54 protein-coding genes (1 of these 54 cut by a window edge) are annotated in these 57,671 nt (G+C 62.1%); 37 read left to right on the forward strand and 17 right to left on the reverse strand.

Annotation, left to right across the window (positions count from 1 at the left end; genetic code table 11):
* From CH249_RS11530 to CH249_RS11550, 5 genes are all read right to left on the reverse strand, one after another.
* Positions 1 to 682, reverse strand: partial view of a GDP-mannose 4,6-dehydratase gene (locus CH249_RS11530; RefSeq protein ID WP_256980365.1) — the 5' portion only. It extends 293 nt beyond the left edge of the window; the window shows 682 of its 975 coding nt (coding positions 1–682); it begins with the start codon at positions 680 to 682; its stop codon lies off the left edge, out of view.
* On the reverse strand, positions 679 to 1,674 hold the full coding sequence (locus CH249_RS11535) for a GDP-mannose 4,6-dehydratase (protein ID WP_032396558.1): 996 nt from the start codon (positions 1,672 to 1,674) through the stop codon (positions 679 to 681). Before CH249_RS11535 ends, CH249_RS11530 begins: the two co-directional genes overlap by 4 nt.
* A complete protein-coding gene (locus CH249_RS11540) occupies positions 1,671 to 2,804 on the reverse strand; it encodes a glycosyltransferase (protein ID WP_094657442.1) in 1,134 nt (377 codons plus the stop codon). Before CH249_RS11540 ends, CH249_RS11535 begins: the two co-directional genes overlap by 4 nt.
* A gap of 426 nt (positions 2,805 to 3,230) precedes the next feature.
* Positions 3,231 to 4,724: a glycoside hydrolase family 5 protein gene (locus CH249_RS11545; protein WP_256988273.1), complete on the reverse strand. Its 1,494-nt coding sequence runs from the start codon at positions 4,722 to 4,724 to the stop codon at positions 3,231 to 3,233.
* 138 nt (positions 4,725 to 4,862) lie between these two features.
* Positions 4,863 to 6,284: an O-antigen ligase domain-containing protein gene (locus tag CH249_RS11550; protein ID WP_256981057.1), complete on the reverse strand. Its 1,422-nt coding sequence runs from the start codon at positions 6,282 to 6,284 to the stop codon at positions 4,863 to 4,865.
* Positions 6,285 to 6,394: 110 nt separating this feature from the next.
* On the opposite strand from CH249_RS11550, the gene CH249_RS11555 reads away from it, so the two are divergent.
* The 19 genes from CH249_RS11555 (at position 6,395) to CH249_RS11645 (ending at position 30,146) form a co-directional block, all read left to right on the forward strand.
* A complete protein-coding gene (locus CH249_RS11555; protein WP_094683449.1) occupies positions 6,395 to 7,855 on the forward strand; it encodes a polysaccharide biosynthesis tyrosine autokinase in 1,461 nt (486 codons plus the stop codon).
* A gap of 5 nt (positions 7,856 to 7,860) precedes the next feature.
* Positions 7,861 to 9,105, forward strand: a complete 1,245-nt coding sequence (locus CH249_RS11560) for a S9 family peptidase (protein WP_094683450.1) — start codon at positions 7,861 to 7,863, stop codon at positions 9,103 to 9,105.
* Positions 9,102 to 9,779, forward strand: coding sequence for a YveK family protein (locus CH249_RS11565; protein ID WP_094630468.1), 678 nt, complete (start codon positions 9,102 to 9,104; stop codon positions 9,777 to 9,779). Before CH249_RS11560 ends, CH249_RS11565 begins: the two co-directional genes overlap by 4 nt.
* A complete protein-coding gene (locus tag CH249_RS11570) occupies positions 9,776 to 11,014 on the forward strand; it encodes a lipase family protein (RefSeq protein ID WP_256988274.1) in 1,239 nt (412 codons plus the stop codon). The genes CH249_RS11565 and CH249_RS11570 overlap by 4 nt, the downstream gene beginning before the upstream one ends.
* A 16-nt stretch (positions 11,015 to 11,030) precedes the next feature.
* Positions 11,031 to 12,302, forward strand: a complete 1,272-nt coding sequence (locus tag CH249_RS11575) for an acyltransferase (RefSeq protein WP_094683451.1) — start codon at positions 11,031 to 11,033, stop codon at positions 12,300 to 12,302.
* Between the two features lie 4 nt (positions 12,303 to 12,306).
* The gene (locus tag CH249_RS11580) at positions 12,307 to 13,524 is read left to right on the forward strand and encodes a lipase family protein (protein ID WP_256988276.1); all 1,218 of its coding nucleotides are present in this window, start codon (positions 12,307 to 12,309) and stop codon (positions 13,522 to 13,524) included.
* A complete protein-coding gene (locus CH249_RS11585; protein ID WP_256988277.1) occupies positions 13,521 to 14,390 on the forward strand; it encodes a sialate O-acetylesterase in 870 nt (289 codons plus the stop codon). Before CH249_RS11580 ends, CH249_RS11585 begins: the two co-directional genes overlap by 4 nt.
* Positions 14,391 to 14,644: 254 nt before the next feature.
* Entirely contained in the window at positions 14,645 to 16,150 is a 1,506-nt protein-coding gene (locus CH249_RS11590; protein ID WP_230596900.1) for a sugar transferase, read from the forward strand.
* A 51-nt stretch (positions 16,151 to 16,201) separates the two neighbouring features.
* On the forward strand, positions 16,202 to 16,501 hold the full coding sequence (locus CH249_RS11595; RefSeq protein ID WP_094630465.1) for a hypothetical protein: 300 nt from the start codon (positions 16,202 to 16,204) through the stop codon (positions 16,499 to 16,501).
* Between the two features lie 199 nt (positions 16,502 to 16,700).
* Positions 16,701 to 18,020, forward strand: coding sequence for a UDP-glucose/GDP-mannose dehydrogenase family protein (locus CH249_RS11600; protein ID WP_094683533.1), 1,320 nt, complete (start codon positions 16,701 to 16,703; stop codon positions 18,018 to 18,020).
* A gap of 497 nt (positions 18,021 to 18,517) precedes the next feature.
* On the forward strand, positions 18,518 to 20,029 hold the full coding sequence (locus tag CH249_RS11610) for a sugar transferase (RefSeq protein ID WP_179273285.1): 1,512 nt from the start codon (positions 18,518 to 18,520) through the stop codon (positions 20,027 to 20,029).
* A 146-nt stretch (positions 20,030 to 20,175) separates the two neighbouring features.
* A complete protein-coding gene (locus CH249_RS11615) occupies positions 20,176 to 21,255 on the forward strand; it encodes a glycosyltransferase (RefSeq protein WP_094683455.1) in 1,080 nt (359 codons plus the stop codon).
* The gene (locus tag CH249_RS11620; RefSeq protein WP_094683456.1) at positions 21,236 to 22,255 is read left to right on the forward strand and encodes a glycosyltransferase family 1 protein; all 1,020 of its coding nucleotides are present in this window, start codon (positions 21,236 to 21,238) and stop codon (positions 22,253 to 22,255) included. Before CH249_RS11615 ends, CH249_RS11620 begins: the two co-directional genes overlap by 20 nt.
* Positions 22,252 to 23,310 (forward strand): polysaccharide pyruvyl transferase family protein, encoded by a 1,059-nt coding sequence (locus tag CH249_RS11625; RefSeq protein ID WP_094683457.1) that lies wholly within the window; start codon positions 22,252 to 22,254, stop codon positions 23,308 to 23,310. Before CH249_RS11620 ends, CH249_RS11625 begins: the two co-directional genes overlap by 4 nt.
* A complete protein-coding gene (locus CH249_RS27555) occupies positions 23,285 to 24,454 on the forward strand; it encodes a glycosyltransferase (RefSeq protein WP_143544426.1) in 1,170 nt (389 codons plus the stop codon). Before CH249_RS11625 ends, CH249_RS27555 begins: the two co-directional genes overlap by 26 nt.
* 134 nt (positions 24,455 to 24,588) lie before the next feature.
* Positions 24,589 to 25,821: an oligosaccharide repeat unit polymerase gene (locus CH249_RS11630; protein ID WP_143544428.1), complete on the forward strand. Its 1,233-nt coding sequence runs from the start codon at positions 24,589 to 24,591 to the stop codon at positions 25,819 to 25,821.
* A 1,236-nt stretch (positions 25,822 to 27,057) separates the two neighbouring features.
* Positions 27,058 to 27,522: a serine O-acetyltransferase gene (locus tag CH249_RS11635; protein ID WP_179273283.1), complete on the forward strand. Its 465-nt coding sequence runs from the start codon at positions 27,058 to 27,060 to the stop codon at positions 27,520 to 27,522.
* Positions 27,523 to 28,149: 627 nt separating this feature from the next.
* Complete coding sequence (gene gmd / locus CH249_RS11640) at positions 28,150 to 29,172, forward strand: GDP-mannose 4,6-dehydratase (protein WP_094683535.1); 1,023 nt, start codon at positions 28,150 to 28,152, stop codon at positions 29,170 to 29,172.
* Positions 29,169 to 30,146, forward strand: a complete 978-nt coding sequence (locus CH249_RS11645; RefSeq protein WP_094683460.1) for a GDP-L-fucose synthase — start codon at positions 29,169 to 29,171, stop codon at positions 30,144 to 30,146. Before gmd ends, CH249_RS11645 begins: the two co-directional genes overlap by 4 nt.
* 37 nt (positions 30,147 to 30,183) lie before the next feature.
* Here CH249_RS11645 and CH249_RS11650 read toward each other — a convergent pair whose 3' ends face one another.
* Entirely contained in the window at positions 30,184 to 32,286 is a 2,103-nt protein-coding gene (locus tag CH249_RS11650; RefSeq protein ID WP_094683461.1) for an acyltransferase family protein, read from the reverse strand.
* Positions 32,287 to 32,409: 123 nt separating this feature from the next.
* Here CH249_RS11650 and CH249_RS11655 point away from each other — a divergent pair, with 123 nt between their 5' ends.
* From CH249_RS11655 to CH249_RS11685, 7 genes are all read left to right on the forward strand, one after another.
* The gene (locus tag CH249_RS11655) at positions 32,410 to 32,958 is read left to right on the forward strand and encodes a DapH/DapD/GlmU-related protein (protein ID WP_094683462.1); all 549 of its coding nucleotides are present in this window, start codon (positions 32,410 to 32,412) and stop codon (positions 32,956 to 32,958) included.
* 232 nt (positions 32,959 to 33,190) lie between these two features.
* Positions 33,191 to 34,624: a hypothetical protein gene (locus tag CH249_RS11660; RefSeq protein ID WP_256988278.1), complete on the forward strand. Its 1,434-nt coding sequence runs from the start codon at positions 33,191 to 33,193 to the stop codon at positions 34,622 to 34,624.
* Positions 34,621 to 35,529: a glycosyltransferase family 2 protein gene (locus CH249_RS11665; protein ID WP_094683463.1), complete on the forward strand. Its 909-nt coding sequence runs from the start codon at positions 34,621 to 34,623 to the stop codon at positions 35,527 to 35,529. The genes CH249_RS11660 and CH249_RS11665 overlap by 4 nt, the downstream gene beginning before the upstream one ends.
* Positions 35,519 to 36,322 carry a glycosyltransferase gene (locus CH249_RS11670; protein ID WP_094683464.1) on the forward strand — a complete coding sequence of 268 codons (804 nt, stop codon included), beginning with the start codon at positions 35,519 to 35,521 and terminating at the stop codon, positions 36,320 to 36,322. Before CH249_RS11665 ends, CH249_RS11670 begins: the two co-directional genes overlap by 11 nt.
* Before the next feature lie 29 nt (positions 36,323 to 36,351).
* Positions 36,352 to 37,737 (forward strand): lipopolysaccharide biosynthesis protein, encoded by a 1,386-nt coding sequence (locus CH249_RS11675; protein ID WP_094683465.1) that lies wholly within the window; start codon positions 36,352 to 36,354, stop codon positions 37,735 to 37,737.
* Positions 37,734 to 38,252 (forward strand): DapH/DapD/GlmU-related protein, encoded by a 519-nt coding sequence (locus tag CH249_RS11680; RefSeq protein WP_094683466.1) that lies wholly within the window; start codon positions 37,734 to 37,736, stop codon positions 38,250 to 38,252. The genes CH249_RS11675 and CH249_RS11680 overlap by 4 nt, the downstream gene beginning before the upstream one ends.
* Positions 38,252 to 39,517 (forward strand): glycosyltransferase family 4 protein, encoded by a 1,266-nt coding sequence (locus CH249_RS11685; RefSeq protein WP_094683467.1) that lies wholly within the window; start codon positions 38,252 to 38,254, stop codon positions 39,515 to 39,517. Before CH249_RS11680 ends, CH249_RS11685 begins: the two co-directional genes overlap by 1 nt.
* Here the strand turns inward: CH249_RS11685 and CH249_RS11690 are convergent.
* Positions 39,469 to 40,407, reverse strand: a complete 939-nt coding sequence (locus CH249_RS11690; RefSeq protein ID WP_094683468.1) for a cellulase family glycosylhydrolase — start codon at positions 40,405 to 40,407, stop codon at positions 39,469 to 39,471. The two genes, CH249_RS11685 and CH249_RS11690, sit on opposite strands and share 49 nt — an antisense overlap.
* Positions 40,408 to 40,587: 180 nt before the next feature.
* On the opposite strand from CH249_RS11690, the gene CH249_RS28195 reads away from it, so the two are divergent.
* The 4 genes from CH249_RS28195 to CH249_RS11705 are packed head-to-tail and all read left to right on the forward strand — an operon-like array spanning position 40,588 to position 43,526.
* Positions 40,588 to 41,187 (forward strand): serine acetyltransferase, encoded by a 600-nt coding sequence (locus tag CH249_RS28195; protein WP_217901381.1) that lies wholly within the window; start codon positions 40,588 to 40,590, stop codon positions 41,185 to 41,187.
* Entirely contained in the window at positions 41,187 to 41,717 is a 531-nt protein-coding gene (locus CH249_RS28200) for a DapH/DapD/GlmU-related protein (RefSeq protein WP_256981052.1), read from the forward strand. Before CH249_RS28195 ends, CH249_RS28200 begins: the two co-directional genes overlap by 1 nt.
* Before the next feature lie 8 nt (positions 41,718 to 41,725).
* Positions 41,726 to 42,829 (forward strand): glycosyltransferase, encoded by a 1,104-nt coding sequence (locus CH249_RS11700; protein WP_094683538.1) that lies wholly within the window; start codon positions 41,726 to 41,728, stop codon positions 42,827 to 42,829.
* The gene (locus tag CH249_RS11705; RefSeq protein ID WP_094683469.1) at positions 42,816 to 43,526 is read left to right on the forward strand and encodes an SGNH/GDSL hydrolase family protein; all 711 of its coding nucleotides are present in this window, start codon (positions 42,816 to 42,818) and stop codon (positions 43,524 to 43,526) included. The genes CH249_RS11700 and CH249_RS11705 overlap by 14 nt, the downstream gene beginning before the upstream one ends.
* Before the next feature lie 6 nt (positions 43,527 to 43,532).
* On the opposite strand, the gene CH249_RS11710 is transcribed toward CH249_RS11705, so the two are convergent.
* Positions 43,533 to 44,318 (reverse strand): SGNH/GDSL hydrolase family protein, encoded by a 786-nt coding sequence (locus tag CH249_RS11710; protein ID WP_094645953.1) that lies wholly within the window; start codon positions 44,316 to 44,318, stop codon positions 43,533 to 43,535.
* 388 nt (positions 44,319 to 44,706) lie between these two features.
* Here CH249_RS11710 and CH249_RS11715 point away from each other — a divergent pair, with 388 nt between their 5' ends.
* Together CH249_RS11715 and CH249_RS11725 are read left to right on the forward strand one after the other, a co-directional pair.
* On the forward strand, positions 44,707 to 46,326 hold the full coding sequence (locus CH249_RS11715) for a polysaccharide biosynthesis tyrosine autokinase (RefSeq protein ID WP_094683470.1): 1,620 nt from the start codon (positions 44,707 to 44,709) through the stop codon (positions 46,324 to 46,326).
* 391 nt (positions 46,327 to 46,717) lie between these two features.
* Positions 46,718 to 47,341 carry a YveK family protein gene (locus CH249_RS11725; RefSeq protein ID WP_256988279.1) on the forward strand — a complete coding sequence of 208 codons (624 nt, stop codon included), beginning with the start codon at positions 46,718 to 46,720 and terminating at the stop codon, positions 47,339 to 47,341.
* Here CH249_RS11725 and CH249_RS11730 read toward each other — a convergent pair.
* Positions 47,338 to 47,946, reverse strand: coding sequence for a TetR/AcrR family transcriptional regulator (locus CH249_RS11730; protein WP_143544430.1), 609 nt, complete (start codon positions 47,944 to 47,946; stop codon positions 47,338 to 47,340). The genes CH249_RS11725 and CH249_RS11730 overlap by 4 nt on opposite strands.
* Before the next feature lie 62 nt (positions 47,947 to 48,008).
* On the opposite strand from CH249_RS11730, the gene CH249_RS11735 reads away from it, so the two are divergent.
* A complete protein-coding gene (locus tag CH249_RS11735) occupies positions 48,009 to 48,980 on the forward strand; it encodes an oxygenase MpaB family protein (protein ID WP_094683474.1) in 972 nt (323 codons plus the stop codon).
* On the opposite strand, the gene CH249_RS11740 is transcribed toward CH249_RS11735, so the two are convergent.
* From CH249_RS11740 to CH249_RS11760, 5 genes are read right to left on the reverse strand one after another with little or no spacing between them, the layout of a single operon-like run.
* Positions 48,940 to 49,962: a hypothetical protein gene (locus CH249_RS11740; RefSeq protein ID WP_094683475.1), complete on the reverse strand. Its 1,023-nt coding sequence runs from the start codon at positions 49,960 to 49,962 to the stop codon at positions 48,940 to 48,942. The two genes, CH249_RS11735 and CH249_RS11740, sit on opposite strands and share 41 nt — an antisense overlap.
* Positions 49,963 to 50,011: 49 nt before the next feature.
* Positions 50,012 to 50,452, reverse strand: coding sequence for a preprotein translocase (locus tag CH249_RS11745; protein ID WP_094683476.1), 441 nt, complete (start codon positions 50,450 to 50,452; stop codon positions 50,012 to 50,014).
* Positions 50,440 to 51,228, reverse strand: coding sequence for a twin-arginine translocase subunit TatC (gene tatC, locus CH249_RS11750; protein WP_052049758.1), 789 nt, complete (start codon positions 51,226 to 51,228; stop codon positions 50,440 to 50,442). The genes CH249_RS11745 and tatC overlap by 13 nt, the downstream gene beginning before the upstream one ends.
* Complete coding sequence (locus CH249_RS11755; protein ID WP_094683477.1) at positions 51,225 to 51,458, reverse strand: twin-arginine translocase TatA/TatE family subunit; 234 nt, start codon at positions 51,456 to 51,458, stop codon at positions 51,225 to 51,227. Before CH249_RS11755 ends, tatC begins: the two co-directional genes overlap by 4 nt.
* Before the next feature lie 40 nt (positions 51,459 to 51,498).
* Positions 51,499 to 52,515, reverse strand: a complete 1,017-nt coding sequence (locus tag CH249_RS11760; RefSeq protein ID WP_094683478.1) for a 3,4-dioxygenase subunit beta — start codon at positions 52,513 to 52,515, stop codon at positions 51,499 to 51,501.
* Positions 52,516 to 52,691: 176 nt separating this feature from the next.
* Between CH249_RS11760 and CH249_RS11765 the strand changes: the two genes are divergently transcribed.
* Complete coding sequence (locus tag CH249_RS11765; protein WP_094683479.1) at positions 52,692 to 53,720, forward strand: ABC transporter substrate-binding protein; 1,029 nt, start codon at positions 52,692 to 52,694, stop codon at positions 53,718 to 53,720.
* Between the two features lie 100 nt (positions 53,721 to 53,820).
* Positions 53,821 to 54,111, forward strand: a complete 291-nt coding sequence (locus CH249_RS11770) for a hypothetical protein (RefSeq protein ID WP_052049756.1) — start codon at positions 53,821 to 53,823, stop codon at positions 54,109 to 54,111.
* A gap of 6 nt (positions 54,112 to 54,117) precedes the next feature.
* Here the strand turns inward: CH249_RS11770 and CH249_RS11775 are convergent, their stop codons facing one another.
* From CH249_RS11775 to CH249_RS11785, 3 genes are all read right to left on the reverse strand, one after another.
* Complete coding sequence (locus CH249_RS11775; RefSeq protein WP_094683539.1) at positions 54,118 to 54,525, reverse strand: DinB family protein; 408 nt, start codon at positions 54,523 to 54,525, stop codon at positions 54,118 to 54,120.
* Positions 54,526 to 54,740: 215 nt separating this feature from the next.
* Positions 54,741 to 55,361 (reverse strand): bifunctional 2-polyprenyl-6-hydroxyphenol methylase/3-demethylubiquinol 3-O-methyltransferase UbiG, encoded by a 621-nt coding sequence (locus CH249_RS11780; protein WP_094683480.1) that lies wholly within the window; start codon positions 55,359 to 55,361, stop codon positions 54,741 to 54,743.
* Between the two features lie 97 nt (positions 55,362 to 55,458).
* Positions 55,459 to 56,448: a sensor domain-containing diguanylate cyclase gene (locus CH249_RS11785; RefSeq protein ID WP_306436900.1), complete on the reverse strand. Its 990-nt coding sequence runs from the start codon at positions 56,446 to 56,448 to the stop codon at positions 55,459 to 55,461.
* A gap of 30 nt (positions 56,449 to 56,478) precedes the next feature.
* Between CH249_RS11785 and CH249_RS11790 the strand changes: the two genes are divergently transcribed.
* Together CH249_RS11790 and CH249_RS27560 are read left to right on the forward strand one after the other, a co-directional pair.
* Positions 56,479 to 56,952 carry a hypothetical protein gene (locus tag CH249_RS11790; RefSeq protein WP_143544435.1) on the forward strand — a complete coding sequence of 158 codons (474 nt, stop codon included), beginning with the start codon at positions 56,479 to 56,481 and terminating at the stop codon, positions 56,950 to 56,952.
* A gap of 191 nt (positions 56,953 to 57,143) precedes the next feature.
* Positions 57,144 to 57,470 (forward strand): hypothetical protein, encoded by a 327-nt coding sequence (locus CH249_RS27560; protein WP_045200446.1) that lies wholly within the window; start codon positions 57,144 to 57,146, stop codon positions 57,468 to 57,470.
* Positions 57,471 to 57,671: the final 201 nt, after the last annotated feature.

The following is a 57,671-nucleotide window of genomic DNA, read 5'->3' on the forward strand; positions in this document are numbered from 1 at the left end:
CCACGTAGTCCGGGGCCCAGCCCCAATCGCGTTCCGCGGTGAGGTTGCCGAGCTCGAGCGTGTCGAGGGTGCCCCGGGTGATGGCGACGGCGGCCTTGGTGATCTTGCGGGTCACGAAGGTCTCCGGTCGCCTGGGCGACTCGTGGTTGAACAGGATGGCGTTGGTGGCTTCGAGTCCTCGGGCTCGGTAGACCTGGACCATGTTGTGACTGAGTGCCTTCGACACCCCGTAGGGGGAGGTGGGCGCAACGCGCGTTTCCTCGTTCTGCAATGGCACCCCGGAGCCGGCGAAGATCTCGGCACTGGATGCGTTGACCAGCACGATGCGTTTACCCGATGCTTCCTGCTCGGTGTAGCAGGCATCGAGCAGTGCCGCAGCAGAGAGCCCGTTGACCTGAGTGGTCAGGACCGGGTCGTTCCACGATCGCCACACCGAGGAGATCCCGGCGAGGTGAAAAACGTAGTCGGGCTGCACTTCGTGGATCAGCACCTGGGCGACACCCGGCTTGCTGATATCGACGCGGTGCTGCTCGACATGGACGTTCACCGTCCCGTCGTTCCCGCCGGGCTTGGCCACACCGTGGAGGGTCCAACCGCGCTCGAGCAACAGATCGGCGAGGTAGCTGCCGTCCTGGCCGGCCACTCCGGTGATCAGCGCAGTCGGGGTATGTCCGGCACTCACGCGATCTTGACGGTGTCGGGCGATTGTTCGACGAGGTCGTTCTGAACCATCATCGTAACCAATTCTGGGAAGCCGACTTTCGGCTTCCAACCGAGTGCGGCATGGGCTTTGGCCGAGTCGCCGACGAGGAGGTCGACCTCCGCGGGCCGGAAGAAGCGGGGATCGATCTTGACGTAGGGCTCCCAGTCGTCGATGTCGACTGCGGCGAACGCGTGGTCGAGGAGTTCACGAATCGAGTGGGTTTCCCCGGTGGAGATCACGTAGTCGTCGGCGTCGTCCTGTTGCAGCATCAACCACATGGCTTCGACGTAGTCGCCGGCGAAGCCCCAGTCGCGCTTTGCGTCGAGATTGCCGAGCGAGAGCTCGCTCTGCAGCCCCAGTGCGATGCGCGCGACGGCCTGGGACACCTTGCGTGTGACGAATTCCGGTCCACGACGGGGTGATTCGTGGTTGAACAGAATTCCGGAGCTGGCGTGCATGCCGTAGGACTCACGGTAGTTGATGGTCATGTAGTGGCCGTAGACCTTGGCGACGCCGTACGGCGAGCGTGGCCAGAGCAGTGTTTCCTCGCGCTGGGGAACCTGCTGGACCTTGCCGAACATCTCTGAGCTCGAGGCCTGGTAGAAGCGAACCTGCTTGCCCGCTACCTGCTCGTAGAGCCGGGTGGATTCGAGCATGTTCAGCACTCCGCCGCCGGTGACGTCGGTGGTGAGACGTGCGTTCTCCCAGGAGTACGCCACGAAGGAGACGGCTCCGAGGTTGTAGACCTCGTCGGGGTCGGCTACGGCGAAGGCGCGCATCAGCGCCGAGAGGTCGAGAAGGTCGCCGTGCAACACCTCTACCTGAGGCAGCACCTGCTCGATCATCGCTGCCTTCGGATTGTTCTGTCCCCGTAGCAGACCGAACACTTTGTAGCCCTTGCTCAGTAGCAGTTCGGCAAGGTACAGGCCGTCCTGCCCGGTGATGCCGGTGATCAGTGCGCGCTTGGTCATCGCGACGCCGTCCTCTCCATATGTCCTGCATGAATGTCTGTCACTGCGGCGTCCAACTCGGCTGCGAAGCGTTCTTCGCTGAACTGCTCCATGTGGTTCTGGATCTTCGACGGCTCCCAGTGAGTGCGTTCCAGGGCGTCGACCGCGTTGGAGATCGAATCCGGCTGGGGCTCATCGAAGTACACTCCGGTCACGCCCTCGTCGACGGTGTCGAGGAAGCCGCCCCAGCGCAACACTGCGCTGGGCTTGCCGTGATGACCCGCTTCGATGGGGGTCAATCCGTAATCTTCATAGCTTGCAGCGATCAAACCGTTACAGCCCTGGTAGAGCCAGGTCATCTGTCCCGAGGTCAGGTCACTGAGCATGAGCACGTTGTCGGACTTGAGCTTTCGCAGTCGATCGGCCTCCGGGCCGCGTCCGACGACGATCAGCTTGCGATCGGTGTCGGCGAAGGCCGCCATCACCTTGTCGACGTTCTTGTACGGAAGCAGGCGGGAGATGCACAGGTAGTAGCCGTCTGCGCCCAGCCACGCGGCGGCGTCGGGTATCGATTCGGCAGGCGCTGTCTCGACGGTGAACGGTGCGGGTACGACGGTCGACGAGATGCCGTAGGCGTCGCTGATGCGCTGCTGCACCACCGTGGAGATGGCGAGGTAGCGGTCTGCCGAGAAGGCCGCCCGTCGATCCCACTGGCGAAGCGGGTACGAAAGCGTCTTGAGGGCAACACGTTTGACGGGGCTGCGACTTTCTCCCAGGTACATCTGCGATTCGTACAACCAACGAGCAGGTGAATAGCAGTAGACGAGTTTGCGTCCTGAGGTGTGAAAGCCGTGTGCCCAACCGCTGGTACTGGTGAGCACCACGTCGGCGTCGATCTCGATCGAGGAGGATGCGAAGGGCAGCAAGGGAAGCGCGGCACGGTGGTTCTTGCGTAGGAAACCGATTCGGTTCAAGGACGACGGGCGTACGTCGAGATCGGAGAACTCGGGGAACGTCGTCGACGGCTCGAACAGCGTGGTGTAGATGGGTGCGTCGGGGAAGGCGCGGGCCATGGCCAGGACGACCTTCTCGGCACCGCCGCGCTGGGTGAGGTAGTCGTGCGCAATGGCCACGCGGAGGCGGTCGGTCATGCTGCCGCCGCGTCATGGAGCAGTGAACCCGGCTGCAACACAGAAACATCGGTCTTCATGAGCTACCCATCGTGTCGGTCCGTACTCGAATGGAGCTGGGGTTCCCGTACGCCGAATAGCGCCCCGAAGTGCGCCGATGCACAACAAGAGCGTCGAATAGCTGGCGTCCCCCGACGAGACATGCGAACACTGGACATAATCCTGCCACGAAGAGTCATTCGTTCGCTGTATATGAATATCCGTTTCGGGGACAAATAGATAGCGCTAAGTGAGGTGGTTCACAAGGCAAAATAGATTTACAGAGAACGGAAACCGCGCCTTTGCGCAGAGTTAACGTGGCCGCAACGAAGTCACCGAGAAATGGCAGCACGGATCGAAAGAAAAGGTCCGCGCGGTTTGTGAATTATCGATCAGATGTGTGTGAATTCAACGAGTGACGGTGGTGCCGACCCACGGTGCCCACGTGATCGCGCCGTACTGGAACGTCACCCGCACGCCGCCGCCGTACTGCGGCACCTCGTCACTGGTTGCCGGCCCCAGAGTGGGATCCCAGGCGCTGAAGATGCCACCACCGATGTTGTGGGTGCCGCCGATGGCGGTGGAGAACACCCTGAGGCCGTAGGGGCTGTCGAAGTCCTGGTAGGTGCCGTTGAACGGAGTGGTGGGCAAGAAGCCCGTGAAGCGCACCGCTTCTGCGACCGCGCGGGGAACTCCGACGAATCCGTTGGGCATCTCGTACACGACAGCATCCTGGCGGTACTGCGCCCAGGTGTCTCGGACGGGGAACACCGGCCCCAGAACGGCACCGAAGTTGTTGGGTGCTGCGGCGAAGCGGTTGTACTCGGCGGTCCGTGGAATGTTGTTCTGCAACAGACTCATCAGTGCCCACAAGGCAGGCTTGGCCGACCAATCGGTGCGCAACAGTCCGAAGGTCATCTCCGGGTCGTTGCTGCCGGTCTGCTTGTCACGGAGCTGATAGAGGAAGATCGGGCCGGTGTAGGGCAGCTCGCGCCACTTGGTGACGAAGTCGGTGATCATCGCGCTCTGCTGGTCCTCGGACGCCACCGATGTCGGCACGCCGTACTCGGTGGCCCAGATCTTCTTGCTGCCGTCGCCGTTGGCGACCATGGCCGTCCGCATGTCCATGACCTGCCGGGCCGGTGAGTGGTCGACGTACGGTCCTTCGGAGAACTTCAGGGAGTACTGGTACGGGTGGTAGGAGAGGGCGTCGAAATACCCTGCGGCACCGGCAGCGTACATCTGGTTGGTGAAATCGACGGGGTTGATGATTCCCCATGCCTGTTCGGCCGCGCCCAGGACGCCACCGACGACGGTGGCGGCCGAGTCGGCTGCTTTGATCTTGGGATACGCGGCCTTGAGCAGCGCGGTGTAGCCGGCGGGGTCGGGTTCCGGTGCGTAGAACATCGCCCCGTTGGGCTCGTTCCAGATCTCGTAGTCGGCCACCTTGCCCTTGTATCGAGCCGCGACTTTTCCGGCGAAGGTGCCGAATGCCGCAGGCGATGCCGGTCGGGTGTTGATGGGTTGGTTCACGGGCGAGGTCGCCCAGGCCGGGGTGTAGGCGATGATGCCGAGCATGGAGATGTTCGCTGCGCGCAGCTTGTTCACGACCCGGTCGACGGGCGCCCAGTTCAGTTGATTCTGGGTGGGTTCGACGGTCGACCACGGGATGGCGATGCGCATCGACTTCACGCCCATGGCGGTCACGAACTGCACGGTCGTATCGAGTTCGGCGTCGGTGGCCCAGAGCAGTCCGCCGCCGTCGGAGAGTCCGACACCGGGCGGGTTCGGGGCCGCCTCGGCACGTGATTGGGAGCCGACGAGGTGGTCGGGTGAAAGGAGAACGGACGTCGTTCCGAAAGCGAGCCCGACAGCGACGACCACTACCGTTGTCGCTGACATTATTGTGCGAAAGCCACCGCGAAAGTGAACCATCATCATTCTCTCCACCAGGGGGTCCGTACCAATCGACGGGCCGGTGCGGTGAATCATTGCACTACGAACGCAGCTTTGTACAAATCACAAGAATTGGCGCGATTTTTATGAAACTGCTGGTCGAGTACTGTCCGGTAAAAGCAAGCTTTTCGTTTTGGAACTCTCGGAGTTCTCGCCGTCGAGATCGGTTTCGGACGCCTTTTCCCATGCAAGGACGAGAAAGGCGTACATGACCGAAAACGCCATCGTCGTGGCCGGGATGGTGACCACCGGGAAGTCGAGCTGCAGTGCCACGACGGAGAAGCCGATCATTCCGCCGCCGTAGAACCCGTACTCCCACTGCCGAGCGCGGAGCAGTTTGTACCCCACTATCGCGATGACGACGAGTATCGCGACGAAGGCGATTCCGGCGACGAGACCCCCGCGGTAGATGGTCAGCAGGGGGGTGTTGGCAACGTAGTTGACCTCAAAAGCGACCGTGGGGTCTTTGAATTCTGCACGGCCCCAGCCGAGTCCGAACATCCAGTGGCCTTGCATGTGACCGGGGAATTCCACGAGGGCGTCACCGCGTGCACTCGAGCCCGCGTCTTCGTTGCCGAAGGAGGAGAAGACGCGATTGCGGACGGTCGGTACGGCGATGGCACCGACGAAGGCGGCCGCGAACGCGCCGACGATGGCGAGGCGCTCGCGGGTGCGTAGCTGCTGGAACACCAGCATCAACACCACGCCGAACACCACCGAGAACAGTGCGGCCCGCGAGAGCGTCAACACGATCGACAGGAACAGCAGGGCCGCAAGGGCTGTGCGCAGATAGCCGCGCAAGAGCAGCACGCACAGCATCAGTGCCAGCACGAATCCGATTCCGGCTGCGTTGGGGTCGACGTACGTGCCTGCCAATCGGACGGTGGCGGCTCCGGTGCTGCTGTAGACGAAGCGAGTGCTTTCCTCCTCGCTGCCGTAGCCGAATATCGACAGATAGCGGATGAGTTTCCCGGCGGGGTCGACGGCGAAGATCACCAGGGCGAAAGCGGCTGCGGCCGAGGCTGCATAGACATAGATGCGCCCGAACAATGCCAATTCGTCACGCTGCATTCTCAACAGGCAGACGACTACGAGTGTGGAAACGAGCCATTGACCGAATTCGACGTAGTCGACCAGAGCGCCACTCGTCGCGAATATCGACAACGCGGACGCAGCGATGAGCGCAATCATGGGCAGTTCCGGCCATGTGATGCGGCTCACGGCTGTGCGGTGGATCACAGTGGCGAGAACGACCGCGATACCCAACGCGAAAACCAACGGAGCGTGAACACCGGGTACGTATCCGAACGGCAACGCACCGAGTGAAAATGCAAGAGCGCGAGACAGATACAGCGGATGACGTAGGCCGATGTACGCTCCCACAGTCAGCACGACGAGGGCGAACGCCCCCAATTTCGCTGGAGTTCCGCCGACGATCATGGCGAATGTAACGAAAACGGGAACGATCACGATGGCTGCCGCACCGGCTCGTTGCGTGATGCTCATAGGCTCTGATGTTGTCACGCTTTCATGCACTCGCAACATCTACGCCGTGCCGAATCGTTCGCTGCGCTTTATTCTTTCCCCTTGACCGATGTCATTCGATAGGAGCACTCGTGGAGATTCGAGAGTACGGGCGAATTCTTCGCGCGGGTTGGTGGATCGTTGCGCTCGCGACGGTCGTCGGCATCGCCGGAGGCTGGGCCTACACGTTCTTCACGACGCCGCAGTATCAGGCGTGCGCCCGTCTGTTCGTCACCACGGAGGGCGGCAGCTCGGTCGGTGAGGCGTACCAGAACAACCTGTTCTCACAGGAACGCGTGACGTCCTACGCCGGATTGGCAACCAGCACACAGGTTGCGCAACGCGCGATAGATCAATTGCAGCTGCAGATGTCCCCGGACGAACTGCGTTCGCGTGTCACTGCGACCCCCATCGAGAAGACGGTGCTGCTCGATCTCTGCGCCACCGATCCCGATCCGGCCGTCGCTCAGGTGTTGACCAACGCAGTGGCCGGTCAGCTGACCCAGTTGGTACAGGAACTGGAAACCTCTCAGCGCGGCGGCAGCCCGGCAGCCGGCGCCACCGTCGTCGATCAGGGTGATGTACCGGCCTCGCCGATCGGCATGGGCTTGACCACTGTCCTCGGCCTCGGTGCTGCCATCGGCTTCGTGCTCGGCATCGCACTCGCGTTGCTTCGCGGTCTGCTGGATCGTTCGATTCGGGACAGGCCGCGCGCAGAGGAGATTTCGGGTCGCGTCGTCCTCGGCGGCCTTCCGATCGACGCGACGCGACCCAAGGCCGCCGTGGCATCGATGCAGAAGATGGGCGAGCCACTCCGCGCTCTGCGCACCAACATTCGCTTTCTCGGCGGGGGCACTCCTCCTCGCGTCATCACCGTCACCAGTGCGGCCGCGGGCGAAGGACGCACCAGCACCGCCATCGACCTCTCGGCCGTTCTCGCCGAGGCAGGGCACCGGGTGCTGCTCGTCGGCGGCGATCTTCGCAGCGCAACCCTGGGCACCCGGCTGGGAATCGACCAGAGCAGCGGCCTGTCGACGGTGCTCTCGGGCGAGCACAGCATCGAGGATGCCATCCAGGACGATGTGTTCGGCGGTGTCTCGGTGCTGCCCTCGGGTCCGGTGCCGCCGAATCCGAGCGAGTTGCTCGGGTCGGACCGCGCTCAGGAGCTGCTCGAGTCGCTGCGCGGCGAGTACCGCTACGTCATCGTCGATACCCCACCTCTGCTCCAGGTCACCGACGGCGCGATTCTCACCGCATTGTCCGACGGCACACTGGTTCTCGCGCGCACGGGTCGCACGACGCGCGAGAAGCTGAGGCGTGCGATCAAGGTGCTCGACGGGGTCGGGGCCACCGTGCTCGGCGTCGTGACCACCTTCGAGCCCGCAGCCCGACGCCTCCTCGGTGGCAGCGCGACGCCTACCGAGAGTGCCGCCGAGACTCCCGCTTCCGCAGAACCGTTCACTGCACCGTCCTCGGCACCTGCCCATTCCACATCGGTCAGGCCGAAGCCGGCGCAGAGCGATACCGCGACCTCCTCGGCGAGCAGAGGATAGTTTCGATGCCAGGTAGGTTCGCGGCACAGGTCGGCGTCGTGCTGACCGCCGCCGCGGTGCTGGTCTCCTGTTCTCAGCAGCCGTCGGTCGTTCTTCCGCCCAACGCGCCAACGGCTCCGGTCACCGCCGAGGCTCCGGCCTCGGAGCCGCCTCCGCCGTCGAATGTCGGTGGCACAGCTCCCGGTTCGCTGATCTCGGCCGAGCCGATCGAGGACATTGCGACCGACATCACCGAGCTCGGTGCCACCGCTACTCGGGTGGTGTATCGGTCGACCTCGGGTGTCACCGGTTCACCGACCGAGGTCTCGGGAACCGTCATCGTTCCGGCCGGTACTGCGCCCGAGGGTGGTTGGCCCATCGTGTCGTTCGGCCACGGCACCACGGGCGTACTCAATGCCTGTGGGCCCTCGTTGTACGCGAACCTGCTCGGCAATGCTCCGATCGTGGCCGCTCTGGCCCTGAACGGCTTCGCGGTGGCGATGACCGACTATCAGGGTCTCGGTATGGACGGTGACTACCACCCGTACCTGGACTCGAAGACGTTCGGCTACAACATGATCGATGCGGTACGAGCGGCCAGGAACTTCATGCCCACGCTCAGCACGCGGTGGGCGGCCTACGGCGTCTCGCTCGGCGGGATGGCCGCATGGGCGGCGAGCGATCGCAACGGTGAGTACGGCGGCGGCCTGGAGCTGGTCGGTACGGCCGCGATGGTGCCGGTGTCGGACATGTCGGGGCTGGCCGACGCGGCCGCGAACGAAACGTTGACTCGTGCTCAGTATCCCCTGCTGATGTACGCGCTGCACTCGTTGGCGATCTCGCATCCCGAGATGAACCTGGACGACTACCGGTCCGGTTTCGCGAAGGAGCGTTGGGACGATCTGCTCGAGTGTGTCCCGCCGGGGTCGCTCGATGTCCCGGAACTGCAGACACAGCTCGAGCCCGCCGATCTGAAGCCGGTGAGCGCCGAGGCCACGGACCGGCTACGTGGCTACCTGTCGGATATGGCGCTGCCGCAGCAGGGTTCGACGACACCGCTTCTGGTCATGTACGGCAGCCAGGACGATCTGATCCTCGAACCGTGGACCGAGAAGGCGCTGCAGCGCGCGTGTGACTCCGGAGACCTCGTCGAGTACGAGCTGCATCAGGGCGAGGGGCACGGCAATCTGGACAGCAGCCGATCGCTGCCGTGGGTCAAGGGCATGTTCGCCGGCCAACGCCCGGTCAACACGTGCGAGCTGAACAAATGATCGCCCCGACCGGTGTTCCGACCCTCAAGGACTACGGCCGAATTCTGTTGTCCGGCTGGGCATCGATCCTGGCCGCCGCGGTACTGTCGGCGGGCGTCGCGTGGTTGGCGACCTATCTCGTCGAGCCCTCGTACACCGCGGTGTCGCGAGTGTTCGTCACCACCCCTGGACCACCGTCGCCCAAGAACTCGCTCGACGGCAACCGAGGAGCGTTGGTTCGTGTCGAGTCGTACGTCGAGCTGGCCACCGGGGAGCAGGTGTTGCGACGCGTCATCGCATCCCAGGACCTGCCCGTCGAGCCCGACGTGCTGAAGCAGGACATCACGGTGGTGCCGAGTCCCGGCTCTGCGTTGATCGACATCTCGGTGGTGAACGCCGATGCCGAGCAGGCACGGGACATCGCCAATTCCGTTGCAGTGCAGCTCATCAAGTTGGTCGGGGAGATCGATCTGGGGGTCGACGGGCCGGTGTCGGTCCTGACTCTGGTGGATGCGGCGACGACGCCGGGTTCGGCCACGACACCGCAGGTCAAGAGCAACGTGATGCTGGGTGCGGGCATGGGGGTCGTGCTCGGTGGCGTACTGGTTCTCGCGCTCGGTATCGCGAGGGATTCGATCGACCATCGCGATCAGGTCGAACATCTGGTCAAGCAGGTCACGGGGGAGAGACGATGACGAACACACGAACGATGCTGCTGCGCAGAGCGGCAACAACAGGTGCGCTGGCGCTGATACTGGTCGCCGCGGGATGTTCATCGGACGATCCGGCGGTCGATCCGCAGTCCGTCGCCGTCGGGGCCACCTTGTCCGCCGATTACAGCGACGACGGCCCCGGTTCGCTCGAGAGTGCGGAAGAGTTGCTCACCGTGGACCGCCGGGTGAGCGCCATCTCCTCCATCGCCGCTCGAGTGGTGTACACGTCGACGTCCGGGATCGACGGGTCAACCCAACGAGTCTCCGGCACCATCTTCGCCCCGGAAGGCACTGCGCCCGAGGATGGTTGGCCGATCATCGCCTACGGTCACGGCACCACGGGGGTATTGAACGATTGCGGGCCGTCGACCGATCCGGAACTGCTCGGAAGCTCGCAGATCGTGGCGGCGCTGGTTCGCTCCGGATACGTGGTTGCCGTTTCTGACTACCAGGGTCTCGGTCTGGACGGCACGTATCACCCGTACCTCGATGCGAGGACCGTCGGGAACAACCTGATCGATTCGGTGCGCGCGGCCCGCAAGTTGGTGCCCGGTACGTCGACCCGCTGGGCATCGTTCGGTGGTTCGCAGGGTGGTCAGGCAGCCTGGGCGGCAAACGAACTCGCGCGCAGCTACGGCGTGGGACTCGACATGGTCGGGTCGGTCAGTCTGGTGCCGGCCGCCGACATCACCGGCCTGGCGGCCGCAGCCGCCGACGGAACCCTCACCGACGACCAGAAGCCGCTGTTGCAGTGGGTGCTGGTGGGCCTGTCGCAGGCCCATCCCGAGCTGGATCTGGACGACTATCGCCGCGGCATCGTCGCCGAGAAGTGGGACGAGCTCTCGGCATGCGGGGGCGTCCTCGCGGCCGACCGTACGTCGCTGGCCGCGCAGATCGGCGACGACGATCTGCGGCCGGCAACGCCGGAGGCCACCGCGGTTCTCGAGGGATACCTACGGGAGATGAGTCTGCCGAAGTCTCCTGCTGCTGCACCGATGCTGGTGATCTACGGCGGTGAGGACACGTTGATCTCCCAGGCGTGGACCGACACCGCCATCGGTGCCGGCTGCGCCGCAGGTGACACCATTCAGTATGTGCTCCAACCGAATTCCGGTCACGCAGACATCGACGGTGCTGCTGCGTTCGGCTGGCTCGGCGACCGGTTCGCCGGTACCGAGGCCGTCAACTTCTGCCCAGCACCACCACCAGCGCCGTGACCTGAAGAAGGTACCCATGACTGCTACTCCAGACAGCACCGCAGCCGCTGCGACTGCGCCCGCGCCTTCGGTGGCCGGTGAGTCCAAGCGCCCCGCACGCATCGTCGGCCTCGACGGCCCGCGTGGCTTCGCGTGCCTGTGCGTGCTCGCGGTCCACGTCGGTGGCCATTACTCACCGCAGACGGTGCTCACGTACAAGTTGGGGTTGCTGGGGCAGGGCCTGATCTTCTTCTTCGCGCTGTCGGGATTCCTGATTTTCCTGCCGATGGTACGAAAGTTGTTCGCAGGCAAACCGATGCCGAACAACTTCAGCTACGCGATGCATCGCCTGCTCCGGGTGTTCCCGGCCTATCTGTTCATCTTCCTGTTCGCGAACTTCGTCATGCGAGCGGTGTTCGTGGAGAACGCGGCCGTCGCCGAACGGCATTTCACCGACAACGGTCTGGGCGTCCTCACCGATCCGCTCACGCTGCTGGCAAATCTGACGTTGCTGCACTCGTACATTCCGAGCATGCTGCAAACCGGGATCAACCCGTCGTGGTCGCTCTCCCTGGAGTTCGCGTTCTACCTTGCGCTGCCACTGCTGACGGGCATCGCGTTCTATCTGCGCAAGCGCACGTCCATCTCGGCACCGGTGCTGGCGATGATTCCGGTGGTGATCATGTTCGTCATCGGTATCACCGGAAAGCTCTACACCGCCTCGCTCGTCGGGCCGTCGGGCATCACCGACCCGAAGTTGCTGGATTGGGGTCCCAACCAGGTCGCGGTGCTCAGCCGCAGCTTCTGGTCGCTGGCAGACAATTTCACGTACGGGATGCTCGCCGCCGTGGTGTTCGTCGCGATCGACAACGGGATGTTGAAGGGCGCGATCGCCACCAGGATGCGCTGGTGGACCGGACTCGCGATGATCCCCACCGCCGCGATCTCGCTGAAACTCATCGACGACAATGCACGCTGGCAGAGCTCCACCGTGGCATTCGGCTCGGCGCTGCTGATCCTGTTCATCATCGTGCCGTTGGCACGTGGGGAGAAGTCGCTGCTCGCCGAACGTGCCGACTGGGCACCGCTGAGCTACGTCGGCATGATCTCGCTCAGCGTCTACCTGTGGCACTTCCCCATCCTGATCATGGTGGGGCGCTTCGGGTGGATGGCTGGGGACAGCCCCCTGGGGCTCCTGCGGAACTTCGTGCTGGTGGGAGCGATCAGTATCGCCTTCGGGTCACTGACCTATCGATTCATCGAGAAGCCCGGTCTGACGTACGCGCGTCGCTTCAAGGCCTCCAAGTAGCGACGTGACGACGACGCGGCGATGGTTCGCAGCACTGTTGCTGCTACCCCTGCTTTCCGGGTGCGCGGTCGTTGTGCCCGTTGCCGGGCAGGTGCAGGGAGCCCTCGCGGCGGCACTGCGCGGGTCGGACCCCCAACCGATGGTGATCGCGGATCCGGGAACCGGTAGCGGGTCCATCGTCAGCGCCGAGACCATGCCCAATCTGCCGATCCAGGTGCGGCTTTCGGGCGTGAACGCGGCGCGGGTGGTGTACCGCTCGGTGCAACCGGGGGTGGGCGAGCGCGAAGTATCGGGCACGGTGTTCACCCCGTCCGGCGAGGCACCCGAGGGCGGTTGGCCCGTCATCTCCTACGCCCACGGCACCACGGGTATCGAACAGGCATGCGCTCCGTCGCGGTCCGCGTCGCTGCTGGGGGCCTCGGCGCTCGTACAGGGTTACACCACAGCCGGATTCGCGGTGGCCATCACCGACTACGAGGGACTCGGGCATCCGGGTAACCATGCGTACCTGGACAACATCACCGCCGGCTACGACGTCATCGATGCCGTACGGGCATTGCGGACGGTCTTTCCCGATGTGGGTACGCAGTGGGCTGCGTTCGGCGGATCGCAGGGCGGGGGTGCCGCGTGGGCGGCGAACGAACTCGCCGATTCCTACGCTCCCGAGCTGGATCTGGTCGGCGCGGTCGCGCTGGCACCGGGGGCGAACATGGTGGGGCTGGTGGACAAGGCCATCGCGGGAACACTGACCGACGATCAAGGCCCTCTGCTGCAGTGGGTACTGGAGTCGTTGGCGCGACGCGACCCGGCTCTGAACCTCGACGACTACCGCAGTGGCGACGCCGCTCAGGACTGGGCCGCGCTCACCGGCTGCACGCCGGACAAGGCCGGTGCCCGTGAGGACGCGGTGAACAGGCTGGGCAACAAGGACTTCGCCCCGAAATCCGATGCGGCTGCGGATGCCCTCCGGCGCGCACTGGCGGCGATGGCCGTGCCACAGCGCCCGGCGTCGGCACCGATGCTGGTGGCCTACGGTGATGCCGATACGTACATCGATGCGGCATGGACCGACGCGGCTCTCGAGCAGGCCTGCGGGTACGGAGACATCATCACCATCGATCGTCAGGCGGGCCGCGGGCACGGGGATGTGAACGGCGACGCCGTCAATCAGTGGATAGGGGATCGTTTCGCCGGGGTACCGGCGCAGAACGACTGCACGTGAGTAGGGGGAGCGTCATGGGGTTTCGGCAGAACGCGAAGGTGCGAGCGAAAGACGTCGTGAAGAAGCGTCTCGGACGCGGCATTCCGGTGGAACCGATCGACGAGCCGTATCTGGTGGTTGCCGTGCTGGGCCAGTCCAATGCCCACGGTGCCGGCGTCGGATTGGACGGGGCAGGCCTGGATGCGCCGCATCCACGGGTGCATCAGTGGGCCGGGTCGGGCCGGTCGAAGAACACCATCGTGGCGGGCAGCAATCCTCTGTTTCACGAGGTGCCCTCCAAGGCAGTCGGCTTCGGTCCGACGTTCGCCGCGCACCTCGCCGATGCGACGGGTAGGCCGGTGTTGCTGGTTCCGTATGCGCGCGGTGATTCGGGCTTCGCGCGGATCCACGGCATCTCCTGGGATCCGGCCGATACCGGCGCGCGAGTCAATCTGTTCTGGGATGCACTGCAGCGCATCCGAACAGGGCTGGCGACGAAGCCCGGCAACGAGCTCGCCGCGGTGCTGTGGCATCAAGGTGAGAGCGATGTGCCGCTGCTGACCGCGCCGGTGTACGCGGAGAAGCTCGACAGCCTGATCGACACGCTCCGAGGCGAGTTCGGCGACGTTCCGTTCGTGGTGGGCCAGATGGTGCCCGACGAGATCGAATCGGGGGAGGCGAACTACGCCGCCATCGATGCGGTGCATGCCGATAGTCCCCGGCGCAAGGCGAAAGTGGCGTACGTGCCGGGTCCGCGCGGGCTCTACAACAGCGAGACCGAGAAGATCCACTACAACGGCGAGGGGCAACGGGAACTGGGACGCCGAATGTGGGAGGCCTTCGCAGACATCTCTCCGAACGTACGGCGTTCGACCGACAATGCTTGACACACGAGGTGAATGTGGCACTAATAGGTGGTCGACAAAGGCCGGAATGGGGGCTTCCGGGAGAATTCGGCAACGCGGGGGACGCGTGCGGTTAATGCAGTAGAAACATGTAACGACCTGCGGGTTCTCGCCGATCAACAAACCGTTACCAAGTGACACAATAAGCACGAAAAGATAATCTGCACGACGGGGTGGCACGGAGCTGTGCCGATCACGCAAGGGTTCGGCAACGCGTAAGTACCGAGGGGAAGCAAGTGTCAGTCAGCGATCTGGAAGCGCAGAGTTCGGTTGTCTCGCGGCGTGATGCACGACGGTTACGCAGAACGACATCGCGTCGTGAATGGGAGACGCACTACACCGAGGGCCTCCGTGTCACCGATACGGTGGTCGTTCTCGGTGCGGTGACGGTTGCGCAGATCATCCGCTTCGGCGAGATCGATTTTCGTGAACCGTGGTCCGTCATCGGCTATCTCGGCATATCCGGAGTGCTCGCGATTCTGTGGCTGACGTTTCTCGCCATCTTCCGCACCCGTTCGCCACGGGTGATCGGCAACGGCTCGGAGGAGTACCGCCGCATCGTGTCGGCCACGTTCCGTCTCTTCGGAACCATCGCGATCCTCTCCCTGCTGTTCCAACTGGACATCGCCCGTCTGTATCTCGCGATCGCACTGCCCGTCGGGCTGATCGGACTTCTGCTCAGTCGGTGGGTGTGGCGAAAAGTGGTGTCACGCAAACGAGCTCGTGGTGGGTACCAGACCTCGGTGCTCATCGTCGGCAGCCGCAGCTCGGCCCTGGCCATGGCCAAGTCGTTCGAGCGTTCACCCGAGGCCGGCTACAGCGTGGTCGGGATCTGCCTACCCAACTACGAGCCCGGCAACGACACGTCCTTCACCGTCGACGGCGTCGAGATCCCGGTGCTCGGTGACGAGCACAGCGTCGTCGAGGCCATCGAGACCTCCGGCGCAGACACCGTGGCGGTGACTGCCACCGAACACATCGGCCATCGGGGACTGCGAAAGATGGTGTGGGATCTGGAGAAGAAGAAGGTCGACCTCGTGGTCTCGCCCGGCGTGGTGGACGTCGCCGGTCCCCGTCTGGTGATGCGTCCGGTGGCGAACTTCCCGCTCATCCATGTCGAGAAGCCGCAGTACAACGGTGCGAAGCGATTCGGCAAGACGGCGTTCGACTTCCTGTTCGCCGCCTCGGTCCTCCTGCTGATCTCACCGGTCCTGATCACTCTCGCCGCAATCATCAAGCTCACCAGCAAGGGCTCGATCTTCTACAAGTCCGAGCGAATGGGCATCGACGGCAAGCCTTTCCAGATGATCAAGTTCCGCAGCATGGTGCAGGACGCCGACAAGCGCGTACAGGAACTTGCCGCGCTCAACGAAGGGGCAGGCGGGGTGTTGTTCAAGATGCGCGACGACCCACGGGTCACCCGGGTGGGCAAGGTGATGCGCAAGTTCAGCCTCGACGAGCTGCCGCAATTCGTCAACGTGCTCAAGCGTGAGATGAGTGTGGTGGGTCCGCGGCCGCCGCTGCGCAGCGAAGTGGAAACGTACGACGGCGACGTGCGTCGTCGACTGCTCGTCAAGCCGGGTATCACCGGGCTGTGGCAGGTGAGTGGCCGATCGGATCTGTCGTGGGAGGAGAGCGTTCGCCTCGATCTCTCGTACGTCGAGAACTGGTCCATGACAGGGGATCTGCTCATCATCGCCAAGACCGCGGTCGCAGTTGCCAAGAGCGACGGCGCGTACTAGTTTTCGGGCGCTCACCCTGCGGACGGTCGGTTTTGTTCGTACCATGACGCAATGACAACTGTTTCGGAGAACGGACGTGACGTGACCATGGCGGAGAATACGTTTCACGACTTCTTGGCCGATCGCATCGATGTGATCGCCAAGGTTCATCTGAACAGGTCCACCTCGCTGCACGCGGTGATCTCCGACAGCGTCGATGCTTACACCTCGGCATTCGCGGAGTACCACGGCACCGACGTCCCCTTGGATCTACTCGCTCCCGAGGTCCGCTCCGAATTGAGCGATTTCATCCACCGCTGCGCCGAGGCCGTCGAAGAACCGGAGAACCCGCAGTTTCCCGTTCGTCGCTGAGAAACCTTCGCTTCGCCGGTTGTTCAACCGATCCTGTGACCGCAGTCTCCTGGGTGACGGTGGTGATCGCCTGTGTTTACTATTCCCGTATGCGCGCGTGACCTGAAGGCGATGTCCTCCAGGCACTTACTGTGACGGGTCGTCACGGGCTCTTGTCGAGTACGCCATTGTTCAGAACGACCGACGGGGAATGGAACAAATGCGAATCACAGTGTTCGGTACCGGTTACCTCGGTGCCACTCACGCGGCGTGCATGGCCGAGCTCGGCCATGAGGTGCTCGGCGTGGACGTGGACCCGGCCAAACTCGCGAAGCTCGAAGCCGGCGAGGTCCCGTTCTGGGAGCCCGGTCTCGAAGAGGTGTTGCAGCGGAACATCGCGGCCGGCCGCCTCCGCTTCACCGCGTCTTACCAGGAAGCCGCGGATTTCGCGGAGGTTCACTTTCTCGGTGTCGGTACGCCCCAGAAGAAGGGTGAGTTCGCAGCCGACATGAAATTCGTGGACTCGGTCATCGAGACACTCGCGCCTCTGCTCACCAAGCCGGCCGTGATCTTCGGTAAGTCGACCGTTCCCGTAGGTACGGCAGAGCGGCTCGGCACCATCGCCCGCGAGCTCGCACCGGCCGGCGACGACGTCGAGGTGGCATGGAACCCCGAGTTCCTGCGGGAGGGTTACGCCGTCAAGGACACTCTGCACCCCGACCGCCTGGTGCTCGGCGTGGATCGCGCCCGTCCGGGTCGCGCCGAGGAGCTCGCCCGCGAGGTGTACGCGCAGCTGCTCGACGAGAAGATTCCGTTCCTGGTCACCGACCTGGCCACGGCCGAGTTGGTCAAGGCATCGGCCAATGCGTTCCTGGCTACCAAGATCTCGTTCATCAACGCTATCGCGGAGGTCTGCGAGGCCGCCGGGGCCGATGTCACCGTGCTCGCCGACGCCATCGGCCACGACGAGCGCATCGGCCGCAAGTTCCTCAATGCCGGCATCGGCTTCGGCGGCGGCTGCCTGCCCAAGGACATCCGGGCGTTCATGGCGCGGGCCGGTGAACTGGGCGCTGACCAGGCGCTGACGTTCCTGCGCGAGGTCGACAACATCAACATGCGACGCCGCACACGGATGGTGGAGTTGGCGCGTGAGGCCTGTGGGTCTCTCCTCGGTGCACGGGTCGCTGTGCTGGGTGCCGCTTTCAAGCCCGATTCGGACGACGTCCGTGATTCACCGGCCCTCAATGTCGCCGGGCAGATTCAGCTCCAGGGTGCCGCGGTCAACGTGTACGACCCCAAGGCCATGGAGAACTCCCGTGCACTGTTCCCCACCCTGACCTACAGCAGTTCCGCGCTCGAGGCTTGCGAGGGTGCCGACGTGGTGCTGGTGCTGACGGAGTGGAAGGAATTCAAGGCACTCGCTCCGAAGGATCTGGAGGGTGCGGTGCGCAGCAAGACTTTGATCGACGGGCGCAACTGCCTGGACCCGGAACAGTGGCGCGCGGCGGGGTGGAACTACCGCGGGTTGGGGCGTCCCTGATCGCAGCGGGCGAGGGTGTTTTCCGAAATTCATTCAAGGGAATGAATTTTGGAACTACGGGGGCATCTCCGACGGAACCCAATTTTGACGCCGGTTACCGGCTCGTACCGGGCACTTCGCTGGCTTCTACCTGCGTGTAGAGGTGCTGTCGCCCTTTATCGGCAGTAAGCGCACGCTGCGCTATATGATAAACGCCCTAAAAACAACTTCCATACCTGTGACTGGTCACAGTTCACGTTCAATCCGCTTGCCGCTGAGTGGTTTTGGGCGGAAATATTGCTAGCGGTATTCGATTGTTCTCGCGAATCGCAGCATTACCTTCGATGTGGTAAACAACGTGAATGCTGTTATTGGTTTGTGATCTGCGCCGCTCGCGTGGTGGTACATCGAACGGCATGGGACTATTTCAATTCGATACCAGTCGCACCGCGGATGGGTATCGATCGGATTCATCCGCTCGCCGGTGGCGTGCGTACTAGTGCAGAGGAGGGGAGCACGTGGCAACTGTCGGGGCTGCACACCGCTCTCTCTGGGGATCTCCCCGTCGTTCGGACGTGGTGGCAACGCGAACGCTGACGTCGCGTCATGTGTGGGAGCGTCAGTACGTCGCGCGCCTGCGGGTGACCGATGTCTTGGCTGTAGTGCTGTCGGTTGCTCTGGCTCAGATCGTGCGATTTGGCGATGTCGAGATGACGGGCTTACTCCCCGCCATGACGTATACGGGTGTCTCCGTCGCGCTGGCCGGTCTGTGGATCGCGTTTCTCTCGATCTTCCGTACGCGCTCACCCCGAGTGATCGGTGACGGTGCCGAGGAGTACCGCCGCATCGTCTCGGCCACCTTCCGCCTGTTCGGCGTCATCGCGATCGTGTCACTTCTGTTTCGCATCGACATTGCGCGGCTCTATCTCGCGATCGCTCTGCCGGTGGGGTTACTCGCGTTGCTGCTCACGCGCTGGGTCTGGCGAAAGGCCGTTTCACGCTCCAGGGGTAAGGGCGAATACAAGACGTCCGTACTCATCGTAGGCAGCCGTTCGGCGGCATTGTCGATGGCGCAGTCTTTCGAGAAGTCTCCCTCCGCGGGTTACGCCGTGGTGGGAATCTGCATGCCCGGCTACGAGGTTCCGCGGGACGGTGTGGTTCACATCGAAGGCACCGAAATCCCGGTCCTGGGCGGTGAGCACGACGTTCTTGACGCGATCGAAGAATGTGGTGCAGACACCGTTGCCGTCACCGCCACCGAGCACCTCGGCCACAAGGGCATCCGAAAGATGATCTGGGATCTGGAGAAGAAAGACGTCGACCTTGTGGTCGCGCCGGGTGTCGTCGATGTGGCCGGCCCCCGACTGGTGATGCGGCCCGTTGCCGGCTTCCCTCTCATCCATGTCGAGAAGCCGCAGTACAACGGCGCGACGCGCTTCAGCAAGACCGCATTCGACCTCACCTTCGCGGCTCTCGTCCTGGTGCTGATCTCACCGATCCTGCTGGCAGTAGCCATCGCGGTGAAGGCCACGAGTCGTGGCCCGGTGTTCTACAAGTCCGAGCGGATGGGAATAGACGGCAAGCCGTTCGCGATGATCAAGTTCCGCAGCATGACCGTCGACGCGGACAAGCAGGTTGCGAACCTACTCGATCAGAACGAGGGTGCCGGCGGTGTCCTGTTCAAGATGCGTGAAGATCCGCGGGTGACACCGGTCGGCAAGGTGCTGCGGCGTTTCAGTCTCGACGAGCTGCCGCAGTTCATCAACGTGCTCAAGCGCGAGATGAGCGTGGTGGGGCCGAGGCCTCCGCTACGACGCGAGGTGGAGACCTACAACGGCGAGGTTCGACGGCGATTGTTGGTCAAGCCGGGAGTCACAGGTCTGTGGCAGGTCAGTGGACGATCGGACCTGTCGTGGGAAGAGACTGTGCGGCTTGATCTTTCGTATGTCGAGAATTGGTCGATGGTGGGGGATCTGTTGATCATCGCCAAGACCATGAAGGCAGTGGCTGGAAGCGACGGGGCGTACTGATGCGCAGTCACTTACTTCAAAGCGATCCTAAAGTCAGATGTTTCACGCCAACCAGGAGCCCAATACCGCATACACATCCGCGGCCTCAAGAACGAACGGTTTTCTCCGGACCGCACTCTTACCAATATAGAATGTGAGGCCAGAGTATGACGAATAACCAGGAACGGGTTCTGCATGTTGTCGAAGCTTATGGCGGAGGGGTGCAGGCCGCAATATCGTCGTACGTAGAAAACTCCCCAGAATTTGAGCACCTCATCTTCGCAAGGCAGAGAACGGCGCACGATATCGGAGACCCGCTGGACAATAGCCTCACTACCGTAAGCGGATCGCTGCCACGATTTCTAGTTGAAGCAGTCAGATACGCTAAATCAGTAAGACCCGATATAGTACACCTTCATTCTAGTTATGCGGGCTTGCTTCGACTGTCGGCAATGCGCGCACCGCATATGATCTACTCGCCGCATTGCTTTGCGTTCTATCGTCAGGACATGTCCGCTCTCTCTCGCCTGCTCTTCTATATCGCCGAGCAAATGCAGAGCATTCGAAAACAAACTGTGGCCGCGGTTAGTCCTCACGAGTTGTATGTGGCGACGTCTTTAATTGGGCGTCCGCAGGGACATTACCTTCCCAATGTAAGCAGAGCAAAAGATAGTTCAATTAATTATTTACATGGTAATTCCGGCGCATTCAAACCTCGGATAATCAGCGTGGGACGGATATCGGCGCAGAAAGGGCCGGGTTTCCTTGCTGAATGTGCCCGGAGAACTGCTGGACAATACTCGTGGACCTGGGTCGGAGACGGAACACGCGAGCTTCGAGCCGAATTAGAAGAGGCCGACGTTCACGTAACCGGTTGGATTCCTAATGAGCAGGTATGGAAAGAAATCGCCGAAGCAGATTTGTTCGTTCACGCAGCATTATGGGAAGGTGCGCCCATCACACTGGTTGACTCGATCCGACTGGGGACACCGGTTATTGCTCGGACCAGCCGGCAACTGGACGGGCTTGGCTACTATCAGGGCGGTAAAACTCCTGCTGAACTGGTCCATAGCGTAAACGAATTTTTCACCAACGCCGACATCCGACATCGTGTTCTTTCAATAAGTTCACAAGCAGCCGCTATTAGAACGGCAGAAGCGCAACACGACGCGATTCGAAAGCTGTACACATTTCATCGAAGGGAAAATTCCGCTAGTGAAGATATACATGCCGAGCCGAATCGTTGATCGGCATGTCGGCGGAAACACCACATACGCCCGACAACTACGTTCTGGACTTGTGGAACGAGGTGTCGAGGTCGGAACAGTGCCCAGTGGCGGTAACCCCCTGACCACTGCGCTCCGCGAGAGTCTGTTTGGTCTAAAAGCAAGAGACGAGTCAGACGTCATTCACTATGTCGCCGACACAGGACCCATCATTTCTACGCGATGCAAGTCCGTCGTCACCGTACATGGTGTCGCTAGCCATTGGATATCTGGAGTTCGATCTCCGATTCAGGAGAAAATATGGCGCAGTAGGGTATCACGAGCAATCGACTCGACGAACATGGTGCTCACAGTCTCAAGTTCCAGTGCCGATGACATTGCGGAAGTCTTTAAGATCGATAGAGCTAACGTAAGGGTAATACCTCACGGAATTGATCTCGAAAAATTCTCGAACCGGACCTTGACAGCAGACCCGATCAGAAACCGACTACCTAAACAGTACATCCTATACTTAGGTAACATCGAGCCGAGAAAAAATATCGACAACCTGGTTAAAGCGATTGATGCATTGGCAACGCAGATTCCCGAAATACACCTTGTGATCGCGGGCAGGCAAGCTTGGGGATACGAAAAGACAATGCAGCTCATAGACTCAAGCCCGAACTGCACGTACTTGGGATTTATTTCCGATAGTGAGCGTTTAACCCTAATGCAGAACTGCTCACTGTTCGCGTTTCCGAGCTTGTACGAAGGATTCGGGTTCCCGGTGCTGGAGGCGCTCGCCTGTGGCGCGCCTGTGGTCTCGTCTCGTAATGGGGCTCTGAGCGAGGTCGCAGGTCCTGCTATGACGTTTGAATCAACGGACGTCGAAGGTGTTATTACGGGAATAGAACGAGGCCTGAGGGACCATGAGTGGCGAAGATCCGTGATATCGGCAGGACCTGAATGGGCGTCGCGATTTAACTGGGCGCAAAGCGTAGCACTACACGTAAAAGCATATGAAGAGGTGCTGGAACTGTGAAAATTGCTCTTATCCACGCCTATAGTAGCTTGAACTCGGGCGATGGACTCCTGGTTGATGAGTCTCTTGCATTGGCGCGCCAAGCATTTGGAAGCGATGCCACGATCGACCTGTTTGCCTCGCAGCCGGATTCTTTTGGTGATGGTTTCGCCGCAATCTACAAAACAATCCCCGGAAGGTTCGGCTACGACCGTCAGTACATCAAGCAGATACGGAAACTGGATGAATATGACTTCATCCTAGCGGTTGGCGGGGGCTATCTACGTGGCGGCACACCAATGGAGTTAGCCAAGATGCTCTTAGTCCACGGGCCGCAGCTGTTTTTTGCATCCCGCGCGCGGACTGCTTCCGTATATCTTCCGCAGAGTATAGGTCCGCTTCGCTTCGGAATCCGACCTCTAATCCGACGCTACCTGCGAAATATCGACTATGTGGTGGCTAGAGACGGCCGGACTGTCCAAGAACTGGAACTAAAGAACGTCGAGCGAAGGCCGGACCTCGCTGTCAGCGCGGCGACGGGTCTGGAATGTCGTGAAAACGATGTTGAAGGGCTTCCGATCTTAAGCGTGCGTGCAATTCGAGGAAAACTACCCCCGTTGGTGCGTGAACTTGCTAATCAACTGGGAGAGTACGATACGTATATTCAGAGTCGAACTCGAGGAAACGACGATACATCGGTCACCTCTGAATTACCCGCAGTTCGCGAAGTCGAAAGAGACGAACTGCTGAGGTCGAAGACAGCAAGGGTCGTTGTGGCCGTACGCCTTCATGCTGCCCTAATGGCAATTCAGGCTGGCCACTTCGTGATCCATCTCGCCTACGAACGAAAAGGATTTGGGGCATTCGATGATTTCGGAATCCCTGAATACGTACATAATGTAAACAGTTTCGATCCTGCGCTTGTGAGATATCAAGTACATTCACTGCAAAATTCTGCTATAGAGCGTAAAAGATACTTCGAGTCTGTACAAAAAGTAAGAATGCGTTCATCCTTCGAAAGGACGTCGATAGCGAACATGATGCGCAAACTTGCGCAACAAGACCAAGGTGTGTAGTGCTAACGTCTGGAGGTTGGTGCAAGGCAGAGATCATCGTCGGCCGAAAGTACGCTTGGTAGAGAAAACATCTCAGGGAGCGAAATTGAAAGTACTCTTTCTCAGCCATTCTGCTGAAGGTTCGACCATCAAAGTTGGCAGTCACCATCTGTCTCGGGAGATAAGCCGGCTGGGACACGACGTGGCGCACATTTGCACGCCCGTGTCGTCAGTACACCTCCTAACAAGGCGTGAAAAGAAATCAACCGCGCGGATGAAGCTGTTGCAGCAGAGAGTCCGACAGGAAGGAGTTCTACACGCCACCTACAAGACCATGTTTCCAATTTCCCTGTTCAGACAACGTCGCCGGTTCCTAGCAACCATCAAATCCCTCGGTTTTACGGACCCAGATATTGTCTTTATCGACCAACCTCTTATGAATTTCGGGTCCAGCTTCAAAGACGCACGGGTAATTTATCGGCCGACCGACATACACCCCAGGGGTCGTCTTCGGCAGAGAGAAAAGCAAGTGGTCGCCAATACCGACGCTATCGTTGCGACCTCTACTAGGGTGCTAGACAGCCTATCTCCACGGCTCGGGACACCTACTTTAGTGCTCGAAAACGGGGTGGAAACCGCGAGATTCACTGGGCTCGATCTGGCACCGGAAAATAGGGTTGGTGCAGTGTATGTTGGCGCGCTCGACCATCGAATAGACTGGGATGCCATAGTCGAGATTGCGAACGCAATTTCACCGGATGTTGTGACACTTGCTGGGCCCGTGACTGTCGCTGCTCCTCCTATGCCGTCCAACGTAGTTCTGCATGGTCCAGTCATGTATTCAGACATGCCCGGACTTTTGGGTCGGCACCGCGTTGGCATTTTGCCGTTCAATGCAAACGTCCTGAACTCAAGCAGGAGTCCCATGAAGTATTACGAGTATCTTGCGGCGGGACTTTTTGTGGTGGGAAAATCTACTCCATCGCTTCAGGAAAGACGCGCGCCTGGTGTATGGCTATATGATGCAATCGATGGTATACGAGAAATTTTTAGGGCAAATGAATTCAACAAATCATTAAATCTTGAGGGTAAGGACTATTCGGCCAATTACGACTGGTCACGGCGAGCAGACGATCTGCTTAATTTTGCGAAGGCAGACGTCTGATGGATGTGAAGAATAGAGGTACCACAGATAGATTTGGTCGGAAGCGTAGCGTGAATCCAAGATATGTTGGTGATCGCTCCATTTCTGTTCGGACTCCGTGGTGGATAAATCCTATCTGGCCCGCGTCCTTACTCATGATCGTGGTCGTCACGGCTGGAACACTAGTGTCGGAACGTTCGTATGAAATGTGGAATGTGCCGAAGTACATCTCTGGTGACCTGGCTCTGAGTGCGCTCATTGGGGGCGTGGGGTTTCTGATTGGATTGTCAATATTCTCTCTGCGCATCAGAAACGGTCAGGACGTCCCGGTTACGGTGGCACAATCAACCCTGGTCAAGTTGGACCGCGTGACGCACAGGATGTTTTTTGTCGTTCTGGCATCATACGTGGCTTGGGTGCTGGTTGCGCGTCAGCAGGGGGCTGGACCGGAGCAACTGTTGGCCGCAATACAGCTGAAGGAGGGTGCAGTTGGCGATCTGAAGGATGTTAGTGCGCCTGTGGGTGGGATAACTACTTTTACTCAGTTCGCACCCGTAGTTGTCGCCGTTAGGTTTCTGCTATTGAGGGTTAAGTTCGCAGAGAGAGCATATGAGATCTGGATAATCGGAGCGTTGTCCCTCGGGCGAGCGTTTCTTTATGGCGAGCGGCTCGCGTTGATCGAGATTGTTGTTCCGCTGGTAGTAATTTTGGTGACTGTTCAGAACGGCACCAATAGATCCATTGGCAGAAAGCGGTTTGGTGTATTACCTGTCCTGGCTTTGCCAGGGCTGTGGTCAGTGTTTGCAATCTTCGAGTACTCAAGAAGCTGGGTTTATTACAAGACTCAATTAACCATTCCTTATTATCAGTTTGTGAGTGAGCGTCTGCTTGGTTATTATATGACCGCAGTCAATAACAGCGCTCTTTATTATGATGCGATGCACAATCGCAAGTACGATCCGCTCTTTAGCTTTCCCTCACTGTGGGATTCACCGGTAATTGGTTCTTTGCTAGGGCCAGCTCGGGCAGGTAGCAACGGGCTGAGGTCAACCTGGAGCTATTTGCTTTCTACATCTGGTAACCCTGAATTTAACAACGTCGGCACGTTTCTTGTTGTGGATGCCGATTTGGGTACCTTGGGTGCCTTCGTTTATTGGTTGGCTTTGGGCGTTGGAGTCGGATACGCTTTTTATCGCTTGAGAATGCAGTCGCTGGTCGGAATCGTTGCCTATTCAGTGGTGTTCGTCGGTTTAATGGAGATGGTTCGAATTGTGTACTGGGTGCAGGGCAGATTCATCCCGACTCTGATCGCGGTCGCAATCGTCTATTTTGTCGCACATTCAAGCAAAGAGGGTGCGGAACGACGTGGGGTGAGTCTTGCAAGGTAAACGAGTACTTCTGCTTGGATTTATGGATCAGGGTGTAGTCGCGTTCGGTTCTTTAGCTTTGCTCGTGACTGCTGGACGTATGTTCAGTCCAGGTGACCTCGGTATTTTCGTATCGGCTATTACCACTGCGCAGATCGGGGTGGTAGTGGTCCGTTCGCTTACAGGTGAAGTTCTCTTGATACTAGATGGGGCTGAGTTTCGGTCCGTCAAGAAACTTGAAAGTTCGTTCGTACAATTCTGCATTGTAGTCACAATGTTACCGGTTCTGTCTGGGATCTTGCTTATAATTTTCGGCACGGGGCCGTTATTGCTCGGGCTCGGGGCGGGACTTGTGCTAATTTTCCCCTATGTTTTACAGGACACGCTGAGATATCTCCTGCTCAGACGCGGTCATGTCGGGGAGCTTTGTTTGGTGGATCTTTGCGTATTGGTCGGTCAATTGTGTTTTATAGCCATTTGCGCGAGTCGTGGTGTTCCTGTGCTGGAAGTGATTCTGCTAGCGGGGATCGTACCGGCCATGGTGGGATCGGCGCGAATTGCCTCGGCCGCTCGCCCTGACTTCTTTTCTGGATGTATTTCTTGGTTTCGTGTATCCATTTCGTATTCGGGCGCATTTGCGGTTGAAGCCATCGTTGGTGCCTTAGTGCAATGGTTAGCGATGTTCTCGGTGGCATACTTTGCGAGTCTGGAAGATGCTGCTGCATTCCGGAGCGTAATTGTTATCTTTGGCGTAACGAATGTTGTGCTAGCGTTCCTTCGTTCCTCTGTGTTGCGATATGTTGTGACAGATGGCGCGATGACTTCTGCGAAAGCGATTCGATCTTCGCTGTCGATGGCAATGTTTGTGACGGTCACAATTGGAGCGTCCTACATTTTGCTGTCTATAATCCCAGCTTCGCTTGGTGAATCATTGCTGGGGCCCACCTGGGTTAGTGCTAGTGCATTGCTAGCAGTAGGAGCACTCAGTCGATTCGGCGCAGCGCTCGCTGCTATACCGGGCGTGCTTTTACGGGCAACGCGCGTGACATGGCCGGCCACGGCGGTCAGATTGTCAGTGAGCATGCTATCCCTGCTGGTCGTGCCTGTTGCGATTTATCGATTTGGAGCAGAAGGAGGGTTCTTATCTATGGCCGCATTCTCGTTCATAATGGGAATTGCACTGTCGGCTTTGGTACCGCGGAGTATAAGTGGACAGAGGTTGGTTGCGACTGAGGTTAGGTCTTAATGGAGCGACGGATGCAGGTTATCGAGTTTTTACTGGTCTTGCAAAAGCGCCGTTTTGTTGGCCGATTTGTTCGTCAAATTATGATGTTGATTGGTGTCGACGTTCCCAGAACTGTAACCATCGGTCGAGGGTTGAGAGTTTACCATCGCGGTTACGGCCTGGTTGTTCACCCCAAGACTATTATTGGAAATAACGTACGGTTGTACCACGGTGTTACGATCGGCCGAGCAGACCCTCATACGGGTGTTCGCGAGCCGGAGAATATGGTCTTCACGATTGAAGATGATGTTTGGCTTTGTGTAGGTTCGGTCGTTTTAGGAAAAGGCAGCGGTATTCGAGTCGGTCGAGGAACTATCCTCGCGGCTAACTCGGTACTAATATCCGATACGGGCGAGGGTGAGATTTGGTCTGGCGTCCCCGCAAGAATGGTTGGACGCCGTCGAGATTTTGGCGAAAATTTGGATCGCCAGCCGTAACCATTCGCCGTTTGGTCTACGGCTTTGCGTTTTACTTAGGCTGGCAGAGCTTCGTCTAGTCGTAAATCTGCGGTGGTTTCATTTGTTCCGGTAAAATACAGCTCCTGATATAGACTGGAAGTCGAAGTCTGCTAGACGATCAGCAACACCAAGAGATGTATGGCTGGCCTAGAGTAGTGGCTTGGGCAGTTCGACTATCGTGAATGATCCGGCCAAAGTACGCCGCGGGCTATCGTGTTCAGCTCAATGTTGGTAGGCCGAATTCTGCATGTGCGCATTTCACTTTTGGCGTAGGGACGATCGAAGTTAGAGTCGTTAGAGACGACTAGACACCCTAGTATGAATGCCCATGGGTCTAGTTTTGGACGCGGGAGGGCCGCCTTAGGCTACATGCGCCCGTCCTCGTTGCGTTGGTGGAAGGGTGTGTGCAGCAAGAAACCGCGCAGATGCCAATATAGACTACGGTTTGCGTCCAGTCGGACTGTTTTTACTCGTAAATTGGGCGTGTTGTCGATTTTCGATCGATGTCCTCCGCCAGATTTGTTTGAAAGCTTTGATTGTCTGCACCGTTCTTTAGGCTCTTGTACGCTGACCCCAGCATGCATGGTGTGCCTGAACGGAGCAGGTATGAAAAAGGCCTTCATCACGGGAATTACCGGTCAGGATGGCTCCTATTTGGCGGAGCTCCTGTTGTCCAAAGGTTACGAGGTACACGGCTTGATCCGCCGTGCGTCGACTTTCAACACCCTGCGCATCGAGCATCTGTACGTGGACCCGCACGTGTCCGCAGCAAAGCTGTTCCTTCACTACGGCGACCTCAGCGATGGCACGCGAATGTTGATGCTCATGTCCGACATTCGTCCCGACGAGGTGTACAACCTCGCCGCTCAGTCACACGTGCGCGTCAGCTTCGACGAGCCCGAACATACCGGCGACACAACGGGAATTGGATCCATACGACTCCTCGAAGCAGTAAGGCTGGCTGGAGTGAAGTGCCGCTTCTATCAAGCCTCGAGCTCCGAGATGTTCGGTGCCAGTCCACCGCCGCAGAACGAAGACACCCTGTTCTATCCGCGCTCGCCGTACGGAGCTGCGAAGGTCTACTCCTATTGGGTGACTCGGAACTATCGCGAAGCCTATGGACTCTTCGCGGTCAACGGGATCTTGTTCAACCACGAATCGCCCCGGCGTGGTGAAACATTCGTTACTCGCAAGATCACTCGGGCGGTTGCGCGAATCAAGGCCGGCGTCGAGAACCACCTCTACATGGGCAACCTCGATGCCATCCGAGACTGGGGGTACGCACCCGAATACGTGGAAGGGATGTGGCGGATGCTGCAAGCCGATCGGCCTCAGGACTATGTGCTCGCCACCGGCGGTAGCTACACGGTGAAGGATTTTCTGACAGTGGCATTCGAGCATGCGGGTCTCGATTGGCGGCAGTACGTGGAATTCGACGATCGCTATCTCCGACCGACCGAGGTGGACGCGCTGGTCGGAGACGCCAGCAAAGCAGAGGAAGTACTGGGGTGGAAGGCATCGGTGCACGCTCCCGAACTCGCGCGCATCATGGTCGATGCTGATTGTGAGGCACTCGCCCACGAAGGACAGCCCTGGATCGACACACCGGCGTTGAAGGACTGGCCATGAGCACACTGGAGTCGACGCAGAGATCCAGAACAATCGATCGTGATGCAACGTTCTACGTCGCGGGGCACAAAGGACTGGTGGGCTCGGCAGTCTGGCGACACCTCGACAGCCACGGCTTCACCAACCTGATCGGAGAGACCTCGACCGATCTGGACCTTCGTGACCGCACTGCGGTGTTCGACTACATCGAGCAGAACAAGCCAACCAACCTCGTACTCGCCGCGGCCAAAGTGGGCGGAATCCTGGCGAACAGCACCTATCCCGTCGACTTCATCTCCTCGAACCTGCAAGTGCAGGTCAACTTACTCGACGCAGCGCTACAGTTCGGTGTCGAACGTGTTCTCTTCCTCGGCTCGTCCTGTATCTACCCCAAGCATGCAGCGCAACCGATCAAGGAGGAATACCTCCTCACCGGTCCGCTCGAGCCGACCAACGATGCCTACGCAATCGCCAAGATTGCAGGAATTCTTCAGATTCAGTCGGTGCGCAAGCAGTACGGACTGCCCTGGATATCCGCAATGCCGACAAACCTGTACGGACCTGGAGACAATTTTTCACCGCAAAGCTCGCACGTTCTACCCGCACTCATACGCCGCTACGACGAAGCGGCAAAGGCGGGGACAGCTGCAGTCACCAACTGGGGCAGCGGTTCTCCCAAGCGTGAGTTTCTTCACGTGGACGACATGGCCTCCGCGTGTCTGCATCTGCTGGACCACTACGACGGTCCGAGTCAGGTCAATGTCGGAACAGGTGAGGATCAGACGATCAAAGAGGTTGCAGAGATGGTCGCCGACGAAGTCGGCTACTCGGGTCGAATCGACTGGGACACATCCAAGCCCGACGGCACGCCTCGGAAACTGCTCGATGTGTCGACGCTGAAGAAGTCCGGATGGAAACCTGCAATCTCGCTGCGTGAGGGCATAGCGTCGACAGTCCGTTGGTATCGGGAGAACGTCGATCGCATACGACAGTAGTCATCCACTCGTTTCAGGGCAGACTCGCCGATCCGGCTCATACCCCGTTCGCACCCAGCATTTCGGCAATCGCCGGCGACACCTTTGCTCCGTATTCGATTGTCATATGCGCAGAATCGGACTTCGTCGGGGTGGTGCCGACAAAGCTGGGGCAGTAGTTGTCAGGAGTACAGAACAGGCTGCGGGTGTCGACGTAGGTTCCTCCCACACGGTAGGCCAAGTTGCGGTCCGCCCGTGATCGCGCCTTCCACGTATCGGTCACTCTGCTCAGACAGTCGGCAGGCGTGCTGGTGCGCGTGTAGCAGTCCGCCGGCTTCTTGTCGTTCGGGGGAGCGGAGAGGATCAGGATCTTCCCCGCGTTCGCTGCGAACTGATCGGTGAGCCGCTTCACCCCAGGGATCCAGAGCTCCGCTGCAATGTCGGTGTGCAGATTGGTGATGACCACGATATCCGGCCTCACCTCGTTCACCGCGTCAATGGCAGCCGCTTTGCGTGCGGGGCACGCCGCGGACGTGTCTGCATCTCGGGTGTTCACGTCCATGTCGACGAACGTGCAACCGAACATCGCCTCCGAGCGGGCCTTCCATACGCCACCGCTGGCCTCGGCGAAATTCTTGATCGGTTGAACGAAGCTCATCGCCATCGAATCGCCGAGAATCATGATGGTCTCGGGTGCGTCGGCAGCGCCCCACGTGCACTGCTCCGGGCCCGGCCGGTCGACCAACCCGCATTCGGCAATGCCACCCGGAGCTTGAGCCCCACTGATGGCCTCGTCCATCGTGGGTGTCAGTGTCGGCCACTCGACTGCATTCACCGCGGCGTCGATCTCGGTCGCCAAGGCAGATTGCGCAGGGCCGAGGGGCACCGCGATGTCGTCTGGAGCAAGAGCGGCGTCGGCCACAGCTCTGGCCGGTGGGGTTGCAGGCGGGTCGAGTGGTTTGAGTGAGAACGCGGCCACGGCGATGGTCACCAGAGTCAACGCACCGAGTGCCGCGTACCGCACGGACGGCGGCCGAGACTTGCGGCCGATCTGATTGCGGCGTTTTCTCCGAGCCTCGGCGCGCACCGCCCTCGGTTCGAGGAAGTTGGACCGCCGAACTGGGTTCTCCACGAAGTGATACGACGCCACCGAGAGTCCGAACGTCATGGCCAGCACGGTGACGTAGTAGTAGGCGTCGACTTCCATGATCGATCCGAGGATCACGATGATCGGCCAGTGCCACAGATACAGCGAGTACGAGATGTCTCCGACGTACACACTCGCCTTGTTCGTCAACGGAGCGAGGTAGGGAGTGGCTCCGCCCGTGCCGGCCGCGATCACCATCGCTGCGCCCAGCACCGGGAGCGCGGCGGAAGGAGCGGGGAACGAGCCCGACTCGCTGATGACGAATGCACCGATACTTATCGCTGCGAGTCCCGACCACGCCAAGGGGGCCCGAGCAGCGCGGGGCAGCCGTGCGACCCAACCTGCTCCGATGGCGAGCAGTGCGCCCACCCCCAACTCCCACACCCGCGTGAACGTGGAGAAGTACGCCCAGGCCGGGTCGGTCGCGGTGTCGTGCAACGCCCACACGAACGATGCCGCGACGATCACGCCCATCACCGTCGCCGACAGGATGCGCTTGACGTTGCCGTGCCAGGATCGCCGCGTCACCAGTACTCCGATGGCGAGCATCAATGCCGGCCAGACGAAGTAGAACTGTTCCTCCACCGACAGTGACCAGTAGTGCTGCAGAGGCGAGATGGCCGCGTCCGCGTTGAAGTAGTCGGTCCCTTCCAGTGCGAACCGCCAATTCGATGCGAAGAAGAACGCCCAGACCGCGTCCGTGCCGATCGATGCTGCACGGGCCGGCGAATACACCAATACCCCAGCGACGCAGGTCATCACGAGCACCAGGGTGGCGATGGGCACGATGCGCCTGATCCGTCGGCGGTAGAACCCCGCGAACGAGATCGTCTGTGTCTTGTCGTACTCACGCAGCAGTAGTCCGGTGATCAGAAAACCGGAAACGACGAAGAACACGTCGACACCGATGAAACCGCCTTGCGGCCAACCGAAGAGGTGATCGACGATGACCAGCAGCACCCCGCTGCGGTCGAACGTGACGACGCGTTTCGTTCGTCCGAATGGGTGAAACAAACTGGATGTTCTTTACCTGCTGCGAGTCGAATGAAATGCCGGAATTCGGGTCATTTACCGATCGCGAAGACTGCACGGGTTTCTGCGTTCCTGCTACGTCGATGGCAGAGTTAGTCTGTGGCCATGACGTTGCACCGGAAGATCCTTCTCGGGGAGCTAGGCCAAGTGTTCCGGGACGTCGTCCTCAACCGGCTCGTCGCGAGTGGTGCAGTTCCCCGTAAGATCCGAACCACGTTGCTACGCAGAAGCGGCCACGATATCCACCCCTCCGCGCTGATGAACGCCGGGGTGTTTCTCGGTTCGTGGAGAGGGTTGACGATGGGTGAGCGTGTATTCGTGAACTATCGCTGCTTCTTCGATCTCGGGTCGACCGTGACCATCGGCAGGGACACTCGAATCGGATACGAGTCGATGTTCGTCACGTGTGGGCACGAGATCGGTGGTGAGTCCGATCGCGCAGGTAGACCGGTCGATTCGCCGATCACTGTCGGCGCCGGCTGCTGGATCGGTGCACGGGTGACGGTCCTGCCCGGTGTCCGCATCGGCGACGGGTGCGTCATCGCATCGGGCAGTGTGGTTGCGGCGGATTGCGAACCGAACGGTTTTTATGCGGGCGTCCCGGCGGTTCGTAAGCGCTGCCTGCCAACCGATTTGAGCACCGACGAACTCTGAAACAGGGTGTGTGACGCTTTCCGTACCGGCTTCGTGTAGGCCGACCGGTTTTGTCGGATTTTTTATCGATGGACTTCTGAAAAACAAAGCTTCAATCGGGAATTCGATTGTGAATGCAATTCAGAACTTCGCCTCTGATTCGATTTGTCCTGCATGTGATTAATTCTCACGCTAGGCTGCCGAAATACAGCTCAAATGGCATTTCGGGGGGAATGGGATGGGGTATGTGCCGATGAGTCTGGCCCACTACCGAACTCGTCCCGACCGGTTGCATGCGACGGTGTTTCCCGAGGCCGACTTCCTACGGGAACTGCCGGTGCCCAAGCGCGTCGGTCGCGTCGCACCGGTTCGGACACCTCGACCCCGGAGAGCGACTCGGCGGGAAGCAACACTTCGCTTTCCCGAACGGGCCTGGTTGTTCATGCTGGGGGCGACCTCCGCACTGCCACTGATGAATTTCACGGTCACCGGCTTCTCGGTGGTGTGCGTCGCCATCGGGCTGGCGTATTTTCTGCCCGGCACCCGAAGCCGAAACGACACCCCGTTGGTGCTGGCGGCTGTGGGAACAGTCGCCTACGTGGCCTCGGCATGGGTGAACGACACCAGCTACCTCTCGCCCGATGTCTTCGCGTTCGCGTCGTTCGCACTGTATTTCTGTGGAATCACGGTGCTCGCTCGCGACGTCGAGCGCATCGCCACGGTGCTGCTCGGCATCGCGTTCGGTTCGGTCTTCTTCTACGTCGTGATCGGCACGTTCCTCACCGCGACCGGTGGCGTCGTCGACCTCTGGAAATACGGGGTGGCTCCGGCCGCCACCATCACGGTGCTCTACTTCCTGGCCACATCCCGGATCGGCACGTCGGCGGTCGTGATCGCGCTGTTGGCACTGGGAGCGTTGAGCCTCGTGCTGAACTTTCGATCCCACGCCGTGATCTGCTGCGCGGTGGCACTGCTGCTCGTGCTCTCGAAGTACCGCCGCGGGACTCTGTCTCTCACCACCCGGGTGGTGACATTGGGGGTCTTCGCAGTGGGGTTCACCTGGGCACTGGAGTTCGCGGCGCGTGAGGGCCTACTCGGCGGATCGCTGCGCGAGAAGGTGCTCATGCAATCGAACGGTTCGGTGCCGATGTTGCTGGCGGGACGTACCGAACCGCCACTGTCCCTCACCGCGATCGTGCAGCAACCGTTACTGGGGTGGGGCAACGCCGACAACATCTCGCGGGCGGCCTACGTCGACGCTCAACACGTCGCCATGTCCTTGGGCTTCGAGAGATCGTTCCCCTTCGAGTACGCGTGGAAGCTCAGCGATGGATCGATCTCCCTCCACTCGGTGCTGCTCGGATCGTGGGCCGAAGCAGGGGTATTCGCGGTCCTGCTGCCGATCTGGCTGCTGTGGGCCTGCTATCGACTGATCTTCGTGGCCGACTCTGCCGGGCCGTGGACGCCACTGATGATGTACCTGGGCATGCAGACCATCTGGGACCTGATCTTCTCGCCCTGGTCCTACAACCTCCCCGCCGTGTTCGCCTGCCTCACATGCTGCTGCGTCGCAGTGCATTCCAACGGTCGCCACAACAACTCCACCCAAGACACACACCTGCTGATGCGTCTGCTGCGAGACAACCGAACACCCCGGAGTCGTAGCCTGCACGAGGAGAAGCGATGAACTCTCACGCGACCGTCAGCGTGGTCATCCCGACGATCGGCAGACCGAGCCTCGCCGGTGCCGTCGACAGCGCCCTGGCCCAATCGATCGATGTGTTCGAGATCGTCGTGGTGGCCGATACGACCGAACCCTTGGCCCTCCCCGACGACGACAGAATTCGCGTCGTGCGAACCGGGCCGGGATCCGGCGGAGCCAATGCGCGTCAATGCGGAATCCAACACGCGACGGGCGACATCATCGCCCTGCTCGACGACGACGATCTGTGGCACCCGTACAAGCTCGAACGTCAACTCGCCGAAGTGTCCGGTGCGGACAGTGAACGCTGGGTGGTCACCTGCAAGTGCGCGGTACGAGAGCCAGGACATCGCGAAAAGATATGGCCCAGAACGCTGATCGGTGAGCACCAGTCCGTCGCCGACTACCTGTTCACCCTCCGACGTTTCACCCTCGGCGACGCGATGTTGCAGAGCAGCACGCTGTGCTTCCCGCGAGAGCTCGCATTCCAGGTTCCGCTCAATTACGCGCCGGAGTCCATCCACGACGAACCGGGCTGGCTGATCGAACTCCAACGCACGGTGCCGGACTTGATCATCAAGCATGTGCCCGAATGCTTCTCGATCTACAACGTCAGCGAGAACTCCGTGTCTCGACAGTCGGCGGACGTGTCCGAGAAGTACATCGAATGGGGTCGCGAACACCTTCGTGGCGCGACCGCGCGTGTTCGAGGCGACTACTTCCTGTTCAGCGCCGTCACCGCGGCGGCGTCGGCACAATCGCTCGGCGGAATCCGCAAATCGGTGGCCAGCGGCTTCTCCGAAGGCAGGCCCGGACTGCCCGCGATGGTCTACGCCGCGGCGAAGTTCGGCAGAACTGCAATCCGGCAAGTGAGGGCCCATGCCCACTGACGCCACCCTGAGCGTGATCACCATCAGCTACCGCGACCTGGCTGGGCTGACCCGCACGCTGGCGAGCGTCGCCGAACAGACGTACGCGCCGCTCGAGCACATCGTCATCGACGGCGGTTCGGGCCCCTCCGTCGAGCAACTGCTCGAGCGTGCGAACCCGTCCTACTGGCAGTCCGAGCCCGACGCCGGACGCTACGACGCGATGAATCAGGGCATCGACCGCGCCACCGGAGATGTGGTGTGGCTGATGCATTCCGGTGACTGCTTCGCAGCCCGGGACTCCGCCGCGATCGGCATGGCGGCACTGGGTGCGGCGGGAGCCGTGCGAGACCGGTGGGGTTACGGCCGAGTCCGCATCGTCGGCGACCCGCTCCGCGAAGGTCTCGAATGGGGCTACAGCCCCTTCGAGATGCGACCGTTCGCCCTCGGTATTCGGCCGATTCCGCACCAGGCCGCCCTGTTCGGGATGGACCTCGTGCGAGACCTCGGGCACTACGACGTCGGCTTCGGCCTCGCAGCCGATCACCTGTACATGCTGGAGGCGGCGCAACGAGAACAACCCGTCGTCATCGACGCCGTCCTGTGCGACTTCGATGCCGGGGGTGCCGGCAGCGTTCGCCCCCAACGCGAACACTTCGCCGACATACGACGATCCTTGAACGTCACCGGCTATCACCCGTGGGGACGCCGGGGTCTGACCACCGTGGCATCCCGCATCGTCGAATACACCGCACGATCCAAACACACTGCACGCACGGTCCTCTCGCGTCGAACGCACGGGGGTGATCGATGATGGGCGGACGTCACCGCAGACCGAGCGAGATGGACGACGATGGCGACGGCGTCCCCGGTACGGGGCTCGACACCGTCGAACGCAGAGCCGTCGTTCTCAGTACCCTGTTCCGCATCATCGGGACGCCCGTCGTGGCCGTCGCCGGGCTGGTCAGCGCCGGACTCGTCATCCGCGCCACCGGACCGTCGGCGTACGGCGTCGTCGCGCTCGTTGCCACCGTGGGGCTTCTGCTGCCTTTCGCCGATCTCGGCATCGGAGCCGTGGTGACGAGTGCGACCGCACGATCACGGGACCCCATCAACGACGCCTACGCGCTCGCGGTGATCCGCCGCGCGTACCGAATCCTGGCGCGCGTGAGCATCGTCGTGGCCGGGGTGGCCGTCGCGGTGATGATGTTCGACGGCTGGGGCGCGCTCATCGGAACCACCACCGGCCCCGAGGACCGGCTCGTCATCACGATCGCAGTGGCCCTGTTCGGTGTGACGATTCCGGCGGGACTGGGACTGCGCATCCTGATCGGAGTGGACCGCGCACAACTGATCGTCGTTGTGATGGTGAGCAATTCGCTGTTCGCGCTACTGGTCACCGTCGGAATGTATGCCGGTGGCGTCCGCGGGATCTGGTACGTCCTGCCGCCACTCATCGGTGCTTTGCTCGGAAACCTCATGGGAACGATTCTGGCGCTGAGAGTTTCGGGTCTCGGGATGTCGGTGTTCCGGAGAGCGGCGCTGCCGATACCGACCAAGGGCCTGCTCGAGGGGTCGCTGTGGTTGTTCGTCGTCAGCGTCGGGATACCTTTCGGCCTCCAAGTCCAGCGAATCGTGCTCTCGCATCTGTCCACTCCCCTCGAACTGAGCCGATACGCGTTGATGGCACAGTTGTACGGTCTGTGCTGGTCGGTGTTCTCCACCGCGGCGCTGGCCTTCTGGCCGATATTCGTCAAACGCCGATCGGCAGCCGAACAGACCGTCAGCCTCTGGTTGATGTCGACGCTGGGCTTCGGTCTGGTCGCGCTGGTCGCGGCGGTCCCGCTGGTGCTCCTGAGTCCGTGGCTTGCGGATGTGCTCTCGGGCAACACCATCGACATCCCGTCGGTACTCGCCGGAGCGTTCGCGGTTCTGCTCGTCGCCCAATGCCTCCATCTGCCGTCGGGGATGCTGCTGACCAAGCCGACCGAGGCGCGGTGGCAGGCGGGATGCCTCGCCGCCATGGCGGCGGTCACCACCGCCGCGGCGATTGCGGTGGCTCCGACCACCGGGGCCGCGGGGGTCGTGCTCGTCACTGCGGGGGCGGTGGTGTTGTGCCAGTTCATTCCGGACATGGCGTGGGTTCCGCGGTTGGTACGGCAGCGCGGTGCCGACCCATCCACCCCACCTGCACGCATCGAACTCAGCACCGCAGCGAGGATCCCATGATCGACGTCTCGAAGTTCCTGCCACTGTTGCGCAGCCTCAACAGGATCGACCAGAACGCCTACATGAGTGTGGTGGTGAGACTGCTCGAGCATTCGGGCGTGGCGATCGAGGGCAGGCCGTTGTGGATCTCGTCCTCGGTGTTCCTCGACAATTCCGGCCCCGGGTCGATCACCTTCGGCGACCGCTGCGTCGTGTCGGATGCCGTCAAGATACTCACCCACGACTTCTCCCTCGACAGAGTGGCCGAAGCGCGCGGAGAACTTCCCCCCGACGAAGAGTTGTATCGCCGTGCCCCGGTATCGATCGGCGCACGAGCATTCGTCGGGTTGGGAACGGTCATCATGCCCGGTGTCGTGGTCGGCGACGACGCGATCATCGGAGCCGGGTCCGTGGTGACGCAGTCGATCGCACCGGGAGATGTGGTGGCAGGCAATCCTGCTCGCCGGATCTGTACGACCGACGAGCTGTGGGACAAGAGGCGGTCGGAATTCGAAGTACGGAAACGGAGACGCTGATGCGGATCACTCTGATCGGACTCAACTACAAACCCGAAGTCACCGGGATCGCGCCCTACACTGCCGACGTCGCGGAGGGCCTGTCGCAGCGTGGGTACGACGTCCACGTCGTCACCGGCTTCCCGCACTACCCGCAATGGGCTCCCGATCCGCGTTACGCAGGCCCGACCATCGAGGAGATGGTGGACGGTGTGCACGTCACCCGGCACCGCCACTACGTTCCGGGCAGCATGACCGTCACCCAACGCGCGCACCTGGAACTGTCCTTCGGTACCAGGGTGGCGCGCAGCCGGATCCCGTCCTCGAACGTGGTGGTGTGCGTATCGCCTGCGCTGGTGTCCACCGGCCTGGTGATGGCCCGACTCAAAGCGCAACCCTTCCGGCCCGCGCTGGGGGTGTGGGTGCAAGATCTCTACAGTCGCGGAGTCATCGAGACGGGCACGATGCACGGGTCGAGTGCCGGTGCGACAACGAATCTCGAATCCGGCATTCTGCGTGCGGCCGACGGAGTCGCGGTGATCCACCGACGTTTCGCCGAGCATGCCCACACCGCACTACGGGTACCGGAGAGCAAGCTCACCGTCATCCCGAACTGGACGCACATGCCGCATCAGGCATCGATGAGCCGCGACCACGCGCGTGACCTGCTGGGGTGGTCACGAGATGCGGTGATCGCACTGCATGCCGGCAACATGGGCCTCAAGCAGGGACTGGAGAACGTGGTCGAGGCCGCGCGAGAGTCGGACCGGCGTGGTGGCCCGGTGCAGTTCGTCCTGATGGGCGACGGCAATCAGCGGCAGATACTCGAGGAACTGGGTACCGGCATCTCCAGCCTGAGATTCGTACGATCCCTGCCGGAGAAAGAATTCAGAGCTGCCCTCGACGCAGCGGACGTGCTGCTCGTCAACGAGCGGCCCGAGGTGTCCGAAATGGCTGTCCCCAGCAAGCTCACGGCCTACTTCGGCAGCGGCAGCCCCGTCCTGGCCGCCACTGCTGCGGGCAGTGTCACCGACCAGGAGGTGCGATCGGCCGGTGCAGGCGTGCGGGTGGACCCCGCGAACCCGGCAGCGTTACTGGAGGGAGTGATCGAACTGGCCTCGGACCCCGACAGATCGGCGCAGTTGGTCGGGTCCGGTAATCGGTATCTGCGACACCACATGTCTCGGGACGTCGCCCTGGACAGGTTCGAGGAATGGGTACATGCGCTGGCGAGCGCTCATCCCACGAAGGCTCGAACCGCGTCGAGCGCGAGTTTGGGGGTGTAGTCCGATCGCACCAGACCGTAGTTGTAGTCGGGCACTGCGCTGCCCGTCATCGAGTCACGGAAGTCGAAGACGAACACCGGGCCCGCATACGGCAGCTGTGTCAGCGCGGTGATGCCGTCGACCAGAATGCTTGCCTGCCGTTGCTCGTCGACGCCCGAACTCGTTGTGGGTGCGCCGAACTCGGTGAACCAGATTCGCTTGCCCGCGTCGCCGTGGCTTTCCATGACGGTGCGGACCTTCGCGATCTCGTGGGCCGAGGACCACGGTTCGGTGGGTTCGCTCAACAGTTGCGGGCTGCTGTAGGGATGCATCGCCACGGCATCGAAGGTCTCGGCTCCTGCGCACCGGTACAGGGCCTCGACGAATGTCGCGGGCGACAGATCGTTGCTGGAATCGACTGCGGGAGAGGTGGGTCCGGTGATCACCAGTGCGCCGGGCGCGGCCTCGCGAATTGCCGCGGAGCTCGCCGACAGAACATCGCAGTACCGGACGGGATTCGCGCTCGGACCGTAGCTGGCTGCGACGTTCGGCTCGTTCCAGATCTCCCAGGCACCGACCTGGTCGCGATAGCGAGACGCTGCGGCAGAAACGAATTGGGCGAACCGTTCGGCAGAGGCAGGCGCGGGATGTGTGACGAGTGCGTAGTCGGCCGGTACCGCCCACGTGGGTGCCCAGGTGACTACTCCGAGCACTGCGAGATTGCGCTCGGCGGCCCACGCCATTTCCCTGTCCACCCGACTCCAATCGAGGATTCCCTCGACGCTTTCGATCTCGGACCACTTGACCAGCAACCTGATTCCCTCGAATCCGGCATCGGCGACGGAGTCGATGTCGCGTCGGGCGTCGGAACCGGGCATCCCGATGCTGGCGACATTGCTGGCGACGTGCACCGAATCCCACTCCGAAACGGGAGGCGAGCTCGTTTCCGGACTTCGTTCGGGCTCAACGCTTGTCGAGCACGACGATGCGAGAAGCAGCGCACATGCCAGCGGAACCCATCTGCGTCGCACGGCCATACGATGCAGTATGACGGGTGGACACCACGGCTGCGCGACCTTAGATTTGCACCCATGCCGCCGTACACCGCGAAGAAATCCTTTTTGATTCGCTTGGCTCGAATCTGGGCGCGGCCGCTGTGGTGGGGTGTGCTCACATCGGGGAACGAAGACCTCGTGCGAGCAGACGTCGCGAGGTGGATCGAATGCATCGGCAACGATGCTCTGGTCCCCTTGGACGAATACTCGCGGTTCGCCTACCTCGCGGGTGCGCTGCACGAATTTCGGAACGTCGTCCACTTCAGACTGCGGCAGAGCCCCCTGCCGGTGCGGATCGCTCTGAAGAAGATCTACCGACCGGACCGGACCATTCTGCTCGAGTCGGATTCCATCGGCCCCGGGATCTTCCTGCACCACGGCAACGGAATCATGGTCTCGGCAACCTCGATCGGCCGAAATTTCTGGGTCAACCAGCACGCGTCCGTCGGCTACTCACCGAAGGGGCGACCCACCATCGGAGACGACGTCATGGTGGCGGCCGGAGCCGTCGTCACCGGTCCGATCGTGATCGGAGACGGTGTCACGATCGGGGCCAATGCGGTTGTGGTGAAGGATGTTCCGCCGGGCACCGTCATGGCTGCGCCGCTGGCGCAGCCGCTCAGGAAACGCACGTGATCGGCCGATCGCTCGCCGGCTTCACCGGAGCGGGATACGACAAAGGCAGACCGTTCCACATCCAGGTGCTGTGGATGCTCGCATCGAGCCTGCTGGTCTCGCCGTGGTGGTGCCCCAATTCGATTCGGCTGCAAGTCCTCCGGATGTTCGGTGCACGGATCGGCGACGGAGTGTCGATCAGGCACCGCGTCCGCATCCACTGGCCGTGGAAGCTCACCGTTGGCGATCACTCGTGGATCGGTGAGGACGCCTGGATTCTCAACCTGGAACCGGTGACGATCGGAACGAACACCTGCATTTCCCAGGCCGTGCTGCTGTGCACCGGCAGCCACGACCGGCGCTCGGCGACATTCGAGTTCGACAACGCACCCATCGTCGTGGGCGACCGAGCCTGGATTGCGGCGCGGGCGACCGTTCTGCGCGGGGTCAGCATCGGTGACGACGCAACGATCGGAGCAACGGCACTGGTGACCGCCGATGTAGCCGAGGGCGCGACGGTGCTGGCACCCGCCGCCCGCCGTCTGGAGTGAGTGGCGTGATGCGCATCCTGCATGTGGTGACGCTGATATCCGAGGACGGTGCCTACGGCGGGCCCGCACGGGTTGCGCTCAACCAGGCCGACGCGCTCGCCGATCTGGGCCACGAGGTGACCGTCGCCGCGGCAGGCAACGGACCTCCGCCCACCGCAGGTGCCGTCGACATCCGGTTGTTCCGACCGCGAACGGTGATTCCGCACAGTGGATTTGCAGGCCTCGCCGCTCCCGGCATGCTTCGGTGGTTGGCCGAGCACGCGAGGACGTTCGACGTCGCCCACGTCCACCTGGCCCGTGATCTGGTGACACTCCCCGCTGCCGGTCTGTGTCGACTGCGCGGTGTCCCGTCGGTGGTGCAAACCCACGGAATGATCGATGCGAGCGACAAACTGCTCGCCCGCCCGCTCGATGCTGTGGCCACACGATCCGTCCTGCGCCGATCGGCCGCAGTCTTCTACCTCACCGAGCGAGAACAAGCCGATTTGGTCGAGGTGGCGGGCACGGGGATGAACCTGGTGAATGTGATCAACGGCGTTCCCGCGTTGCCGGAGAAGATGCCGAACACCGATCCGGAAGTGTTGTTTCTGGCGCGCCTCCATCCGCGGAAGCGGCCAGATCTTTTCGTGGATATGGCGGACATTCTGGTCCGCGAGAACGATTCGGTGACCTGTGCGATGGTCGGCCCTGACGCGGGAATGGCACACTCCATCGCGCAGCGGACCGGCCCCCGGATTCGATGGGAGGGGCCGTGCGCCCCCGAGATGACGGCCGAACGCATGCGAGCGGCCACGATCTATGTGCTGCCCTCCGTCGACGAGCCCTACCCGATGTCGGTGCTCGAGGCCATGGCGGTCGGGCTGCCGGTCGTGGTCACCGACAGCTGCGGTCTCGCACCGGACATCACCCGCATCGGCTGCGGAATCGTGGTTCCAGGCGGTGAGCTGCAGCCGCTCGTCGACGCTGTGAGATTGCTTCTGGGCGATGCGAACCTACGCGCCGAGATGGGCAGGCGAGGCCGGGTGGCGGCGCGCACCGAGTTCGGTACCGACGCCGTCGCAAAGATGCTCGACGAGCAATATCGACAGGCGGTGCAGCATGTCTCGCGGTAGAGCGGCGCTGCTGATCCTGGTGGTGATCGTCGTCGTGGCCGGCGTCGTGGTCGTCGGCCTGCGGTACGACGCGACGCGCACCGAGCCCGGATCGTCCGACGTCTCCGCCGCGCCGTTCGTTCCATCGTCCAACGGGGGACCGACCGCCGTCTTCATCGGAGACTCGTACGTATCCGGCGCGGGTGCGAGCGATCTCGGCCATCGATGGACGTCGATCGTCGCGGCCGACAAGCTGTGGACCGAGCTGAACATCGGAATCGGTTCCACCGGATACGCACTCGCGGCACCGGACTGTGGAGCAGAGCGATGCGGCAGCTTCCAGGAGATGGCCGGATACGCCGTGACCTTGAAGCCGCCGATCGTCGTGGTGGCCGGCGGCACCAACGACTTCACCGAGTTCGTTCGCGACCCGACCGAGACCGTCAACGCGATCTACGACACCATGGGCACACTTCGTACCGGGCTCCCCACCGCACGCATCATCGCCGTCGGACCTTCTTCGGCGGGCGAGGTTCCGCCGTTCGTCACCGCCTACGAGGGCGTGGTGCGCGACGCGGTGAACGCAGTCGGCGGAGAGTTCGTGTCACTGACCGACCCGGACGTCATCGACGAGGACATGCTCGATCCCGACGGAGTGCACGTCGACGACCGGGGACACGCTGCCATCGCCGACGCCGTCGAACAGGCCCTGAAGTAGCGGTTCTCACCCCAGTGCCGTCTGCACTCGCCGGCTTATCGCGCTGTGGCCCAGGTTGTCCACGTTCTCACCGTCCGGGAGCACGGTCGCGGGATCGACCACCGGTGGATCGAGCAGTGAAACATATTGCGCACCAAACACTTCGGCCGTATCGCGGACGTCGCGATCCAGTCCGAGAACCGTATCGGTGGCTTCGCCCGTAGTCGACGGACCGACGGCGATGATGCGCGCATTCGGCAGGGCATTGCGAATCTCGATGTACGTCGTCGCAATGGCAGCCTGTACCGCTGTCGGATCCTCGGCGTAGGCGGCCACGTCGTTCTGGCCACCCGAGACCACAACGATCGACGGATTCGTCGCCACGGCGTCGAGCGCCGTCGTCTGATAATTGGGGCACGTATCCAGTCCGCACACCTCCGCGCCAGCCGTGGCGAGATAGCCCGTGCCTGCCACGCCGAAGTTACGTTCGTCCCAGTTCATCGCCGCCGCCAGCAGGGATGTCCACCGCTCGCTCGACGGCTCCGCTCCGACACCCTGTGTGTACGAATCTCCGACGAACGCGGCGACAGGTTGCGGTGCCGCAGGTTCGGTGGTCGGCGAAGCGCTGGTGGTGGTGATCGGCGGCTGCGGGGTGGCCGGAGTGAAGGCAGCGACGGAGTCGGTGTCCGGAGCTGCCTCGCGCGTGAAGTTCACGAACAGCGCAACAGCGACGAAGGTGAGCGCAGCGACGACTGCTATCGCACCACTGACCTTCCACCACACATCTCGCGACGCACCGCGCAAACCGGCCATGACGGTAGATTCTGCCCGACGCAACAGTTCGACGGTCCGGTTATTTCTGCGCGACTCGGAGAAAGACCGAAAGCGTCGGTCGAGAGTGGCGAGGATCACCTCGAGTTTCGCGGGTGCCCGATTACTGCTTATCGTCGCACCGCAGAGGGGTCTGGCAGTGCTGCCAGCGGGGGACGGTCGGCACGTCGGGAGTCCGAAATCGGGTTCCGTAGACCCGATGAATCCTCACAACGGGACATTTACTTGATTGTGCTCGTGAATCAAACGAATGAATTGTGAGGAGAGACGCGGCTTCTCATCCGGTGCACGGAAATGAATTACCTATGTAACGATTGAGCCACGCAGTGACACGTTGCGAGTTGTACGAACGAACGAGGAGCGCGAAAGCATGGAGATACAGGATTATCTGAGAATCCTGAAGGCGAGGTGGATCATCATCGCCGTCACCGTGATCGTCGCCATCCTGGGTGCGTTGGGCGCGTCCCTGTTGACGACGCCGCTCTACGAGTCGAGCGCACGGATGTTCGTCTCCACCTCCGGTGGAACGTCGGTGAGTGAGACGTACCAGGGCAACCTGTTCTCGCAGCAGCGAGTGGCGTCCTACTCGGAGTTGGTGACCAGCGAGGCACTGGCAGCCCGAGTGCTCGACGTCCTTCCCCTCGGACTGACGCCGTCGCAGTTGGCCGCGAAGGTCAAAGCGTCGTCGACTCCCGACACCGTTCTGTTCGACATCACCGTCACCGACCCGTCCCCTGCGATTGCTCGCGACATCGCCAACGCGATGGCCTCGGAGCTGACGTCACAGGTACGCGACCTGGAGACCCCGGAAGACGGCGGAACCCCGTCGGCGGGCGTCAAGACCTTCCAGCAGGCCGACGCGTCCGCATCACCGGTCAGCCCGAACACCAAGCGCAACCTCGCCCTCGGTGCCGCCGTCGGTCTGTTGCTCGGTATCGCACTTGCCGTATTGCGTGATCGTCTGGACAACACCATCAAGGACCGTCGAGAGATCGAGTCGATCTCCGGCAAGGCGTTGGTGGGTACCATCCCGTTCGACAAGGAGCGCAAGACGCATCCGGCCGTCGACTTCCAGGATCTCGCCCAGTCGTCCAGTGCCGAGGCGTTCCGCGAGCTCCGCACCAACCTGCAATTCCTCGAAGTCGATCATCCTCCTCGCGTCATCGTCGTCACCAGCGCGATTCCGAGCGAGGGCAAGACGACCACAGCGGTGAACCTGGCCGTCGCGCTCGCCGAAGCCGGACACCACGTCGTTCTCGTCGAGGGCGATCTGCGTCGCCCCCGCATCTCGAAGTACCTGGGGCTCATCGGATCCGTCGGCCTCAGCACTGTTCTCGCCGGACAGGCCAAGGTGGACGAGGTGCTGCAGCCGACCAGGTACGAGGGTCTTCAGGCTTTGGCGTCCGGCCCGCTGCCGCCCAACCCGTCCGAGCTGTTGGGCTCGGAAGCATCTCGCGCACTCATGGTCGAGCTGCGCTCCAAGTTCGACTACGTGATCGTCGACGGCGCTCCGCTGCTGCCGGTCACCGACTCGGCCGTTCTCACCACCCACAGCGACGGCGCTCTTCTGGTCACCCGCTACGGGCACACCAAGAGCAACGAATTGTCCAGGGCCATCGGCAATCTCGAAACCATCGGGGCGCACGTCCTGGGTGTGGTGCTGGCATTGACGCCTTCGAAGAAGGGCGACATGTACAGCTACTCGTACAACTACTCCGCCGACGCCAGCCTGCCCAGGCAGACGGCACCGCCGGTTCCAGCGCCTCAGGCTCCGGTAGCAGCGCCGGCTCCTCCGACCCCCGCGGCGGCACCTGCTGCGCCGCAACCGGCCTCGGTGCGGCCCGGATCGACCCAGACCGCATCGGCTGCACCGAGCGCAGCCGCACGTACCGCAGCCCCCGCTGCCGCGCCGTACTCTCGGGCACGTCGCGCCGAGACACCCGGCGATGTGCCTAGAAACGGCGTCGAGAACCCCGGCCTGAGGAAATGAGCACTGGGTGATCGTGTGCGTCACGATCGCCCAGAGCTTCGCTTGGAAAGTCACTCGTGCCGAGGACAACCGCCGCAAGGGTCATCGTGGCGAGTGCAACCGGGTCCATCTGCAACCGGGACGATTCGGTTGCGACGGTCACCGCGGTGGCACAGCGCGACAACTCGGCTCAGTCGCGGGTCCAGCAGCAGGCAGCGCAGGCGCACACTCGGGTGTGCTCGCGCCGACCTGTGAGGGTGGCTACGAGAAGGCGAATCATGGCGGTCACGCCGCATATTCGTGACCGATCACAGTATGGATGGGTCCGACTTCGGCCCGTCCGGATCGGGCGAATAACGCGAGATGTGGAGCGCGACCAAGCCGGTCGATTCCAGAGCCTCGAGACTGGGAGATGGGGGTCGGGGTGTCGTTGCGTAGTTTCGTGAAGACGGTGATCGCGGGCTGGAGCGTCGTCGCCGTGTCCATCGTGCTGTCGATGGCGACGGCATTCGGAATCACTTCGCTGATCACGCCGGTGTACGAATCTCGCACTCAGATGTTCGTCTCCACCTCGGGGTCCACGACTGTGAGCGATACGTACGTGGGCAACTTGTTCGTGGGGCAGGCCGTGTCGTCGTACGTAGAATTGGTGACCAACGAGGCTGTGGCCTCGAGAGTCGTCGCCGATCTCGCGCTCGATCTCACTCCGGCGGAGTTGATAGACAAGGTGTCGACGTCGTCCTCGCCGGATACGGTCGTGTTCGATATCGTCGCCACCGATACCTCGCCGGAGCTCGCGCGCGATATCGCGAACACCATGGCCACGGAATTGAGTGCAGTCGTAGCGGAGCTCAACGACCCCGGGAACGGGGAGCCGCCCTCGGTGGTGTTGAGGATGTACAGCCAGGCTGAAGCGTCCGATGCACCGATCAGCCCGAACACCCGGGCCTATCTGGTGGGCGGAGCAGCAGTGGGACTACTCATCGGAACCGTGTTGGTGCTCGCCCGTCACCGAGCGAGCGGGACCGGACGCTAGACGCGCCGCGCGACCGCCGACACTGCGCGGGCAAGTGCGTCGGACAGTTCACTCTCGCTGGTGGAACGAGCTGACAGGTCCTGATCGTCGAACACGGCCTGGGACGCGCCGATGGCGAACAGGATTCTCCAGGTGGCCTCGGCATCGGCGTCGCTCGTTCCGAACCTCGCCGACAGCCAGCCGGTCACGGTGTCTGCCAATTGATGGTTGGTGCGAACGATCCGTGCGGCGAACAACTCTCCGTCGGTCGTGTTGCGGGACTGGATGAAGAACGCGCGCATGGCACCCCGGTGCTCGGCGAACACCGCGAGCGCGGCTTCGGCGAGCATCTGCACAGCTCGGTCGTCGTCGGATTCTTGTTCTGCGGCTGAAAATGCCGCTGCAGCAGCGTGTTCGATGCGAGTCAGCACGTCTTCCTGGGCCGCCATCAGCAGGCCTGTTCGATCTCCGAAACGATGGTAGATGGACCCGTTGGACCCGCCGTAGCGCTGGGCGACGGCAGCGATCGTCACCGCCTGTAGGCCACCCTCGTGCAGCAACTCGATGGTCGCCGCCACCATTCGCGCAGTGGATCCTTCGCTGCGGGACTGCACGGGCGTACGCACGGCCCCATGCTAGTCGGCTGGTAGGGCTTGCCAAATTAGAGTGAGCATTCTAGTTTGAGAATATGACGACGATCACAGTGCGCGGACAGCGGTTCGGCGGGGTTCCCAGGGATCACTGGAGGCGGGTCAACGATTCGCTCGACCCGGACACCGACTTCGTGCAGATCTACCGAAATCTGGCTGTGCACGAGTTTCCATGGGACATCACGCAGGCGTTGTCCTTTGCGCTGTTCCGGACGTTCGCGGTACCGGGCATCGGCAAGCTCCTCGACGAGACAGGTGCATTCACCGGGGCCACTCAGAAGCGCTACGACGACACGGTGCTGCTGCTCGAGGTGCCGTTCCTGCGGGGCTTCGACGACGAGCAGGGCCGTGCCGCGATCCGCCGCATCAATCAGATGCACCGAAGCTACGACATACCCAATCACGAGATGCTGTACGTGCTCGCGACTTTCGTCGTCGTTCCGCAGCGCTGGATATCCGTGTGGGGTAAACGGCCCATGACCGACGTCGAAGTACGAGCATCGGTCAGGTATTTCCGAACGCTGGGCAAGCACATGGGGATATCGGACATGCCCGACTCGTTCGAGGGCTTCGCGAGCTTGATGGACGACTACGAAGCGGAGTACTTCGCCTTCGATTCGGGCGCTCGACGCGTCGCCGACGCCACTCTGGCTCTACTCGCCTCGTTCGTCTCACCGGTCCCGAAGGGAGTCGTTCGCGTGGTGAGTCTCGCTCTCATGGATGCGCCGCTGCGGAATGCGTTGGGCTACAGCCACCCTCCTCTGGCGCTGGAGCGGCTCGTCACAGCCGCGATGCGTGCGCGAGGACGTGCTCTGCGACTGTTCCCTGCTCGCCTCACGCAGCGACGCAATGCCGACTCGCAGCGAATGCGTTCCTATTCGGACGGATTCGTTATTGCCCAACTGGGCACGTTTCCGGGCGGGTGCCCCGTGCGTTCCGTCGACGCACATGCGACTCGAAGCGGTCGCGCTACACCCGGTCCTTACCCGGCTGGTGCGTCGGATCGATGAGGAACAGACTGCTGCCGTCCAATCCGTCTCTGCGGTGGATGTTTCCGCGCAATCCGGCTTCGACCAGTCGCGCCGCGATCTCGTAGATCTCCTCGAGGCGATGGTCGGTGAGATCGGGTCTGATCGCGAGATGGATCTCGTCGCCGATGTGGCGTAGCACCGCCTCGAAGTTCGGGCTCACCGAGCTGTAGAGCTCCTCGCATTGGACAACCAGCGCGTCGGACATCACGAAGTCGTCCTCGGCTCCGAGCAAGGGGATGACGCCGAAGTCCTCGAGAAGGTTGATCAGCTGTACCCCACTACGTCCGGCCGCAGTCGACCGATCCGCCAGCACACCGGATTCCACTTCCTTCGTCGTGAAGATCAGTGTCGCCTCGGCGCTGGGATCGAGCAGACCCAGATCGGCGCGCATCGCCGTCAACAGCAGCGAGTGCATCCGGATGATGTACTCGTGCTCGCTCTGCAGACGTTCGTGTGCCGGAGCGGGGATTCCCGTTTCGGGAGCCAGCGGGGCGAACACCCGACGGTCGATACCCGTCGACAACTCCAACGCCAACGGATGAACCCGCCTGCGCGCGACCACCAATGCGGCGGAGAGCGCCAGATTCAACCGGTCGTAGGCCTTGTTCAAGGACTGCGTCGCAGCCGTGAGATCGCCGACAGGAGTCGAGACCACCGCCGCCGAAATCTCCTCCGCCACAACCCGATCGACATTCGACAGGGCGAACAGCAACTCTTGATACCGCGCCGTCACCTGATCGCGGCTCCACGAGTCGCTCTCACCCGACTGGCGCACCTGACGGTCGACGGCAGTGTGCAGTGCCGCCACCTCGCGGGAGATGACGTCCTCGTTCGCGCCGACCCGACGCACACTGAGCGCCGCCCACGCCGCACCGAGGGCAGCGATGACGACGACGATCAAAGTCCACACCTGAACTGCCGTGACACCCGACTCCGAGGCAGCTACGACGCTGGTAGTCATGGGCTACATCATGCCCGAGTGTGTTTCACGTTGTCCTTCTTTCGCCGCCCTAACCTGTGGCTGCGACATCCGGCAGTACCTGCGCCGCGATACGACGGGGGTCGTTCTGGGGTAACGACTCGATGAGGATTCGTCGTGGATGCGATGCCGCTCCGGTGATGAGGTATTTCTGGCCGGGTCGTACGCGGGCTGCTTCGTCGATCATTTCGTCCGGCCACTCGGATTTCGGAGCGGAGTCGGTGTCACGCAATGCGTCGGCGACGATGCGGCGTGGATCGTACTGGCGCAGATCCATCGACTCCCATTCCGAACGGCGCAGCGGAACGCCCATTTCGTCCTCTGCCGCGGTGCGGGTGGACTCGACGAAACTGCGCACGGAGCGGACGGTCCGTGCCAGTTGATGGGCGTATCCGGGTAGTCGCGATGGGCCGAGGACGAAGCCGGCGATGATCGCTACCAGGAACAGTTTCTCGAAGGTCAAGCCGAACATGATGTGAGCTCCGGTTTCGGTGAAGTCAGGATGCGTCGAGCCGCTCGGCGGTCGTGTATCTCGGTGATCACGACGGCCGCACCGAACAGGGTGGCCATCGGCAACGCGACCAGGAACATGGACAGGACGTCGGCGGCGGGAGTGACGAGCGCACTGAACAGGGCGATTCCGACGACGCTGAGCCGCCAACTGCTACGTAGTCGATGCGCAGAAAGAATGCCGAGGCAGTTCAACATCACCAGCAATGCCGGCAGTACGAACGCGATACCGGTCGCCAGCACAATCTTCATCACGAAGTCCACGTAGTACGAGGCGTTGAGGATGGTGCTGTCCTGGTCCGAGGAGAACCCGGCGAGCACGCTGACCATGCGTGGGAAGATGGTGAACCCGAACACGCAGCCGGCCACGAACAGCGGAGCCGCTGCGGCCGAGAAACCGTAGACGTACTTCTTCTCCCGACGCGTCAAACCTGGTGCGAGATAGGCGAACAGCTCACGCAACCACACCGGAGACGACACGATCACGCCGGCGAACAGCGCGATCCTCAGTTCGAGATCGAAAGCGCCGGTGACGGTGTCGAAGTTCAGGCTGGCGTCACGGGAGAGCGCGAGCTCCTCGACGGGCGCACGGAGGATGTCAAGAATCTGGTCGGTGAGGGCGAACCCGATCGCCACGCCGACGATCAGCGACACCGCCGCGCGCACTGCGCGGCGACGAGCCTCGCGCACATGCCCGGCAAGGGGCATCGTTCCTCGCGCGGCGGTGGCTGTGCTCATGATGCGTGGCGGTACGGAACCGGAACGGACGCGTCGGCGAATGTCGATTCCGTGGTGGCGGTGGTCTCGTCACGCGTCGCGGTCTTCTTGTCCTCCCGCACTTCGTCTTTCAGGATTCGCATCGACTGACCGACGCCCTTGGCGAGGGAGGGGAGCTTGGTCGAGCCGAACACGAGCAGCAGGATGGCGAGAACGATGAGCGCGTGCCATCCGGTGAGGTTGTGCAACATGGTGATTCCTTAACTGGTGGGTAGTGTGAGGTGGGGGTGATCAGTTGGTGGGGGCTGAGCCGGCATTGGGCGGTCCGCCCGCCGGGGGAGTGCCGCCGCCCATGGGGGCCTGGCCGCCACCTCCGCCGCCTCCGCCCGCGGGTGCAGCACTCATCGTCGGTTCGGTGGTGGCATCGATCGCCACCGCGAGTGATCCGACGTAACCGGAGGCGGGATCGCCGCTGAACGTGCCCATCTCCAGCTCGTAGCCGTCGCCGAAGACATTGTCGTTGTCGAGACTGCCCATCTGGGTCAGGTTCTTCGCCGACTCGGGATAGACGTCGGTCTTGTCCTGATAGATCGCCTCGAGCATGTCCTGCGGGAACGCGACCTGTGAGGTGGCAATGGCGTTGTCCACGTTGGTCGCCGACGCGGCGTCGGGGTAGACCTCGAAGTGCATGTGGGTCCAGCGACCGGAGTAGCAGCCGGGAACGACGGTCTCGAAGGTGACGGTGCCGTCGGAGCCGGCCGCTTGGATGCCGCGCAGATACGTCTCATCCTCGACCCCCTCGGAGTACATCGAGTACTGGCCCTCCGCATCGCACTGCCACACGTACACGGCCGCACCCTCGTACGGTCGACTGTCGTTCGCCAGGTCGGTGAGCGTGAAGGTGAACGTGAGGGGCACTCCGCTCACCGTGGTTCCACCGTCCAGGCTGGAGGTGATGTCGCTGCGGACGATGCCCGATTCCTCGAGGACGTTGACGCCGTTGGTGCCGTCGGCCGGGTAGGGGCCGTTGGTTTCCTGGGGGATCTCGCTCGTCGCCGTCGAGGTGGTCGTCGACGCGGTTGCCGTGGTGGCGGCGGAACTTCCGGCGCTGGAGGTGCTCGAGCATGCGGCCAGAGCGAACGCGCCCGCTCCTGCGCCGACGAGACTCAGTACACGGCGGCGGGTGACGAGGGTGGTGATATCGAACCCTGCACCCTGGTCGACGACCTCCTCGGTGGGGCGGTCGAGAAGCCGTCCCTCGTAGGCGGGTCCGTCGGGTGTATCGGTCGGCTCGGGGATTCGGGTCATCGTCGTACGTCTCCTTCGTTGCGGCACTGAATGTTTCGGTAGTGCCAATACTCTGGGACGTTGCGGTGAGGACCCTGGACCTCCGCTGCGAGGTTCCTGTGAACGGTGCGACCCGGTGAAAGCCCCCTAAGTAGCTAAGGCTAACCTCATCACGCGTACCGACCTGAAGGACTGTGATGACTCTTCGTGTGACCACCCGCTTCGCTGCACTCCTCACCGCTGTCGCGGCCGCGTCCTTCGCGCTCGCCGGGTGCAGCTCGACGGAAACGACCGACAGCCCGGCCGCCGCCGCGTCCACCGGCTCGTTTCCGCTGACCGTGCAGCACATGTACGGCGAGACCACCCTCGACGCAGTGCCCGAACGGGTCGCGACGTGGGGATTCGGCACCACCGACGCGGTGCTCGCGCTCGGTGTCGTCCCGGTGGCGATGCCCTCGGCGGAGTACGGCGGCGGTGACGATCTGATCTACCCGTGGGTGTCCGACGCGATCGAGTCGTCCGGCGGTCCGGCCCCGGTTCTGCTCGACAACGTCACCGACGCACTCTCCGTCGAGAAGCTTCTCGCCACCGACCCGGACGTGCTGTTGGCTCCGCATTCCGGGTTGACGCGGGCCGAGTACGACGCGGTGACCGCAGCCGGAGTTCCCGTCATCGCCCCGCCGGAGGAACTGTGGTCGACGCCGTGGCGCGATGTCATCACCACCACCGGTGATGTTCTCGGGGTGCCGGACAGGGCCCGTGATCTCGTCGCCGATCTGGATTCTCAGGTACAGGACGCAGGTGCTCGCCATCCCGAATTCGACGGCCGCACAATCGCATACGTGTCCGAGGCTGCCGACGTGTACTACCTGCTTCTGCCGTCGGACCCCAGAGTGGAGCTGCTCGAGAACCTCGGCTTCGTCTCGCCTGCATCGGTGACGGGCCTCGCGACCGACGACGCCACCTACTCGACCACGGTCTCGGCCGAGAATATCTCCACGATCGACGCCGATGTGGTGTTCACTCAGGTCGACACCGACGACGCCCTGCAGCAATTCCTCGATTCGCCTGTCTCACGCCAGATTCCGGCAGTCGCCGCCGGTGCGGTCGCCGGATTCGTCGGCCAGGAGGCCGGAGCTGCAGTGGGCCCGACGGCACTGTCGATTCCGTACTTCCTGCCGACTCTGGTCGACGGACTCGCAGCCGCTGTGAACACCGCCCGCTGACGACGATGGGCAATGGTGGACGGCATTCGGACGAGCCCGGAGGCATCTGCGCGCGAGTAGTCTGACCGCGACGACATCGGTCGACTCCGGGAGTGCACTCATGACCTCACGCTTGCCCGACGTATTCAGCCCGTCTGCCGTGCAGTACGGCGAGACCGTCAGAGTGGACGACCGCACGACCATTCTGCCGGTATCGCGTCGATCGGCTCGGGGAGCAGAGACCGCGGTGGGGGTGTTCACCATCACGGACGGCACGGCGGTGTGGACCCCAGCCGTCGATACCGGCCGCATCCAACTGATCGGGGTGCTCACCGGCCTCGTTGCTGCGACATTGGGATGTGCTGCGGTCCTGAGGCGGCCGCCGTGGCCGACCGTCACCATCGATCGTTGACCCAGGTCACGCCCGACGGAGGACGTCGCGGGTGAGCTCGAGCTGGCCGAGATGCTGGGCCAACTCGCGCACCAGGTGCGTCAACACCCATTCCGGGGTTGCGGTTGCGAGCTCCGGGCGGGTGGTACCCATGACGGTTCGATCGCGAATCCCCTCGCGTACTGCGACATTCACCCACTCGGGCAGACGCGACCGAACCTCGTCGACCCGCGTGATCAGATCGTCGATTCGGCCTGTGGCAGTGAACTCGGCGGCGCGATCCCGCGGGATCTTCAGACCGGCGATCACCGAACCTGCCCAGTACTCGATCACGGCCACGCAGTGGAACACGATGGCGTACGGACTGTTGGCACCCGGCAGGTCCGGCTTCGTGTTGGCCGGCTCGTCGCCCAGGTCCCGCAGGATCTCCGTCATCGACGACAGGCTCGCGCCAGTTATCGCCAGAAAGGCGTCAGCGACACGGCTTTCGGCGTCGTCCTGCTGCGAGGTCACCACGGGTACGGCTGACAGTCGTCGAGGAAACAGCCGTACGGATCACTTCCCGGTTCGCCGTGCATCACCGGACCGTACACCCGATCGCCTGCCCTTGTGCCTGGGCCCGGCCGACAGACACCGCTGCGACCGCGGGATCAGATTCGACGCGTGACCCGAACCACCGCATCGCGCAACGTCTTCGAGTGCACACCCGTGCCACCGACCGTTCTGGAACGTTCGAGTGCGGTGTCGATGCGCCACGAGGAGGCGTCGAACAGGGCGGTGATGTCTGTCGCGGTGACAGTGGCCTCGTGCGGTGGCTGCTCGTCGTCCCCGTGTGAATGATGATGCCCGCCGTCGTGCAGATGGCCGACGATGAGCAGCGAACCGCCAGGCGCAACCCACTGCGCGATGTGTCGATAGAAGTCCAACTGCGGAATCGACGGATGCGCGTAGTGGGTCGTCACCAGATCCCATCGGTCGGTCGGGTTCCACGTCGTGAGGTCGGCTTCGATCCAGGTGACGTCGACCCCCGCTGACCGCGCCTGCTTCGCGGCGGTGTCGAGGGCAGCGGCGGAGATGTCGGCACCGGTGACTCGCCAGCCCTGCTCGGCGAGCCAGATCGCTTCTGCTCCGGCACCACAGCCTGCGTCGAGCGCGGTACCGGGCGTCGATCCGGCCGTCTCCTGCACGAGATACGGATTCGCCGCGACGGTGTGGGACGTTCGGTCATCCCAATGGTGCTCCCAGTACTCCTTGTCGAATGCGTGCGTCATGTGCTGAGTCCTCTCCCGGTGGTGTTCCGGGATCAGAGTGACAGCCCGCTCGTGGATATGGCAAGCATGTTTGCCGTTTCAGCAAGTTGCGCCCGAGTCAGAAAGGTGCGTCGGTGATCATTCGATTTCGGCCGGCGCGCTTCGCCTGAAACATCAATGCGTCAGCTCTGTCGAGTGTGTGGCGAAGGCCTTCGTTCGGTCGCTGGAGCGTGTAGCCGGCCGAGAACGTCACCCCCGATGACGTGGTGGCGGCGGCAAGAGCCTCGAGTGATCGAAGCGCACCGCGACGATCGCAATTGCGCAGAGTGATCACGAATTCCTCTCCGCCCCATCGGGCCAAGAGTCCATCGACGCCGATGCAGCTGCGGGCAGTCGACGCGAAGTCGCGGAGCAACGCGTCGCCTGCGGCGTGGCCGAAGTGGTCGTTGAACTGCTTGAAATGGTCCAGATCGAGAACCGCGACGATTGTGTCGACCCAATCGTCGTCGACGAGGGACACCGCGTGATCCGACCAGCCGCGACGGTTGAGTGCCCCGGTCAGTTGATCCGTTCGGGACGCGAGCAGGATGCCGTCCTCGACCTCTTTCCGTGCGGTGATATCGAGAGCGGCACCGAGCGTCCACTCGGCATCGGACGGACCGATGAAAGGGACCAGAGTCAGCAGAACCCAGCGAATCTCGTCGTTCGGTAGAACGAACCTCACCTCGACCTTCACGGGTTTGTCCGCGGCCGTCCCGGCGGCCATCAGGTCCTCGACGCTGCGGTGGAGCGGGAGGTCGTCCGGGTGTGTGTGCACCGTCGCGGATCGACCGATCAGTTCCGAGGAGGACAAGCCCACGAGTTCGCAGTAGGCCGCATTGACGTCGACGAAGAGCCCATCGGCGTCGGAGAGAGCCTGCGCCACGGGGCTGGAGGCGAACATGCGCCGGTACCAGTGATCCTCCACGACGCAACGACCCGCTTTCTCCCCTTCCCGGATGGGGAGTGTAGTTGAGGTCTGCTCGAGCCCTGTGACGCATTCGGCTGCCGGCAGCTCCGTCCGGCCGACTCGTGCGGGAACTGTCGCCGGTAAGCGGCAGATTGGCACGAATGTACGACATTCGGGAACCGTGTGCGCGTGCGCGCCGTCCAAGGGGTTGGGGTGGCCGGCCGACGATGGGGTCTCGATGACGACGAAGTGACGAGCATCGAGTGCCAACAGGATTTCGACGACCTACTCGACGTCTGTGTCGACATCGCCGCCGAACGGATCAGCGAGAACTGGGGACTGCACCCGGTGGCCGTCGTCAACGACCTCTCCGGCGGGCAGCGGGTGCTCGCACCGCAGCAGCCACTGGGAGACGGGGAGTCGCACGCGGCGATGCACGAGCAACTCGTCCGCGATCTGCGCGCCGTCGCCGATGATCTGCGGTCGTACGCCATCGTCTCCGACGCCACCGGCGAGGAGGCGTCGGGTACCTATCTCGAGGTCTTGCTCGAACACCGCGAATATGCGATGCGGATACTCGTCCCGTACCTGATGCCCGACGCCACGACCTTCGATCTGGGTCCGACGAAAGCTTCGGTGGGGCAACGACTTCTGTGGCCCTGATCGCTCTGCAAACGCGCGCGCGTTCGCCGAATGCGCGCGATATCGTGCCCGGATCGGTGGCGAATCCGAACGCGTCCGACAAGTGCGCGCGCGTGTGCGAAACCGGGGGCGTCGGCCTCCTCCAGGGGATTGGCACTCTCGCCCGTCGAGTGCCAAAATGGAGGCACATTCTCACTCGAAAGGAGTCCGCAGTGACCGTCACCTCTCCCCACTTCGATACACGTGATTCGGACGACGACATGCCACCGAAGTGGTGGAACCGGCGCATTCGTACCCGCGCGCAGGTGACCGAATATGCCGTCATGTTCGGTGCGATGTCGATCGTCTCGTTCTGGGCCGCCGGGCTCGGCATCGCTGCAGGATTGATTGCCGTCGCGTCTGCTCTGTGGGCCGATCGCAGCCCCGACCTCTCCGGCCCGCGCGCCGATCGCAGTGACACCGCGCTGGCCATCGGAACCGGAATTCTCGGCATCGTCATCGGCGTGGGCTTCGTCGCGATGGTGTTGCCGTATTGGTGATGGAGCGACTTCGTCGCATGTGAGCGGAACTTCGTAGTCCACTACGAATTACCGTTCACGACCGAAGCGCCTGCCTCGAGGCCGGTCGACCGCACTGCGGTCGGCCGGTTTCGTCGTTTCCAAGAACATTTCTCATGTATCTGCGACGGAGCGTTGCACCAACCAGTTTTATGTGTGACGCTGTGTTGCGTACACATTGTT

Origin of the sequence: Rhodococcus sp. 05-2255-3B1 (genome assembly GCF_002258545.1) — a bacterium.
Taxonomy (GTDB): domain Bacteria; phylum Actinomycetota; class Actinomycetes; order Mycobacteriales; family Mycobacteriaceae; genus Rhodococcoides.

Coding starts and splice junctions, on each gene's coding strand:
- CH249_RS11535 (WP_032396558.1), bottom strand. CDS start 1,674: ATGACCAAGCGCGCACTGATCACCGGCATCACCGGGCAGGACGGCCTG.
- CH249_RS11540 (WP_094657442.1), bottom strand. CDS start 2,804: ATGACCGACCGCCTCCGCGTGGCCATTGCGCACGACTACCTCACCCAG.
- CH249_RS11545 (WP_256988273.1), bottom strand. CDS start 4,724: ATGTCAGCGACAACGGTAGTGGTCGTCGCTGTCGGGCTCGCTTTCGGA.
- CH249_RS11550 (WP_256981057.1), bottom strand. CDS start 6,284: ATGAGCATCACGCAACGAGCCGGTGCGGCAGCCATCGTGATCGTTCCC.
- CH249_RS11560 (WP_094683450.1), top strand. CDS start 7,861: ATGCCAGGTAGGTTCGCGGCACAGGTCGGCGTCGTGCTGACCGCCGCC.
- CH249_RS11565 (WP_094630468.1), top strand. CDS start 9,102: ATGATCGCCCCGACCGGTGTTCCGACCCTCAAGGACTACGGCCGAATT.
- CH249_RS11570 (WP_256988274.1), top strand. CDS start 9,776: ATGACGAACACACGAACGATGCTGCTGCGCAGAGCGGCAACAACAGGT.
- CH249_RS11575 (WP_094683451.1), top strand. CDS start 11,031: ATGACTGCTACTCCAGACAGCACCGCAGCCGCTGCGACTGCGCCCGCG.
- CH249_RS11595 (WP_094630465.1), top strand. CDS start 16,202: ATGACAACTGTTTCGGAGAACGGACGTGACGTGACCATGGCGGAGAAT.
- CH249_RS11600 (WP_094683533.1), top strand. CDS start 16,701: ATGCGAATCACAGTGTTCGGTACCGGTTACCTCGGTGCCACTCACGCG.
- CH249_RS11615 (WP_094683455.1), top strand. CDS start 20,176: ATGACGAATAACCAGGAACGGGTTCTGCATGTTGTCGAAGCTTATGGC.
- CH249_RS11620 (WP_094683456.1), top strand. CDS start 21,236: ATGCCGAGCCGAATCGTTGATCGGCATGTCGGCGGAAACACCACATAC.
- CH249_RS11630 (WP_143544428.1), top strand. CDS start 24,589: ATGATCGTGGTCGTCACGGCTGGAACACTAGTGTCGGAACGTTCGTAT.
- CH249_RS11635 (WP_179273283.1), top strand. CDS start 27,058: ATGCAGGTTATCGAGTTTTTACTGGTCTTGCAAAAGCGCCGTTTTGTT.
- gmd (WP_094683535.1), top strand. CDS start 28,150: ATGAAAAAGGCCTTCATCACGGGAATTACCGGTCAGGATGGCTCCTAT.
- CH249_RS11645 (WP_094683460.1), top strand. CDS start 29,169: ATGAGCACACTGGAGTCGACGCAGAGATCCAGAACAATCGATCGTGAT.
- CH249_RS11655 (WP_094683462.1), top strand. CDS start 32,410: ATGACGTTGCACCGGAAGATCCTTCTCGGGGAGCTAGGCCAAGTGTTC.
- CH249_RS11660 (WP_256988278.1), top strand. CDS start 33,191: ATGAGTCTGGCCCACTACCGAACTCGTCCCGACCGGTTGCATGCGACG.
- CH249_RS11665 (WP_094683463.1), top strand. CDS start 34,621: ATGAACTCTCACGCGACCGTCAGCGTGGTCATCCCGACGATCGGCAGA.
- CH249_RS11670 (WP_094683464.1), top strand. CDS start 35,519: ATGCCCACTGACGCCACCCTGAGCGTGATCACCATCAGCTACCGCGAC.
- CH249_RS11675 (WP_094683465.1), top strand. CDS start 36,352: ATGGACGACGATGGCGACGGCGTCCCCGGTACGGGGCTCGACACCGTC.
- CH249_RS11680 (WP_094683466.1), top strand. CDS start 37,734: ATGATCGACGTCTCGAAGTTCCTGCCACTGTTGCGCAGCCTCAACAGG.
- CH249_RS11685 (WP_094683467.1), top strand. CDS start 38,252: ATGCGGATCACTCTGATCGGACTCAACTACAAACCCGAAGTCACCGGG.
- CH249_RS28195 (WP_217901381.1), top strand. CDS start 40,588: ATGCCGCCGTACACCGCGAAGAAATCCTTTTTGATTCGCTTGGCTCGA.
- CH249_RS11700 (WP_094683538.1), top strand. CDS start 41,726: ATGCGCATCCTGCATGTGGTGACGCTGATATCCGAGGACGGTGCCTAC.
- CH249_RS11705 (WP_094683469.1), top strand. CDS start 42,816: ATGTCTCGCGGTAGAGCGGCGCTGCTGATCCTGGTGGTGATCGTCGTC.
- CH249_RS11710 (WP_094645953.1), bottom strand. CDS start 44,318: ATGGCCGGTTTGCGCGGTGCGTCGCGAGATGTGTGGTGGAAGGTCAGT.
- CH249_RS11715 (WP_094683470.1), top strand. CDS start 44,707: ATGGAGATACAGGATTATCTGAGAATCCTGAAGGCGAGGTGGATCATC.
- CH249_RS11725 (WP_256988279.1), top strand. CDS start 46,718: ATGGGGGTCGGGGTGTCGTTGCGTAGTTTCGTGAAGACGGTGATCGCG.
- CH249_RS11735 (WP_094683474.1), top strand. CDS start 48,009: ATGACGACGATCACAGTGCGCGGACAGCGGTTCGGCGGGGTTCCCAGG.
- CH249_RS11740 (WP_094683475.1), bottom strand. CDS start 49,962: ATGACTACCAGCGTCGTAGCTGCCTCGGAGTCGGGTGTCACGGCAGTT.
- CH249_RS11745 (WP_094683476.1), bottom strand. CDS start 50,452: ATGTTCGGCTTGACCTTCGAGAAACTGTTCCTGGTAGCGATCATCGCC.
- tatC (WP_052049758.1), bottom strand. CDS start 51,228: ATGAGCACAGCCACCGCCGCGCGAGGAACGATGCCCCTTGCCGGGCAT.
- CH249_RS11755 (WP_094683477.1), bottom strand. CDS start 51,458: ATGTTGCACAACCTCACCGGATGGCACGCGCTCATCGTTCTCGCCATC.
- CH249_RS11760 (WP_094683478.1), bottom strand. CDS start 52,515: ATGACCCGAATCCCCGAGCCGACCGATACACCCGACGGACCCGCCTAC.
- CH249_RS11765 (WP_094683479.1), top strand. CDS start 52,692: ATGACTCTTCGTGTGACCACCCGCTTCGCTGCACTCCTCACCGCTGTC.
- CH249_RS11770 (WP_052049756.1), top strand. CDS start 53,821: ATGACCTCACGCTTGCCCGACGTATTCAGCCCGTCTGCCGTGCAGTAC.
- CH249_RS11775 (WP_094683539.1), bottom strand. CDS start 54,525: ATGACGGAGATCCTGCGGGACCTGGGCGACGAGCCGGCCAACACGAAG.
- CH249_RS11780 (WP_094683480.1), bottom strand. CDS start 55,361: ATGACGCACGCATTCGACAAGGAGTACTGGGAGCACCATTGGGATGAC.